This is a genomic window from Paenibacillus vulneris (assembly GCF_039543185.1).
Classification (GTDB): Bacteria; Bacillota; Bacilli; order Paenibacillales; family NBRC-103111; genus Paenibacillus_S; species Paenibacillus_S vulneris.
Map to the genome: position 1 here is coordinate 461374 of NZ_BAABJG010000006.1, position 56678 is coordinate 518051.

The 56678-nt window shown below is 49.8% G+C and carries 61 protein-coding genes and 1 riboswitch (1 of these 62 running past the window's edge); of the genes, 21 read left to right on the top strand and 40 right to left on the bottom strand.

Annotation, left to right across the window (positions count from 1 at the left end; genetic code table 11):
- Positions 1-140 precede the first annotated feature (140 nt).
- The 4 genes from ABEA66_RS07460 to ABEA66_RS07475 all read right to left on the bottom strand — a co-directional run bounded on the left by ABEA66_RS07460 (position 141) and on the right by ABEA66_RS07475 (position 6346).
- Positions 141-1022, bottom strand: a complete 882-nt coding sequence (locus ABEA66_RS07460) for a carbohydrate ABC transporter permease (RefSeq protein ID WP_079914368.1) — start codon at positions 1020-1022, stop codon at positions 141-143.
- 12 nt (positions 1023-1034) lie between these two features.
- Positions 1035-1997: an ABC transporter permease gene (locus ABEA66_RS07465; protein ID WP_192705383.1), complete on the bottom strand. Its 963-nt coding sequence runs from the start codon at positions 1995-1997 to the stop codon at positions 1035-1037.
- A 119-nt stretch (positions 1998-2116) separates the two neighbouring features.
- Positions 2117-3754, bottom strand: coding sequence for an extracellular solute-binding protein (locus ABEA66_RS07470; RefSeq protein WP_345587069.1), 1638 nt, complete (start codon positions 3752-3754; stop codon positions 2117-2119).
- A 213-nt stretch (positions 3755-3967) separates the two neighbouring features.
- On the bottom strand, positions 3968-6346 hold the full coding sequence (locus tag ABEA66_RS07475; RefSeq protein ID WP_345587384.1) for a helix-turn-helix domain-containing protein: 2379 nt from the start codon (positions 6344-6346) through the stop codon (positions 3968-3970).
- Between the two features lie 304 nt (positions 6347-6650).
- Here ABEA66_RS07475 and ABEA66_RS07480 point away from each other — a divergent pair, with 304 nt between their 5' ends.
- The 4 genes from ABEA66_RS07480 (at position 6651) to ABEA66_RS07495 (ending at position 10767) form a co-directional block, all read left to right on the top strand.
- Positions 6651-7742: a sugar ABC transporter substrate-binding protein gene (locus ABEA66_RS07480; protein ID WP_079914365.1), complete on the top strand. Its 1092-nt coding sequence runs from the start codon at positions 6651-6653 to the stop codon at positions 7740-7742.
- A gap of 74 nt (positions 7743-7816) precedes the next feature.
- A complete protein-coding gene (locus tag ABEA66_RS07485) occupies positions 7817-9334 on the top strand; it encodes a sugar ABC transporter ATP-binding protein (RefSeq protein ID WP_345587070.1) in 1518 nt (505 codons plus the stop codon).
- The gene (locus ABEA66_RS07490) at positions 9331-10320 is read left to right on the top strand and encodes an ABC transporter permease (RefSeq protein ID WP_079914363.1); all 990 of its coding nucleotides are present in this window, start codon (positions 9331-9333) and stop codon (positions 10318-10320) included. Before ABEA66_RS07485 ends, ABEA66_RS07490 begins: the two co-directional genes overlap by 4 nt.
- 282 nt (positions 10321-10602) lie before the next feature.
- Positions 10603-10767 carry an aspartyl-phosphate phosphatase Spo0E family protein gene (locus ABEA66_RS07495; RefSeq protein ID WP_079914362.1) on the top strand — a complete coding sequence of 55 codons (165 nt, stop codon included), beginning with the start codon at positions 10603-10605 and terminating at the stop codon, positions 10765-10767.
- A 188-nt stretch (positions 10768-10955) separates the two neighbouring features.
- Here the strand turns inward: ABEA66_RS07495 and ABEA66_RS07500 are convergent, their stop codons facing one another.
- The 3 genes from ABEA66_RS07500 to ABEA66_RS07510 form a co-directional block, all read right to left on the bottom strand.
- Positions 10956-12311, bottom strand: coding sequence for a TrkH family potassium uptake protein (locus ABEA66_RS07500; RefSeq protein WP_345587071.1), 1356 nt, complete (start codon positions 12309-12311; stop codon positions 10956-10958).
- A 120-nt stretch (positions 12312-12431) separates the two neighbouring features.
- Positions 12432-12836 (bottom strand): YkvA family protein, encoded by a 405-nt coding sequence (locus ABEA66_RS07505; protein WP_345587072.1) that lies wholly within the window; start codon positions 12834-12836, stop codon positions 12432-12434.
- A gap of 25 nt (positions 12837-12861) precedes the next feature.
- Complete coding sequence (locus tag ABEA66_RS07510) at positions 12862-13425, bottom strand: Chromate resistance protein ChrB (protein ID WP_345587073.1); 564 nt, start codon at positions 13423-13425, stop codon at positions 12862-12864.
- 181 nt (positions 13426-13606) lie between these two features.
- Between ABEA66_RS07510 and ABEA66_RS07515 the strand changes: the two genes are divergently transcribed.
- Both ABEA66_RS07515 and wsfD read left to right on the top strand, forming a co-directional pair.
- A complete protein-coding gene (locus ABEA66_RS07515; RefSeq protein WP_377739836.1) occupies positions 13607-13822 on the top strand; it encodes a hypothetical protein in 216 nt (71 codons plus the stop codon).
- A 29-nt stretch (positions 13823-13851) separates the two neighbouring features.
- Positions 13852-15288: a glycan biosynthesis hexose transferase WsfD gene (gene wsfD, locus ABEA66_RS07520; RefSeq protein WP_345587074.1), complete on the top strand. Its 1437-nt coding sequence runs from the start codon at positions 13852-13854 to the stop codon at positions 15286-15288.
- 52 nt (positions 15289-15340) lie between these two features.
- Here wsfD and ABEA66_RS07525 read toward each other — a convergent pair whose 3' ends face one another.
- The 6 genes from ABEA66_RS07525 to ABEA66_RS07550 form a co-directional block, all read right to left on the bottom strand.
- Positions 15341-16126: a DeoR/GlpR family DNA-binding transcription regulator gene (locus tag ABEA66_RS07525; RefSeq protein ID WP_345587075.1), complete on the bottom strand. Its 786-nt coding sequence runs from the start codon at positions 16124-16126 to the stop codon at positions 15341-15343.
- A 100-nt stretch (positions 16127-16226) separates the two neighbouring features.
- Positions 16227-16517, bottom strand: coding sequence for a hypothetical protein (locus ABEA66_RS07530; protein WP_345587076.1), 291 nt, complete (start codon positions 16515-16517; stop codon positions 16227-16229).
- Complete coding sequence (locus tag ABEA66_RS07535) at positions 16486-17070, bottom strand: hypothetical protein (protein WP_345587077.1); 585 nt, start codon at positions 17068-17070, stop codon at positions 16486-16488. Before ABEA66_RS07535 ends, ABEA66_RS07530 begins: the two co-directional genes overlap by 32 nt.
- 399 nt (positions 17071-17469) lie before the next feature.
- Positions 17470-18687, bottom strand: a complete 1218-nt coding sequence (locus ABEA66_RS07540; RefSeq protein ID WP_345587078.1) for an ABC transporter permease — start codon at positions 18685-18687, stop codon at positions 17470-17472.
- Positions 18659-19393, bottom strand: a complete 735-nt coding sequence (locus tag ABEA66_RS07545) for an ABC transporter ATP-binding protein (RefSeq protein WP_345587079.1) — start codon at positions 19391-19393, stop codon at positions 18659-18661. Before ABEA66_RS07545 ends, ABEA66_RS07540 begins: the two co-directional genes overlap by 29 nt.
- Before the next feature lie 99 nt (positions 19394-19492).
- Entirely contained in the window at positions 19493-21184 is a 1692-nt protein-coding gene (locus ABEA66_RS07550; protein WP_377739967.1) for an alkaline phosphatase, read from the bottom strand.
- A gap of 615 nt (positions 21185-21799) precedes the next feature.
- On the opposite strand from ABEA66_RS07550, the gene ABEA66_RS07555 reads away from it, so the two are divergent.
- Complete coding sequence (locus ABEA66_RS07555) at positions 21800-22681, top strand: class I SAM-dependent methyltransferase (protein WP_345587080.1); 882 nt, start codon at positions 21800-21802, stop codon at positions 22679-22681.
- 135 nt (positions 22682-22816) lie between these two features.
- Here ABEA66_RS07555 and ABEA66_RS07560 read toward each other — a convergent pair whose 3' ends face one another.
- Entirely contained in the window at positions 22817-23113 is a 297-nt protein-coding gene (locus ABEA66_RS07560) for a putative quinol monooxygenase (RefSeq protein ID WP_345587081.1), read from the bottom strand.
- A gap of 169 nt (positions 23114-23282) precedes the next feature.
- Here ABEA66_RS07560 and ABEA66_RS07565 point away from each other — a divergent pair, with 169 nt between their 5' ends.
- On the top strand, positions 23283-23438 hold the full coding sequence (locus ABEA66_RS07565; RefSeq protein ID WP_079914351.1) for a DUF1540 domain-containing protein: 156 nt from the start codon (positions 23283-23285) through the stop codon (positions 23436-23438).
- A 137-nt stretch (positions 23439-23575) separates the two neighbouring features.
- Here the strand turns inward: ABEA66_RS07565 and ABEA66_RS07570 are convergent, their stop codons facing one another.
- Both ABEA66_RS07570 and ABEA66_RS07575 read right to left on the bottom strand, forming a co-directional pair.
- The gene (locus ABEA66_RS07570; protein WP_345587082.1) at positions 23576-24028 is read right to left on the bottom strand and encodes a bactofilin family protein; all 453 of its coding nucleotides are present in this window, start codon (positions 24026-24028) and stop codon (positions 23576-23578) included.
- Between the two features lie 33 nt (positions 24029-24061).
- Positions 24062-25024: a peptidoglycan DD-metalloendopeptidase family protein gene (locus ABEA66_RS07575; RefSeq protein ID WP_345587083.1), complete on the bottom strand. Its 963-nt coding sequence runs from the start codon at positions 25022-25024 to the stop codon at positions 24062-24064.
- 197 nt (positions 25025-25221) lie between these two features.
- On the opposite strand from ABEA66_RS07575, the gene ABEA66_RS07580 reads away from it, so the two are divergent.
- Positions 25222-26313, top strand: a complete 1092-nt coding sequence (locus tag ABEA66_RS07580) for a ParM/StbA family protein (RefSeq protein ID WP_345587084.1) — start codon at positions 25222-25224, stop codon at positions 26311-26313.
- 156 nt (positions 26314-26469) lie between these two features.
- A complete protein-coding gene (locus ABEA66_RS07585; RefSeq protein WP_144028068.1) occupies positions 26470-26700 on the top strand; it encodes a hypothetical protein in 231 nt (76 codons plus the stop codon).
- Positions 26701-26815: 115 nt separating this feature from the next.
- On the opposite strand, the gene ABEA66_RS07590 is transcribed toward ABEA66_RS07585, so the two are convergent.
- Entirely contained in the window at positions 26816-27595 is a 780-nt protein-coding gene (locus tag ABEA66_RS07590; RefSeq protein WP_345587386.1) for an MFS transporter, read from the bottom strand.
- A 449-nt stretch (positions 27596-28044) separates the two neighbouring features.
- Between ABEA66_RS07590 and ABEA66_RS07595 the strand changes: the two genes are divergently transcribed.
- Entirely contained in the window at positions 28045-28224 is a 180-nt protein-coding gene (locus ABEA66_RS07595) for a small acid-soluble spore protein H (RefSeq protein WP_079914347.1), read from the top strand.
- Positions 28225-28498: 274 nt separating this feature from the next.
- Here ABEA66_RS07595 and ABEA66_RS07600 read toward each other — a convergent pair whose 3' ends face one another.
- On the bottom strand, positions 28499-29278 hold the full coding sequence (locus ABEA66_RS07600; protein ID WP_079914346.1) for a Cof-type HAD-IIB family hydrolase: 780 nt from the start codon (positions 29276-29278) through the stop codon (positions 28499-28501).
- A gap of 168 nt (positions 29279-29446) precedes the next feature.
- Positions 29447-29554: riboswitch (guanidine-I (ykkC/yxkD leader) on the top strand.
- 106 nt (positions 29555-29660) lie between these two features.
- On the opposite strand from ABEA66_RS07600, the gene ABEA66_RS07605 reads away from it, so the two are divergent.
- Positions 29661-29999 carry a DMT family transporter gene (locus ABEA66_RS07605; RefSeq protein WP_345587085.1) on the top strand — a complete coding sequence of 113 codons (339 nt, stop codon included), beginning with the start codon at positions 29661-29663 and terminating at the stop codon, positions 29997-29999.
- A 2-nt stretch (positions 30000-30001) separates the two neighbouring features.
- Entirely contained in the window at positions 30002-30316 is a 315-nt protein-coding gene (locus ABEA66_RS07610) for a DMT family transporter (RefSeq protein ID WP_079914344.1), read from the top strand.
- Between the two features lie 44 nt (positions 30317-30360).
- Here the strand turns inward: ABEA66_RS07610 and ABEA66_RS07615 are convergent, their stop codons facing one another.
- Both ABEA66_RS07615 and ABEA66_RS07620 read right to left on the bottom strand, forming a co-directional pair.
- Positions 30361-30516 (bottom strand): hypothetical protein, encoded by a 156-nt coding sequence (locus ABEA66_RS07615; RefSeq protein ID WP_345587086.1) that lies wholly within the window; start codon positions 30514-30516, stop codon positions 30361-30363.
- Positions 30517-30545: 29 nt separating this feature from the next.
- On the bottom strand, positions 30546-31400 hold the full coding sequence (locus tag ABEA66_RS07620) for a helix-turn-helix transcriptional regulator (protein ID WP_345587087.1): 855 nt from the start codon (positions 31398-31400) through the stop codon (positions 30546-30548).
- A 233-nt stretch (positions 31401-31633) separates the two neighbouring features.
- Here ABEA66_RS07620 and ABEA66_RS07625 point away from each other — a divergent pair, with 233 nt between their 5' ends.
- Entirely contained in the window at positions 31634-32215 is a 582-nt protein-coding gene (locus ABEA66_RS07625; protein WP_345587088.1) for a type 1 glutamine amidotransferase family protein, read from the top strand.
- A gap of 67 nt (positions 32216-32282) precedes the next feature.
- Here ABEA66_RS07625 and ABEA66_RS07630 read toward each other — a convergent pair whose 3' ends face one another.
- The 3 genes from ABEA66_RS07630 to ABEA66_RS07640 all read right to left on the bottom strand — a co-directional run bounded on the left by ABEA66_RS07630 (position 32283) and on the right by ABEA66_RS07640 (position 34800).
- Positions 32283-32693, bottom strand: coding sequence for a VOC family protein (locus ABEA66_RS07630; RefSeq protein WP_377739969.1), 411 nt, complete (start codon positions 32691-32693; stop codon positions 32283-32285).
- A 95-nt stretch (positions 32694-32788) separates the two neighbouring features.
- Positions 32789-33418: an effector binding domain-containing protein gene (locus tag ABEA66_RS07635; RefSeq protein ID WP_345587090.1), complete on the bottom strand. Its 630-nt coding sequence runs from the start codon at positions 33416-33418 to the stop codon at positions 32789-32791.
- On the bottom strand, positions 33415-34800 hold the full coding sequence (locus tag ABEA66_RS07640) for a helix-turn-helix domain-containing protein (RefSeq protein WP_345587091.1): 1386 nt from the start codon (positions 34798-34800) through the stop codon (positions 33415-33417). The genes ABEA66_RS07635 and ABEA66_RS07640 overlap by 4 nt, the downstream gene beginning before the upstream one ends.
- A gap of 325 nt (positions 34801-35125) precedes the next feature.
- Here ABEA66_RS07640 and ABEA66_RS07645 point away from each other — a divergent pair, with 325 nt between their 5' ends.
- The gene (locus ABEA66_RS07645; protein ID WP_345587092.1) at positions 35126-35992 is read left to right on the top strand and encodes a DMT family transporter; all 867 of its coding nucleotides are present in this window, start codon (positions 35126-35128) and stop codon (positions 35990-35992) included.
- Positions 35993-36251: 259 nt separating this feature from the next.
- Here the strand turns inward: ABEA66_RS07645 and ABEA66_RS07650 are convergent, their stop codons facing one another.
- From ABEA66_RS07650 to ABEA66_RS07660, 3 genes are all read right to left on the bottom strand, one after another.
- Positions 36252-36524, bottom strand: coding sequence for a barstar family protein (locus ABEA66_RS07650; RefSeq protein ID WP_345587093.1), 273 nt, complete (start codon positions 36522-36524; stop codon positions 36252-36254).
- A 17-nt stretch (positions 36525-36541) separates the two neighbouring features.
- On the bottom strand, positions 36542-36970 hold the full coding sequence (locus tag ABEA66_RS07655; protein WP_079914337.1) for a ribonuclease domain-containing protein: 429 nt from the start codon (positions 36968-36970) through the stop codon (positions 36542-36544).
- Between the two features lie 191 nt (positions 36971-37161).
- A complete protein-coding gene (locus ABEA66_RS07660) occupies positions 37162-37602 on the bottom strand; it encodes an SRPBCC family protein (protein ID WP_345587094.1) in 441 nt (146 codons plus the stop codon).
- Positions 37603-37796: 194 nt separating this feature from the next.
- Between ABEA66_RS07660 and ABEA66_RS07665 the strand changes: the two genes are divergently transcribed.
- Positions 37797-38561, top strand: coding sequence for an SDR family oxidoreductase (locus tag ABEA66_RS07665; protein ID WP_192705405.1), 765 nt, complete (start codon positions 37797-37799; stop codon positions 38559-38561).
- Positions 38562-38763: 202 nt separating this feature from the next.
- Here the strand turns inward: ABEA66_RS07665 and ABEA66_RS07670 are convergent, their stop codons facing one another.
- Positions 38764-39165 carry a VOC family protein gene (locus ABEA66_RS07670; RefSeq protein WP_345587095.1) on the bottom strand — a complete coding sequence of 134 codons (402 nt, stop codon included), beginning with the start codon at positions 39163-39165 and terminating at the stop codon, positions 38764-38766.
- 84 nt (positions 39166-39249) lie between these two features.
- Positions 39250-39936 (bottom strand): class I SAM-dependent methyltransferase, encoded by a 687-nt coding sequence (locus tag ABEA66_RS07675; RefSeq protein ID WP_345587096.1) that lies wholly within the window; start codon positions 39934-39936, stop codon positions 39250-39252.
- Between the two features lie 190 nt (positions 39937-40126).
- Here ABEA66_RS07675 and ABEA66_RS07680 point away from each other — a divergent pair, with 190 nt between their 5' ends.
- Entirely contained in the window at positions 40127-40510 is a 384-nt protein-coding gene (locus ABEA66_RS07680; protein ID WP_345587097.1) for a helix-turn-helix domain-containing protein, read from the top strand.
- Positions 40511-40564: 54 nt separating this feature from the next.
- Here ABEA66_RS07680 and ABEA66_RS07685 read toward each other — a convergent pair whose 3' ends face one another.
- Genes ABEA66_RS07685 through ABEA66_RS07695 form a run of 3 tightly spaced genes read right to left on the bottom strand, consistent with a single transcriptional unit; the run spans position 40565 to position 42978 of the window.
- Positions 40565-41716 carry a Re/Si-specific NAD(P)(+) transhydrogenase subunit beta gene (locus ABEA66_RS07685; RefSeq protein WP_345587098.1) on the bottom strand — a complete coding sequence of 384 codons (1152 nt, stop codon included), beginning with the start codon at positions 41714-41716 and terminating at the stop codon, positions 40565-40567.
- Positions 41706-42590 carry an ABC transporter ATP-binding protein gene (locus tag ABEA66_RS07690; protein ID WP_345587099.1) on the bottom strand — a complete coding sequence of 295 codons (885 nt, stop codon included), beginning with the start codon at positions 42588-42590 and terminating at the stop codon, positions 41706-41708. Before ABEA66_RS07690 ends, ABEA66_RS07685 begins: the two co-directional genes overlap by 11 nt.
- Positions 42565-42978: a GntR family transcriptional regulator gene (locus ABEA66_RS07695; protein WP_079915096.1), complete on the bottom strand. Its 414-nt coding sequence runs from the start codon at positions 42976-42978 to the stop codon at positions 42565-42567. Before ABEA66_RS07695 ends, ABEA66_RS07690 begins: the two co-directional genes overlap by 26 nt.
- Before the next feature lie 588 nt (positions 42979-43566).
- On the opposite strand from ABEA66_RS07695, the gene ABEA66_RS07700 reads away from it, so the two are divergent.
- Positions 43567-44514, top strand: a complete 948-nt coding sequence (locus ABEA66_RS07700) for an LLM class flavin-dependent oxidoreductase (protein ID WP_345587101.1) — start codon at positions 43567-43569, stop codon at positions 44512-44514.
- Positions 44515-44846: 332 nt separating this feature from the next.
- Here ABEA66_RS07700 and ABEA66_RS07705 read toward each other — a convergent pair whose 3' ends face one another.
- Entirely contained in the window at positions 44847-45125 is a 279-nt protein-coding gene (locus tag ABEA66_RS07705; RefSeq protein WP_345587102.1) for a ChbG/HpnK family deacetylase, read from the bottom strand.
- A 345-nt stretch (positions 45126-45470) separates the two neighbouring features.
- Positions 45471-45773 carry an ArsR/SmtB family transcription factor gene (locus ABEA66_RS07710; protein WP_345587103.1) on the bottom strand — a complete coding sequence of 101 codons (303 nt, stop codon included), beginning with the start codon at positions 45771-45773 and terminating at the stop codon, positions 45471-45473.
- 134 nt (positions 45774-45907) lie between these two features.
- Here ABEA66_RS07710 and ABEA66_RS07715 point away from each other — a divergent pair, with 134 nt between their 5' ends.
- Positions 45908-47314 (top strand): MFS transporter, encoded by a 1407-nt coding sequence (locus tag ABEA66_RS07715; RefSeq protein ID WP_345587104.1) that lies wholly within the window; start codon positions 45908-45910, stop codon positions 47312-47314.
- Between the two features lie 70 nt (positions 47315-47384).
- Positions 47385-47807, top strand: coding sequence for a GNAT family N-acetyltransferase (locus ABEA66_RS07720; RefSeq protein ID WP_345587105.1), 423 nt, complete (start codon positions 47385-47387; stop codon positions 47805-47807).
- Between the two features lie 295 nt (positions 47808-48102).
- Here the strand turns inward: ABEA66_RS07720 and ABEA66_RS07725 are convergent, their stop codons facing one another.
- The 4 genes from ABEA66_RS07725 to ABEA66_RS07740 all read right to left on the bottom strand — a co-directional run bounded on the left by ABEA66_RS07725 (position 48103) and on the right by ABEA66_RS07740 (position 53514).
- Positions 48103-49494, bottom strand: a complete 1392-nt coding sequence (locus ABEA66_RS07725; RefSeq protein ID WP_192705417.1) for an MATE family efflux transporter — start codon at positions 49492-49494, stop codon at positions 48103-48105.
- Between the two features lie 180 nt (positions 49495-49674).
- Entirely contained in the window at positions 49675-50277 is a 603-nt protein-coding gene (locus ABEA66_RS07730; protein WP_345587106.1) for a histidine phosphatase family protein, read from the bottom strand.
- Between the two features lie 340 nt (positions 50278-50617).
- Positions 50618-52183, bottom strand: coding sequence for an extracellular solute-binding protein (locus ABEA66_RS07735; RefSeq protein ID WP_192705419.1), 1566 nt, complete (start codon positions 52181-52183; stop codon positions 50618-50620).
- Positions 52184-52584: 401 nt separating this feature from the next.
- On the bottom strand, positions 52585-53514 hold the full coding sequence (locus ABEA66_RS07740; protein ID WP_345587107.1) for a metallophosphoesterase family protein: 930 nt from the start codon (positions 53512-53514) through the stop codon (positions 52585-52587).
- A gap of 256 nt (positions 53515-53770) precedes the next feature.
- Here ABEA66_RS07740 and ABEA66_RS07745 point away from each other — a divergent pair, with 256 nt between their 5' ends.
- On the top strand, positions 53771-55270 hold the full coding sequence (locus ABEA66_RS07745) for a serine hydrolase domain-containing protein (RefSeq protein ID WP_345587108.1): 1500 nt from the start codon (positions 53771-53773) through the stop codon (positions 55268-55270).
- A gap of 63 nt (positions 55271-55333) precedes the next feature.
- Here ABEA66_RS07745 and ABEA66_RS07750 read toward each other — a convergent pair whose 3' ends face one another.
- The 3 genes from ABEA66_RS07750 to ABEA66_RS07760 all read right to left on the bottom strand — a co-directional run.
- Positions 55334-55606 carry a hypothetical protein gene (locus tag ABEA66_RS07750; protein WP_345587109.1) on the bottom strand — a complete coding sequence of 91 codons (273 nt, stop codon included), beginning with the start codon at positions 55604-55606 and terminating at the stop codon, positions 55334-55336.
- A 125-nt stretch (positions 55607-55731) separates the two neighbouring features.
- A complete protein-coding gene (locus ABEA66_RS07755) occupies positions 55732-56361 on the bottom strand; it encodes an ankyrin repeat domain-containing protein (RefSeq protein WP_345587110.1) in 630 nt (209 codons plus the stop codon).
- 309 nt (positions 56362-56670) lie between these two features.
- Positions 56671-56678, bottom strand: the end of a protein-coding gene (locus tag ABEA66_RS07760) for an alpha/beta hydrolase (RefSeq protein WP_345587111.1). Its footprint extends 937 nt past the window's final position; 8 of the gene's 945 nt are visible here — the last part of the coding sequence; its start codon lies off the right edge, out of view; the stop codon is at positions 56671-56673.

Consider the following 56678-nt stretch of genomic DNA (forward strand, 5'->3'; position numbering starts at 1 on the left):
GCCATGTCTTCGAAGCGGATTCAGGCACTTTGCGGGGAGCCCCGAAATTTATAAGCCCTATAATGTAAAAATAGACCGTACCGCCCAGGAGGGAGGGATCCCGCCGTGGACTGTCGTACGATCTTTTTCCAAAACCTCTGTTAACCCTTCAAAGCACCCACCATGACGCCTTTGACAAAGTATTTTTGCACAAAGGGGTATACGCACAAGATCGGCACCGTGGCTACCATGATGGTCGCATACTTGATGGTCTCGCCAATCTGGAACCTGTCGGCTGCCGCAGCACCCGAGGCCATGCTGTCCGTCGAATTGGCGAGCAGTATTTCCCGGAGAATCAGCTGCAGCGGATACAGTTCACGATCCTTCAAAAATAACGAGGCCCAGAACCAGCCGTTCCATTTTTCCACCGCATAATACAGGATCATAACGGCGATGACCGGCATGGATAACGGAATAATAATTTTGAACAGGATGGTAAAATGATTCGCCCCGTCGATCTTGGCCGACTCCTCCAGACTGTCCGGTACGGACATGAAGGCGGTGCGCATGATGATCAGGTTGAAAGTGTTTACCGCAAACGGTATGATCGTCGCCCATAGGGAGTTCATGAGACCGACATTTTTGACAATCAGATACAACGGGATCATCCCGCCGTTAAAAAACATCGTAAGAACTATCACGAAGATGAAGACCTTGTTCCACATCACATTTTTGCGGGAGAGCACATAGGCACCGAGGGAGGTCACGAACAAATTGATGATGACTCCGACGATAACGATAAACAGCGTATTGCCGTACCCTTTTAATATATCCGGATTATCGAACACGCTCTTATAAGCTTCTACGCTAAAGCCTAGAGGCTTCCATAGCACACCCCGGTGAGCGATGATCTGGTTAGCGTCGCTAAAGGACGAGAAGGCAACATGCAGCAGAGGATAGAGCGCAACGACAACCAGCAGCAGCAGCACGATATGGATGCACCAGTCAAAAATGCGTTCCGAAAGGTCGTTATCCCGTTTCATAGCGGTTCCTCCTCACCAAAGGCTGTTTTCATTGACCTTGCGGCTGATCCAGTTCGCGGAGATCAATAACACCAAATTAAAGACCGAGTTGAACAAGCCGACCGCCGAACTGTAGCTCCAGCCGAATTCAAGCAAGCCCTTCCGGTATACGAACGTATTAATAACGTCCGCCGTATCGTAAGTAACCGGATTGTACAGCAAAATAATTTTCTCGAACCCTACGTTCAGCATATTGCCCATACGAAGAATGAACAGGATCGTAATGGTCGGTAAAATGCCCGGCAGCGTAATGTGCAGGATCTGCTTCCATCGCCCGGCGCCGTCTATCCGTGCCGCCTCATACTGCTCCTGGTCGATGCTCATTAATGCAGCAATATAGATGATGGATTCCCATCCGATTTTCTGCCAAATCTCCGATACGATATAGATGCCCCGGAACATCTCCGGCTTCTGCAGCATCGCTTGACCGTCTCCGCCGAAAAAGGTGAATATCGAGTTGATGACGCCTCCGCTGTTCGTGAAATCCTTGATCATTCCGCAGATGACAATCATGGATATGAAATAAGGCATATACGTAATGGATTGGACAACCCGCTTGAATGCCGCATTGCGGACCTCATTGATGAGAATCGCCAAAATAATAGGCGCAGGGAACTCAAAGCATAAGGAGTATAGGCTGATAATCAGAGTATTTTTCAAAATACGCCAAAAATAATAGCTGCTGAAAAAATCCTTGAAATTGTCCAGGCCGACCCACGGGCTGCCCAGAATGCCTTTCATCGGGGTATAGTCCTTAAAGGCAATGATGGCCCCGTACATCGGTGCGTAATGAAAAATAGCGTAGTAGACGATAACAGGCACCATCATCAAATACAAATATTTATTGAGCAAAAAATCCCTGACAACCCGGGAGGAAAAGCTCCGGCGGCGCATAGCGGCAGATTCGGTCGTTTGTACAGCCATCGTCTTGGCCATATCATTCCCCTCCTTCCTCAAAGTCCGTAACCTCAATAGAAACCATGACAGGAATAGCCGGAAAGCCGGTTCACAGCAGGGAAGGACTGCGTTAGCCCCGCCCCGCTGCGATTGGCCTATTAACGTTTGTTATAGCGATCCAGGGCCGCCTTCTCGATCTCGATGGCACGGTCCAGGTTCAGCGTTTTGAGCTTCGCCATATACTTATCGAAGTTTTCGAGCGGCTCGTTGCCAAGAATGATTTTGAGCGTCATTTCATCTACCAGCGTGTTCACGTCCGTCATGATTTTAGCCAGCTCCGTGCTTTCTTGAGGCGTAGCCGTAATCGGAGGCAGCGCATATTTGTCTACATCGGTTTTGGACCAGACAGGAATGGCGTCCTTTTGCTGCTGCAAAGTCAAATATTGCTCAATATAGCGCTTATCCTGAACAAACGGCCCGTTGTAGTTACCGCGGATGTACAGGGACATGGCTTGGGAAGGAGCCAGCTTATCCGGGTTTTTCATCAGCAGATCGGTATACTTCGGATAGCCGTTCTCCATCTTGTAGCTGACGCCTTCGGTTCCGAAGTTGAAGAACATATGGCCCTCGTCGCTATAGCCATAATCGAGCAGCTTGGCGGCCAGCTCCGCGTTCTTGGAATTGGCCGTAATGGCAACCATGCCGCCTGGAGCGAAGGCAGGGTCTTTTTGCCCGAAGCGAGGGACATCGCCCTTTTTCAATACCGGATAGGGGGCGGCTACCAGATTCGCTTTAGGATCTTTGGCCGTCAGGATAGGCATCCATTTGCCGATACCGCCGCCGGTGTTGCCGATGGTGGCCCCGGTCGCATTGGAAGCGAGATTGGCATCCAGCGTTTTGCTGTCCACCGTCGCGATATTTTTGTCGATCAAGCCTTCTGCGTACCACTTGCGGAAGGTAGCAAGGAATTCCTTGTATTCCGGCTGGGCGGGACCGAACTTGATTTGCCCGTTGTCCGAATAGAACAACCGGTTGATGCCGAAGGCACCGATAAAGGCTCCGTTGTAAATTTGCTCAAGCGGCCGCGGTACGCTGAAGAAGGACAGCGGGGCGGCAGCGCCTTTTTTCTCCTTGAACGCCTTCAGTACCGTATACCATTCGTCAATGGTGGTCGGAACCTCCAGGCCCAGCTCATCGAGCCAATCCTTGCGGACGATCGGTCCTTGGAATACCTTCAAGTATTCGTCGCCGCGGATGAACGGGAAGGCGAAATAGTTGCCGTTATCCGTCTTGACCATCTTGTCGACGTCCGGGTGCTCCTTCAAATATTTCTTCAGGTTCGGGGCGTTCTTATCGATCAGATCATTAAGCTTCAATATATAACCGTCTTTAATGGCCTTCTCCGGACCTCCCGGAAAATCAAGCCAGTTGTATTCAATCATATCCGGCAGCTCGCCTGAAGCGAGAAGAACGTTCAAGCCTTCCTTCGCCTGGTTCACCACGGGTGAAGAGAACTTCATAGGCACGCCGGTTCTTTTTTGCCATTCCTGAAAGAATGGGATATCGCCCAGGGCGGATTTGATGCCCACCGTGTTGCCGTTGATCTCGGCCCAGTAGGTTAAGGTTTTGTCCGTTTTTATCGGATACGTCGTTGCAGACGCTGGAGCTGAGGTTCCTCCTTGAGGCTGCTTGCTTGTGTCCGTTGGTGCGGAAGATTGATTGGAGCAAGCTGCAATCAAGCTGCCCATCATGGTGGCGATCGTTACAATAGGGATGAGTTTCCTTCTTTTCTTCATCGCTAGTGACCTCCCATTTCTCGATTAGGTATGTGCTGCAATTCCTAACCCGATCATAATGGCAACGCTTACAAATAGATATATGCAATTTCTCTATTTTCATCCTCAATAGTGACCAGCCGATCTGCAAAATAGCCAAATCAATCTTCAATTTATCCAAAAAGCGGCCGTTCACGCGCTGAATTAACGAAACGGCCGTTTTCAAAGCAAGCTTTAGGCGCTCCAGGTTTCCTTAAATTTGCCCGGAGTGATGCCTTCGTATTTTTTAAACGTGCGGATAAACGCATTCGGATCATTAAAGCCCACGAGTGCGGAGACGTCGCTTATGCTTTTCTTCTGCTCCACAATCATGGCTTTTGCCTTCTCGATACGAACCTTGTTAATGTAATCGAGCAAGCCGCCGCCTGTCTGATCCTTGAACAGCTTGGACACGTAGGCCGGCTTCATATCCAAATGATCGCCGATCATGGTGATGTTCAGGTTCACGTCGTGATAGTGCTCTTCGATGAATGCAACCACGCTGTCGACCAGCTCCCTAAGCGCCTCCTGACGAGCCTGCTGTATATTTTGCTGCCGCTTGTCGGACGTGTACTTGCATACCTTCTCCAGCATGCCGATGAGCTCGACCTGCATTTCTTTTACCGTTTCACAGCTTAGCAGCCGTTCAACGGACACAGGGTTGTTGCGTAAGAACGGCCCCTGGCCGCTGCCGATTTCCTGCGTCGTTTTGATCATCGTGCTGGCCAAATTAAACATCAGGCACTTGGCAAGCGGTATGGACAGCGCGGGCGGACGGTTGAAGTTGCGCTCGATAATCTCCTCCAGCGTCTGCTTGGCCCGGCCAAGATCACCGATTTTCATCGCATTCATCCACTGCTGCTCGACTGGGAGCGGATAGTAGTAGCCGGCATTATCGTCCTGCCCAGCCTCTTGGCGGAGCATCGGGTAAGCCAGGATATCGCTATTGCCCATCACTAGCTTATATTCCATCGCATCCAGCGCTTCCGAGTAGGCCTGCGCTATTCCATTGAGAGAACCGTGGATGCCGCTGATCGATAAAGTCATATGAATCTGATAACGCTCCAGCAGAAACGCCTGTGCTTCGCCCGCAATCTGGAACAGCTGCTCCAATCGCCCGTTATCGTCCTTCGGATTGAAATTGATCAGGCAAGCGAACGTCTCGTCGATTTCCGCGACATAGCCGCGGTGCTGCCGGTTCACCAGCTCTTCTACGACATTCGCTACAATAAACTGGAGCAGCATATGCTTATCTCCGGTTTCCATCCCCTGAATGCGTTCGAAGAACGGCCCTCTTTCCTTGACATACAAGAGCATGACCGCATAGCTGTCCGACAGAGGCTGCATATGATAGGCGGTCAATGCCTCATCGACCGGTACCTGGCTGTCCAGCTTGCCCTTGAGCAGCTTCACGATAAAATTCGACTTGAGCACTTGGCGCTGCTGCCTCATCTGAGCGGTGAATTTATCCATCTCTCTTAAAGTGTTCTGTATCGATTGCTCAATATAATGAAACTCGTTGCCCCCTTCATTCATGGACACCGCGCTTTTCCCGGCAAAGGCTTGCACCAGCTGGCGAACAGGCACATAATTTTTGCGCAGGAAGAAATAGGTGAGCGTAATCCCGCCGAGCAAGCTGATCAGAATGCTCATATAAGTCAAGTTGCGGACCTGCTCCGCCTTTTTCCAATACAGCTTGCTTGGAACAATAGATACATACTTCAATTCGGACCGTGCGGAATGGATATAGAAGCCTTCCATCTTCTCCCCGTCCTTGTTATTGAAATAAAACAGTCCCGTATTTCCCTCCAGCTGGGAGTAGGGGAACGCATCCGGCAGCGTATCGTTTGTGCTCGACACAAGCACCTGGTTATCTTTATTAAGAATCAGCACCTGGCCCTCGCGGTAAAACTGCATATTCGCAATAGCCCCAAGAATGCGCGCCTGATCCAGTAAGATGACATTAGCCCCAATCGGCTGCTCCCCGGGGTCTGTCGCATAGGAGCTGACATATGCAACCGCTTTCCTTAATTTGCCGTCCTCTCCGATCCAGGGCATCGGAATAAAGCCTTTATAGTTCTTTTGCTGCAAAGTCCGGAGCCATTGATCATAGGTCAAGGTCCCGCCTTTATGCAGAAGCTCGTAGCCCAAGCCCAAATCCCTCGTAAACGTGGGCAGCAGCAGGACGTCATCCGCCGCATAATAAATGTAGAAATAATCGATGGAAGGATACGACGATTTGTACAGCTTCAAATCCTGGGTCACTTGAAACATGTCGTACCGCTGATCGTTCGGAAACCGGTATTTGTTCGAATACAGCAAGTCCTGCACCTTGACGTTCCAGGTCATCTCAAAGCTCAGCCGCTCCATCGACTGAAACTGGTTATCCATAATCTCTCGTACCTGCTTCAACAGGGCGTCGTTAGCCTGGTGGATCTCACTTTCCAATGTTTTGCTCGAAGAGTTATACACGATAATGCTAATAAGGACAGGCAGCAGCAGCACAGCTAAATAAGAAAGCAGCCATGTCAGCACGACACTGCGACGTCTAGACCGAATCGTTCTCCAAAACATCAAACGGATCCCTCCTTGAGAGACACCTTTCTATAATTCTATTCTAGTTGTTTTGTCACATAGTTGTCACTAGATTGGAAATCTTTTTTATTAAAATGGCGCTTCGTCTGAAATGAGCCTGCTCCTAAAAAAATTGGTTATTCTCATTCTGTGGCTGCTGTGATAACATATGGACTAGCTGAGTCGCAATATGTCGAAACCTGCAAAAATCATTGCTATTTTCATAGCGTGATGATAAAATATGTTTACCAAGTATTCTTATTGGAATTATAAATAATTAATTATTCGGGGGAGGCAACTCATCGTGAAGCGTTTGAAACAAAGTATAGCTCTCGTGCTCGTCCTGATTCTTGCCATCAGCTTGGCGGCATGCGGGGCCAAACCGGAAGCGAAGCCTGCAGATAACGGATCTAATGCCAGTGCTGGCGGAAGCTCGTTAGAGAATAAAAAAATCGCATTGATTATGCAAATCAATCTGGGTACATTCTCCGCGCAGTACATAGAGGGCGTGAAGGAACAAGTAGAAAAGCTCGGCGGCAAGGTTACTGTATTTACAGCCGACGGCGACTTGGCTAAAATGTCTTCGCATCTGGACGCGGCGATCAACCAGAAGTTCGACGGTATTCTGATCGACCACGGCACAGCCGAAGCATTGGATCAAGGCGTGCAGAAGGCATTGGATAAAAAAATTCCGGTTGTCGCATTTGACGCCGACATCCAAAAGCCAGGCATAACCGTACTGGAGCAAGGCGACCAAAAAATGGCCGAAGTGACTCTGGATAAAATGAGCAAAGACATCGGCGGCAAAGGCAACATCGTCAAGATCTGGGTAGCCGGCTTCGCTCCGATGGAGCGCAGACAAGTCGCTTACAAAGAATTCATGGATAAAAACAAAGATATCAAAGAGATCGCCGCATTCGGCGCCGCTTCTCAAAACACGGCACTGGATACGCAATCCCAAATGGAAGCGATCTTGAAAAAATATCCGAACAAAGGCGATATTACTGCAGTATGGGCTGCATGGGATGAATTCGCAAAAGGCGCTTCCCGCGCAATCCAGCAAGCCGGACGTACCGAAATCAAAGTGTACGGCATCGATATGAGCGATGAAGACTTGCAAATGATTCAAGATACCAAAAGCCCTTGGGTAGCTTCCGCAGCCGTAGATCCTAAGGATATCGGCCGCATTCAAGTCCGCTACCTGTACCAGAAGCTGCACGGCGACCAAACGCCGGACAAAATCGTACTGGACCCCGTGTTCGTATCCCGCGACCAATTGCCAAGCAGCCAAATCTCCACTGCTCAGCTTAGCGAGCATGTGAAGGGCTGGGGCAACAGTCAGCAAGGTTACACCGATTGGCTGAAGCAAGCTGAGAAGCAGCCTGCCGCGAAGTAATTCGGTAATGAGCTATTGATCCCATCGGAACCTCCCGATGGGATTTTCCATTGAAATAAGGAGTGTGATGAACGATGTCCCTATCCACCGCCTTACTGCAAATGAACCGGATATCCAAATCGTTTCCCGGCGTTAAGGCGCTTCAGCAGGTGGACTTTGAGGTGCGCGGCGGTGAGATACATGCACTGCTCGGCGCCAATGGAGCCGGGAAAAGCACGCTGATTAAAGTGCTGGCCGGCGCCTACATCCCGGATGAAGGGCAAATCTCCATCGACGGGAAGCCTCTTGCCATTCATGGACCGAGCGACGCGATGAACAGCGGTATTCAATGCGTCTACCAAGAGGTGGATACCGCATTGGTGTCTAGATTGACCGTAGCCGAGAATATTATGCTCGACCGGATGACCCGGCGGACTGGCAGCGGCTGGGTACATTGGGGCAGCCTGAATAAGGAAGCCGATCGCATATTGCGCGAGATCGGTCTTGCTATCGATGTCCGCCGCCAAGTCGCTGAGCTCAGCATTGCGCAGAAGCAGCTAGTCCTTATCGCCCGCGCCTTGGCGCAAAAAGCCAAATTCATTATTTTCGACGAACCGACGGCTCCTCTCAGCAATGAAGAGGCCGATCAGCTGTTCCGCATTATGGAGCGTCTCAAATCGGAAGGCGTGGGCTGCATCTTTATTTCGCACCGCCTGAACGAGGTATTTCGCATCAGCGACCGGGTAACGGTGATGCGGGACGGTCAGCGGATCAGCACCGTGCCTGCGGCGGAGACGAATGCGCAGGCGGTCATCGAGCAAATGCTCGGGAGAACGTTCGAGGAGGAATTTCCCAAGGTACAGGTCGCCATCGGCGAGCCGCTGCTCGAGGCCAAGGACATTACGTTCTCGACCAAGGTCCGCGGCGTCAACTTGACCGTTCACCGGGGCGAAATCGTCGGCGTCGTGGGACTAGTCGGCGCAGGTAAAACCGAGCTGTCCCGCGTTCTGTTCGGCGCCGACCCGATGGAACGCGGGGAAATTCGGATTCAGGGCAAGCCGGTCAGGCTGTCCAGCCCTACCGCAGCCGTCCGGGAAGGCATCGCCCTCATCCCGGAGGAACGCCGCAAGCAGGGCATTCTGGTGGAGCAAAGCATCAAGCATAACCTGTCTTTGCCGCTGCTGAAGCTCTTCAGCTCCCTTGGCTTCGTACAGCGGGCCAAGGAGGTCGCCAATGCTGCCGAAATGATACGGCAGCTGGGCATTCAACCGCCGAATATGGAGCAGGCGGTTCAATATTTAAGCGGAGGCAACCAGCAGAAGGTTGCCGTAGGCAAATGGCTGCCGACCGATGCGCAGGTCTACCTGTTCGACGAGCCGACCAAAGGGGTCGACGTCGGCGCCAAGAGCGATATCTTCCGCCTCATCGGCCGGCTTGCCCAGGAAGGCAAGGGGATTCTGTACTTATCATGTGAAATCCCCGAAATATTAGGGATTGCCGATCGGATTCTTGTCATGAGCTACGGGCAGATTGTCAAAGAATTGCGGCGCGATGAAGCTACGCAGGAGCAAATTTTGTATTATGCCAGTGCAGGGGAGGCTGTGGTACAGTGAAAGACAAGCTGCTCGATTATTCCTATAAATATGGAGCGTTAATCATTATTGCGGCGGTTATCGTCGTGTTCTCCGTCGTCAACGAAAATTTCTTATCCTATGATAATATGGCCGACATTCTCCGGTCGATCTCTATCGTGACCTTCGTCGCGATCGGCGTGACGTTCTCGCAGATCGTGGACGGATTCGATCTCTCGGTCGGCTCCACCGTATCACTAACGACCGTCGTGGTCGCATCGATGATGGTATGGTACCAGCTTCCGCTGGTTGTCGTGCTGACGGTGCCTCTGCTGATCGGCGTCGTCATCGGGCTATTGAACGCCCTGCTGATCGTCAAGGTGCGGATCCCCGACTTGCTCGCCACGCTGGCCGTCATGTACATCATCGGCGGCGTGCATAAGACGTACACCAAAGGCTTCTCCATCTATAACAACATGCAGATGCAGGATGGCACGAAGGCTCCCGGCAAATTTACCGAATCCTTCCTCTGGATCGGTCAAGGCAAGCTGTTCGGACTTCCGGTACCGGTGGTGCTGATGATCGTCGCTGTTATCGTCGTTCATATCTTTTTAACCTACACCCGCTGGGGCCGTCAATTGTATGTAACGGGCGGCAACAAGGAAGCAGCACGCCTCTCCGGTATTTCCGTCAGCCGCGTGCGGACATTGGCCTACGTGCTCTCCGGCATCTTCGCGGCTATCGGCGGCATCCTGTTCGCTGCACGCGTCGGCTCCGGACAGATTGACGCAGGGTCCCCGCTTCTTATGGAATCCGTGGCGGCCGTGTTCGTCGGCTTCTCCGTCTTCGGGGCCGGAAAGCCCAACGTGATCGGTACGTTTTTCGGGGCCGTGCTGATCGGGGTTCTGCTGAATGGGCTGACCATGCTCAATCTGCCTTATTACGCCTTCGATATCATTAAAGGGACCGTCCTCGTTCTGGCGCTTGCCATTACATTCATTCATTTGACACGAAGACGCACTTCCTAAGCCCTTATAGACCCAACAGCTTGGTACCCTTTCCGGGGTGCCAAGCTGTTTTTATTTATGCATTATAGTCCTGCATCAACGATTGGAAACAAGGGAAACGGACTGATTATATCAAAATCTTAGCAAATGTGAGTTTTTTAATAAAATTTTTGCATCCAAATGCCGATATCCTAGTTATGGAAAAACAGTTAGATGGATGTCCTCCATTAACCGGATTTCCTATTCACAGCAGTCATGATAAAATGGATGTAAGATTTTTGAAGGTTAGGGGATTTATTGATCATGGACTTGGCAGAACAAGTGGAGATACTCAGGGCGAGGCTGGTAGAGCTCGTAAACGTAAAGAACAATTTTTGCGATCAAGAAGTGATTGCTCTTAGCCAGGAACTGGACGTTCTTCTGCTCCTGCTGCAGTTCAATTCCAAACAAGCGGAATGCAGAACATAAACCACATCGCCCCCCTTCCATTCACTTCGGTTCGACCGCATCTGTTAACCCCACAAAGTGGAGCCTTGGCTTCAAAGCTGATTCAGCTGCTTGCGGGGAGCCCCGAAAATAGAAATCAAAAAAGGAAGGACAATTTTGCCCTTCCTTTAACTGCTCTATCCGCCTTCAAATAGGCTTCCTACGAACCTCTACCCTATAATCAACTTCTCCTCCGGATAATGGACGTCCGCTTTGGCTTTGGTCGGAGTGAAGGTCGTCAGGAACAGGGTCATGCCTATTCTTCCTATATACATTAAAACAATCAGCGTCAGCTTGCTCACCCCGGATAGGTCGCTGGTGATACCCGTTGACAATCCGCAGGTCCCGAATGCAGAGCAGATCTCGAAGATAACGGATACCAGATTGATGCGGTGCGATTCCGATATAAGGATGATAAACACCCCTATGACGGACAGCAGCAGGCCTGTCATAAAATACACGAAGCTTCTGATAATGTCGTCGCGGCGTACCGAACGCCCGAACACCCGAATTTCCTCTTCTCCGCGCATAAACGTTATAATCATAAGCACGATGATAGCTACCGTCGTCGTTCGTACGCCTCCCCCCATGCTCGACGGGCTCGCCCCGATAAACATGAGCATCGAGACCAGCAATTGGCTCGCCTCCGTCATATCCGCCGGATTCATGGTCGCAAGCCCTGCGCTGCGCGAGGTCACGGAAGTAAACACAGAATGCAGCACCATCTCGTACCAAGGCATCCCCGCAAAATAATTCGAGCCCTCCGTTATGCATACGCCCGCGGCACCCAAAAGCAGCAAGATGGCGAAGGTCGTCGTTGTCACCTTCGTGTACAAGGTAAAGCGGAACTTCTTGTGCCCGCCAAACAGGTATTCCTTCACCTCGGCCAATACCGGGAAGCCGATGGCCCCGAGAACGATAAGCAGCATAGTAATCAGCTGTACGTACACGTCATTGGAGTAATCGAGCAGCGAATTGCCGAACAGATCGAAGCCCGCATTCGTATAGGACGAAACGGAATGGAACAACCCGTGATACAACGCTGTCGCCAGCGAAGCATAGTAACCTCTGAAGTAGAAGTAAAACCCGAATAAGATCGCGCCAATCCCTTCAAATAGCAGCGTCATGCCGATAATAAGCTTCATCAGCTGGACCATTCCTGACAAATGATACCGGTTCTGGTCGATCATCATCAGCTTGCGCTGGGATAGCCCTATCGGCTTGCCGAACAAGATCCAATAGAAGCTGCCCATTGCCATAACCCCGATACCGCCCAATTGGAAAGCGATCATCAGCACTACCGTCCCGAAATGACTGAACGTATCCGCTGTATTTACCGTAGTCAGCCCCGTAACACTCACAGCGCTTGCCGCGATAAACAAGGAATCCATGAAAGAGAGCGTCGCCCCGGGCTTCAGGCTGATCGGCAGTACCAGGAGGACCGTGACGATAAAAATAACGATGAAATAAGCGATGACAATGGAATGCACCGCTGATCTCGGTCTATGTGTTTTCTTTTGCAGCATGTTCCCTCGCTTCAATCCGCGGACGGATGGACAATTCATGATTTTACATTATCATAAGGAAAAGTTCGCCATGAATCAAGTTTTTTTGACGATTTTCGAGATCAAGCCTTGTCCGGGCGGCTATCGGGCAAAGAACAAGCTGTAGCCGTATTTTCCGATCCATAGGAGAACCAGAGCCCACACGCAAAGGAACAGCGCCCCCGTCCACCAATTTTTTGGCTTGCCGTGCTTTCTTATTTCCTCCGCCTTTTCCTTGCATTCCTCAAGAACAGGCGCCGGTATCATCCGGAGTGCGAGAACAATGCCCAGCGGAACGAGAATCAAGTCGTCCACATAGCCCAGGACAGGAATAAAGTCCGGAATCAAATCTATCGGACTGAAAGCGTAGGCCAACACCAATGCCGCAAACCACTTGGCATACCAAGGAACCCTCGGGTCCTTGTAGGCTAGCCACAAGACGAACAGATGAAGCTTGATCTGCCTCGCCTTCTGTTTCAACTTCCCTAACACTCTGGCTTCTCCCATATCCATTCCCCTTTGCTTCCCGCTGCTATTGCTTGCCTATTTCCCCTTCGGCATGGCCTTCCGTAGCATAAACAGTCTGCACAAATGCGGCAAAGGTTCGTTCGCATTTATCCAGCATTTTCACTGCTTCCACAGAAGCGGCACAGGAGAAGAAATCTCTTTTGGCAATTTTTTTATGCCATCTCTTCAGCTTTCCCAGCTCCGCCTCGTTCTCCTCGACTTCATGGTAGGCGAACTTTCCTTTGAGGGTTTCTGTCTCTATTTCTTGTACAAAGTGACGGCAGCCCTCCAGAAATTCCTCATATTCCGCCGTACGCTGCCGGTTAAACATTCCGATGAGCTCCTCCTCCGTTAACGCGGAAAACTGACGGACCTCCAGCAGGAGCGCCTCTCCCTCACTTGCTTCGATGAGCTTTGTCAGCGATTGAATTTTTTTCCTCACCTCAGCCGTATCCGGTGCTGCGCAAACGGACTGTTGAAGATAAACGACTCCAAGCGACTTTAAGGTACGCCACACCCGGACTCGAAGGGTCGATGGCTCGGACGGCACTTTATAAGACAAAACAATCCATGAACAAACCGGCTTCAATATCGGCTCCCCCTTCCGTTGATTTCAGATTACTATCCAAGAAAAGAAAATGCAACAATTGTTTCATATTTTGCAGTAAACCTGTCAAAGATTCGTCATCGATATAGGAGGCACGGAACCTTACTATTTACTCCTTGTTCTCCAAATGTTCTGAACTGTAGTCTCCGGCTGGACTTCGTTCATGCTCCCGTTCTGGCTGATCGGGAGAATCCTATTAATATCCCTTGGTTTGATTGGGGAATATATTGGCAAAATCTATAAGGAGGTTAAGCGTAGACCGCTTTACTTAATCGAGCAAGAGATTGATTCCGCGGCCAGCGGCATTATGAAGGCCAAAGCTGCCGCAAAGAACAATGCCCAAAATGAAGCGGAGAAAGGAATCCACTCCGCTCTCTAGGCACAATTAAAGGAAGTGTCGAATAAAGCATGAAAAGATGGGTAACCTGCGAATGGTGCGCCGTTCTGGCAGGCTTATGTATTCTCCTTTATTTGCTGTATACCGGGCCGTTTATCGGCGTTGCGGATAACGGGGATTTTCTGCGGGTGATGGGGACCATAGGACTCGATTACGGAGTCCCAGGGGAGTCTGATGACGAACGCTTTTTCTCCTTTGCCCACCGGTATTTTGCGTATGAGCAATGGTTCCGAGGCTTTTACGCATCCACCCAAATCATTCTGGTTGCTGCGGCATGTCTGATAGGATTGGTTGTCTCGCCGGCGTCGTTTGATATTCGTGTGCTTGGTACCTTGTTTGCTCTCCTGCTGCTCGCTGCGACCTATACCATTGTCAGACACAATAAGTATAAGTCCGCTGTCGTCGGCATAGTGCTTGCCGCCGCCCTGTTGTATGTATTCTACGATATCGCTTATATCGCCTATTTCCATTCGCTGTATGGCGAGCCTGTCTCGCTGGTGTTCCTGCTTCTGTCAGCTGGTCTTAGCCTGGCCCTACTGAATCAGGAGCAGCCTTCAAGGAAGCTGCTCTGGCTGAGCTTCGTCTCGTTCTTCTTCCTGACGTGCTCCAAAATCCAGAACGCCCCTGTAGGGGTTCTGTTAGGGATGCTGGGCTTTCGCTTCCTGACGCTCCGTCATGATCCGGGCTGGCGCCGTCTAACGATCTGGCTGTCGGTTTCTCTGCTCGTCGTTTCGGCAGGAATGTATATGGCTGCCCCCAAGGGGCTGAAAAACATCAATATGTACCAAACCGTGTTCTATGGAATTTTGAACGCGTCTCCCGATGTCAAAGGAGATCTTAAAGCGCTCGGTCTACCCGAGCATTTGTCTGTGCTGGCCGGTACGAACTATTTTCAGACGGATACGCCGATCAAGCAGGACGCTCCTTCCATGAAGCCGGATTTTTACGACCGGATATCGCACAAGGATGTGCTGTTGTTTTATCTTCAGCATACCTCCCGGTTCATAGATAAATTGGAATTTGCGGCGAACAACAGTATGAGCATCCGGCCGTACTATCTGGGAAATTATTTGAAGCAGGAGAACAAGCCGCCGGGCGCACTGGACTATCGGTTCAGCAGCTGGAGTCAATTCAAGAATACGCATATGCCGAATTCCCTGCTGTTTATAGCCCTGTTCTACGCCGCCTATTACGCTGTCGCGATTTATGAATACCTTCGCCGCAAGAACCGAATCGCGCGAATCCGAACGGAGCTTATGATGCTGATAGGCTTCGTAGGCATCATCGGGTTTATGGTGCCGGTTGTGGGTGACGGTATGGCGGATATAGGAAAGCATCTGTTCCTGTTCAACGTCTGCTTCGACATGATGCTGGTTGCGTCCGTAACGTGGCTGGTTTATCGGCTGATAAATCTGAGAGCCTTCCGGTCCGGGAAAGCCGGCCATTAGGCACAGCAAGGCTGCCGGTTTGTGCCGGCAGCCTTGCTGCTCTATTTCAAAGCTATTCCGCGTGAATCCACGCCACGCCTTTTTCCGATAAATAGCTCTCCCATTCCCTTGGAGCCTTCACATCGCTAATGATAATGTCGATCTCTTTCAAATCAGCCATTTTGTAGAACCGCACATTGCCGAATTTGGAATGATCCGTCAGGACGATGCTCTGCTTGGAATGCTCGATCAGCTTCTTTGCAAGCCGACCGCGTTCCTCGTCAAAGCTTGTAATGCCTTTGCCCATCATAATGCCGTCGATCGTAATGAATGCTTTATCCGCATAAAAGGATTCCACGGTGTTCTCGGCTGTCGTGCCGGTCGTTCGGAACTGCTTGGAATCGACCTTGCCGCCGATAAAATAAATGCTGCCCGAATACAAATCCTTGTTCTTATATTCAATCAGCAAAGTAAGTGCAGCAATGGAGTTGGTCAGCACCGTAATATGCTTCTTATTTTGCAAATACGGTATCATTTGCAGCGTCGTCGAGCCGTCATCGATGAAAATGACGTCGTTATCCTCTACCAGGGTCGCAGCGGCTCGTCCAATCAGCCTCTTTTCCTCGGCGCGGGTTACTTCCCGATGGATATGGGACGCTTCCTCCCGGTGCAAATTGTATTTCACCGCTCCGCCGTATACCCGCTTCAGCTTATGCTCTTCCTCAAGTTCCTCCAAGTATCTGCGAATCGTCTCGGAGGAAACCTTCAGTTTATCTACCAGATCTCCGGTTTTGACCTTTCCTTCCAGATTCAGCAAGTTAAGAATAAAGTCCTTCCGTTCCTCTCCGACTAATGACACTTGAGAATACCTCCAACGATAAAAATCAGCTTATGAGCATTATACCATTTCCCTGTTCTGTTTAAGAGCACGCCCATATTATTTTTTTGCAAATGCAGAGTCAGGACCAGAACCTAACCGTCAAACACAACAAAATCCCCACCATAGGGGAATCTGTTGGAGAAACTTCAAAGCTTGAACTGCTGCCAATATAATCCGGCGGTGTCTCCCTTTCCGTGGCATAGCCCCTCCTCCTATTTTGCATCGCTCGCACAAAACAGGTGTTTTCAACCACCTGATCCACCACACAAGATTTGGCTTCACTTTGTAAAAAACAACCTTCAAGGAAACGCTCCTCGAAGGCTGCAGCTGCGGCATAGCTATTCTTTGATTTTTTCGAATTTGGCGTCATACAGCCGGAACATCGTTTTGTAGCCGGACTCGTCGATTTTAATACCGACATCAAGTCTGCCTGTTATTTGCAGCGGCCCGGACGTATAGCGCAGCTTCGTATCCTTCGGAACGAATACAATCATAATTTTGTTCCAATACGTCTCGTCACCGTTATCGAACGGACATTCCGCTCCAGGCTGCGGGATAAGCAGGAACCAATGCTTGTCGAAGGACAATACTTCGCCCATAAAGCCCTTGATCTGCACCGTCTTGCCGTTCAAGTCCCAGAACTTGTTGGACGGTGTCGTCTGCTTGTCGTCGTCGAAGAACTCCGACCACTTGAGCTCGTTCGAGGCCGGCTTGGAGGCAGGCGCCGGCGTCGGCGTGGCGGCTGGCGGCGACTCGACCGCCGACGGTGTCGGCTCCACGGCCGGGGATGGCTCAGCCCCCGGCGTGGGCGCGGGCTCCGCCGCAGGCTGCTGCGCGGCGGCGGCGACCTTCGGCTCCTGCTGCGCGGGAGCCGGGGTTGCGCTTGCGGCAGGCGCTGCCTCTGCCGCTGCGGGAGCAGCCATCCCCTGCGGCGCCGGGGATGGGCTCGCTTCGCCCCCCGCCTGCGGCGCGGGGGGCGGTGCTGCTTCGGCCGCCGCTGGCGTGGCGGCCGGGGCAGCCGGACTCGGCGCAGCGCCCGAGTCCGCGGGTTTGCCTTCTGCGGCGGGCACCGCAGAAGGGGCGGGCGCGGCGGCGGAGAAGGACGCCGCCGACGGGTCCGCTGCCGGCTTCGAGCCGCAGCCGGCCAGCATCGCTGCCGCGACCAGCACGGCGGCCGCGGCCTTCGCCCCGGCGCGCTTGCGTCCGCGCGCGCCCCTAGCCATGGCGTGATTCTGCACTTTCACGCCACCTTCGTTCACTTCCATTATAGATCTCTCCTTTCTTGTCTCTCCCTCAATCTGAGCATGGACCGTTGTCGGCGCTCACGAACGGAACAGCTGCAGCGGATCGACACGGTACATTTTTAACGCCGGTCCTACGGAAGCTGCCGCTCCTACCGCCAGCGTCCCCAGCATCAACAGCCACTCGGAGGCGGACACGCTCCATACATCCAACGCAATTCCTGAGAAATCAAACAGCAGATCCCTGCCCGCATAACTGCCTGCGTGGCCGAGCACCAGCCCGATAACAAGTCCTATTGCCGTCAACAGAAGTCCTTCTCCCAGGAGCGACATCCATACGAACGATTTGGATTTGCCGATAAGCCGGAGCAGGCCGACATCCTTCTTGCGCTCGTTGACCGCCGCCATTAAAGAAAGCAGGATCGAAATAGCTGCCAGTACAACGCACAATAGCGTCACAATGCTGATCACCTGCGAGCCTTTATCCACCATATTTACAACGTCTGCAACTGCCTTGCTCGTATAAATCGCCTGAACGTTGTCGATCCGGTCGTATTTGTTTTTTAGGGTCTGTGCACCAAGCAGCGTCTTGGGCTTGATCAGCACGGCCGTAACATCCTTATGCGCCCCCTGCTGGCTTTCGTGCACCGCCCAAGCGTAATCCAGCGTAGTAAATACGGCCCGGTCATCCGAGGTATGAAGCGGAGGCAAGATGCCGACGATCTTGTAAGCAAAGCTGTGATGCGCTTCATGCTCCTCATGGGACTCTTCGTCCTCGTCCCCTTCATGCTCCGCTTCATGGACAAGACCGTGACCTCCATGGAATGTGTCCCCGACATGAAGACCGAGCGTTTTGGCGACATGGGAGCCTATGACTGCTTCCCCCGTTTTTCCGTATATTGTGCCTGCTTCCAGCTTCTTATCGCCGTAACGGGTCAGGAAATACCGGGCATCAATACCGACAATCGGGTAGCCGTTTAGGTTATCTCCGGTCGTCATTGCGTAAGCCGCTTCCGCCTGCTCCTCCTTTTGGAGCTGTTCAAACACCTCATAGGGAATGTTTCCCGTCGGTGCACCTACATGATAATACGTGTTCATGGCCAGCTGCGTCTGGCTGCCTTTGGCCCCGACGGTCAGCTCGAACGGTCCGTAGCCTTTTTCCGCCCCCTGCTCCACGCCCTGGCTGCAAAGAATCAGAAACACCAGAAGCGCAACCGTCATCGCGACGGAAAACATCGTCAGCAGCGACAGCGTCTTGCGATGCAGCATATTACGCCATAGCAAGTGAAGCAGACTCAATCGGCTCCCCTCCTTCCCCATTGAACGGCCGTCCCTGTCCGGGACGAAGCAGCATATTGATTTCACCCATATGGACCTGAACCGGGTACAGCTCCGCCAAGTGCAAATCATGCGTCACCGTCACGAGCGTCGACCCTTCCTCCTCGCATAAGGATAGCAGCAGCTGCATGATGGAGCCTGCCGCTTCCCAGTCCAGGCTTCCTGTCGGCTCATCCGCCAATATAAAAGGAGGACGATGAATCAGCGCACGGATGATCGCCACCCGCTGCTGCTGGCCTCTGGATAGCTGGGAGGGCAAATGCTGCTTCCTGTGAGATAAGCCCACTCTCTCAAACCAGTCGTTCACCTGGGACTCCCGCTCCTGCTTGCTCCACTCCCTCGGCAGCACCAGCTCCACATTTTGCTTCGCTGTCAGAGATGAAATGAGATGAAAGTCTTGAAAAATATATCCTACCTGCTTGGCCCGGTATTGGTCCCTTTGCGCTTCGGAATACCGGTGCAGAGGGTGGCTGGCTATAGTCATTTCCCCGCTGTCCGGAGCAAGAACGCCCCCCAGCAAATGCAGCAAGGTGCTCTTGCCGCTGCCGCTCGGGCCGATTAGCGCGATTCGCTGGCCTTTATCCACGAACCAATGAGGAATATGCAAAATAGGAGATTCCACTCCGTCCAAAAGAAAAGATTTACGCACATTCGTCAAAGTGATCATCTGGACCTTCAACCCCTTTACTGTATTGAAGCTAAGCTTCCCCTATAGGGTAAAATAGGCAGGGGAAACGGGTCCCCTGCCTATCCTCCACAACCATAATTACTTCAAGCTGATGCGCTCGGACAAAGCGTCCCAAGTCAGCTGCTTGCCCGTTAATTGCTGGAATGCATCCAGGGACAGCCACAGCAGTCCGTTATCCATATTGGCCTTGAAGCTGCTTGCCGAACCGTTGCTAGCTGTTTCCAATGTTTCTACATTGATGGAGACCTTGTTAGCGTCTTTGGTCAGCACGACCGATTTGGACGCTTCATCCCAGGATACGTTGACGCCCAATGCTTCGGACAATGCTCTAGCCGGATACAGCACCGTATTATCACGGGTAACTTTAAACTTAGGGTATACGTATTGAGCCTGCATTTCGGTCGTAGTTCCGTCAATGTCCACGTTAGCTACCTTGGCAACCGCCTTAGCGATGTCCGTATTGTCGATTTGACCTTTTACCATATCGGCAATCGGTCCGTAGGCCCATACGCCAACGTCTACTGCAGAGTGGCCGTGACCGGTAAAGCCGACCATGAATCTTTTAGCCATGACCGCGTTGTATGCTCCTTCTTGAGCGTAGGAGGTCCCGTCGCCAGCCATGATGTAAGCCGCCTCTTCGTCGGTCAAATCGTTAAAGCCCGTGTTTTCGAATACCAGTTGTTTAATTTCTTCGATGCTTTTGGCTGCTTTCAGCTTAGGTGCGAACACTTCGGACGATTGCTTTTCTTTATTCCATGCATCTACATTAATTTCATATACACCGTCACGGGATAGGGACAATCCGCCGGTTTCATGGTCAGCCGTGATCACAACGGAAGTGTTGCCGTCTTTTTTCGCGAAATCCATGGCAGCCTTGACCGCTGCGTCAAAATCCAGCGCTTCCTGCACGACGGACGGAAGATCGTTCGCATGACCGGCATGGTCGATCCGTCCCCCCTCGATCATCATCGTGAAGCCTTTAGGGTTTTGGGATAAAATCTCGATCGCTTTGGAAGCCATATCTGCCAAGCTAGGTACCGACTCATTGCGGTCGAGCACATAGTCGACATGGGAATTGCCGAACAGGCCGAGCGCTTTGCCGTCCTTGGCATTCAGACCTTCCAGGCCCTGCTTGTCATACACGACTTTATAGCCCTTCGCCTCGAAGTCCGGGATGATCGTTTTGTCTGTACGCTTGCCCTTCTCTTCCTTGCTCAGGAAAAACTGCTTACCGCCGCCGAACAGCACATCCACTTCTTGGTCTGTCAAATATTGAGAAGCAATAGCGCTCTCATTATCTCTATTTCTTACGTGGGAAGCGTACACCGCAGGAGTAGCATGGGTAATTCTTGCGGTTGTCACCAGGCCGGTCGACTTGCCGACCTTCTCCGAAGCCTCGATAACGGAAGCGAAAGGCTTGGAGACGTCTTCATTCGATACGCTGATCCCCGCGTTATAGGTTTTATGTCCCGTAGCAAAGGCGGTACCGGCCGATGCCGAATCCGTAACCTCTCCGGACACCATCACGCCGCCGTCTTCACCGCGGTCTGCATATGTGGTGGCTTGACCCACGTAGTAGGAGTCTAGCTCCAAATGATTTTTGTTCAAAAAGTGACGGGAATAATCTCTAGCCGCTGATACTTGGGCAGGACCCATTCCATCGCCGATCAATACAATAACATTTTTCGATTTGGCCGCTTGAGCAGGAGCAGCCGTGTCAGCAGCAAAAGCTGAGCCGACGGTTAAAGCCGGAAGCAGGGATAGCGCCATTCCGGATACGACTATTTGCTTGAACACCTTTTTCAAAAAAATTCCCCTCCGTTTATATAATTCAAAATGTTCGATGAATACATGGTTCATTATAGGAAGGAAAGATTTGCTGGAATGAGAAGAAATGTTTTCCGCATATCAAAATTCACGAAAAATGTTAAACGAACGTAAACAAAGCTTTAGTGAATTTAGCTCAATACGTATGGTAAAATAAACCAAATCATAGTTGAAAGGATGTGCTGATCTTGAATTTCCTCCGAAAGGGGTACAACAATGTCATGTATGTGCTTTATGCCATCTTCCTGGCGTGTGTATCTATTTATACAGGTGAAATCATTACTTTTATTATGCTGGGCTTCGTTTTCATGGCGTTATTAAACATTAATACGACTTTGCAAAAAATACTGGAGAAGATGGATAAGCAGACTAACCTGGGGAGGAATCCTAATGATTCGAAGCAGCCACAACAGCTCGAAAATGATGAAGCAGCTGATTGACATAGGGATCCTGCCGGCGTCTTCCGAATTGATGAATCAGAATAAATAACATAAAATTTATGTTGTAATAACATATATTTTATGTTATTTTATTTTGAAGATTAAGGGAGGTTGAACAATGGCAGAGGATAAAACCAAACGGCTTTCCGTATACTTGCCTGACAAGGTGAAATCGGAGCTGGAAGCTATGGCCAACGATACGGGACTATCCATGACACAGCTTATCGTTATGGCAACACACGGCCTGCTGTCCAACTATAAATCCTACGGAGGCAGCATCTTTGGCGATCTGGTAGCGTCCAAGCGCAACGAGACATGGGCCGATAAGCTCGCAGCTGCAAAAGCGGACGACACCAAGATGAGGGACTATTACGGCGCAAGGGCCGATGAGTATGAACGTATCTACCGAAGGGACGATCCGAATTATCAGCAGGAGCTTGCCATGCTTCGTTCAACCCTTGCGTCTCTGACCAAGGATCGAAGCGTTCTGGAGATCGCCTGCGGAACCGGCTATTGGTCTCAAGTGATAGCTGAATCGGCTGAAAGATTGGTAGGCGTCGACATTCGTCCGGAGGTCATTCAGATTGCCAGAGCCAAGCACCTGCCTTCCGGCAAAGTCACATTCCTGGAAGGCGACGCCTATCATCTGGAGCCTATTGAGGGGCAATTTGATTTCGGGCTGGCGAACTTCTGGTTTTCGCATGTGCCGAAGAACAAAATCGATCAGTTTTTAACAGGGTTCCATCGGAAGCTCGCTCCGGGGGCCAAAGTCTTCATGGCGGACAACGTGTATGTTCCCGGAAGAGGCGGCGAGCTGATCGTTAAGGAGCATAGCGAGGACACATATAAGCTGAGAGAGCTGGCGGATGGCTCCAAGCATGAAGTGCTTAAAAACTATTATGACTACAACGAGCTGAGCGATATATTCAAGCCTTATGCGGCCGATCTCCGGATCTTTATCGGCGGGAGCTTCTGGTATGTCTCGTACACGGCCGTTTAACGGAAGCAAAGAGCGAGGGAGAGATTCAATAACCAAGAAGGCGTTCAATCGTAGCCAGTAAATAAATATAAGCATCGGCCCCGGAATCCAGGCGGATGCTTTTCTCTTTTTTCACTTCAATCTACCTAGATATCATTATCCCTTTAAGGGCTCTCCGTTAAAAGCCTTGATGTCCAGAGGTGACGTTAAATATTGCTTGGCAGTACCGACAAATGACGTAAAATGCTCGCTGGCATTATGATGCATCACGGCTTCCTGGTCTTTCCATATTTCAATCATGATAAAGGAATGTTCTTCTTCGGTATCTTTATACAGATGATACGATAGATTCCCGCTTTCCTGTCGTGATGCAGTGATAAGCGATTGGATCTCTTTCAGAAACTCCTCCTCCTTTGCGGGGTTTACCTTCATAGCAGCGTGAACAATGATCATCTGCAGCGCCTCCATATCCTTATGTTTCGATAGGTATTGTTCCTGAAGGCAGCGACAATTATCCGTTTTTACCAGCTCAAGAACAAAAAAAGTCCGGCTGCATAAACCGGACCTGGGTATAAAAAAGCAGCCCCCTTGACCATCCTAGTGAGGAAGGGGGTGAAATGCTATGGCAAGAGACGTGAAATGCGAAGTGAGCGCCTGTAAGTACTGGGCCGCAGGCAATGAATGCAATGCTTCATCCATTTATGTTGTCAGCAACCAAGCAAGCAAAGCCCGCGATTCTCATGAAACGGATTGCAAAACGTTTGAATCCAAGCTTTAATTTGGACTATAGGCATCCTTCCAGGGTGCCTTTCTTTTTATGTTCTTTCGCGTTTCCTTTCTTAGTATAGCCAATAATAATGAGAATTATTATCAACAAAGAACTATTGCCCGATTTTTTTCATTCAACCCCGCATGTTACATCATAGCCATATTCCCGCTGCCGCCGTTGTTAAAGCCCGATTGGAACGGGTTATTCGGCTGTGTCTCCTTTTCCATTCGGTCCGGCTGAGAGTTCGTACCGTTATCCATTTTGCTGGTGCCCTGGAAAATGCCGCCTTCATCGATAATTAGCGACTGAGCCGTCGTATTGCCGAAGAGCTTGCCGGTTGCGCGGATCGTCAGCTTACCCTTGCACAGTACATTCCCGTTAACCGTACCGGCCAGAATAACATTCCTCGCAATCACATTGGACTTTACAACACCATGCTCACCGATCGTCACGTCACCGGCACAATCGACGTCGCCGGTAATTTGTCCTTCAATCCGAATGCTGGCTTCCGACTTGATACGTCCTTCAAACAAGGTCCCTTCTCCGATCAGCGTATCGGTCGTCTGCAGATCGCGTCCGGCTTTTCTTGCTTTAAACATTAATTCGCCCTCTTCCATTCAGTGGTTTTTATATTATTTTAAATAAGGCTTGGGATCGATAGGCTGTCCGTTTTTCAGCACTTCATAGTGCAGATGATAACCCGTGCTTCTTCCGGTTGACCCTACCAGTCCGATGACATCGCCCTTTTTTAAGCGATCGCCTTTTTGAACATTGATTTTATTCAAATGCATGTACCATGTCTGCAATCCTTTGGAATGCGTAACAATGATGTTGTTGCCGTGCGAGGAATCGCTTCCAGTAGAAGCGACAACCCCATCTGCGGTTACATGTACAGGGGTATTGGCCGGGGAGGCAATATCATATCCGCTATGAAAGCTCGGCTTGGTCGTGAACGGGTCCTGTCTCAAGCCGAACCCGGAGGTGATGGTTCTGCTGTCAACAGGCCAAATGCTAGGGGTTACACGAAGCTCCTCCTGCGCAATCAAAGCCTTCTCTTTTGTGTCTGCTATATTGCCCTTCAGTTCTACTACCTCTTTGCTCATTGTACTGAGCTGCGATTTCGTCTGCTCCAGAAGCTGCTTGATTTCTTCCTCTGTAACCGGGTGGTCGCTACCTCCCATAGCCCCTGATGCATAGGAGGTCCCCGACGAAGACGCGGTTGATTTAACGGAGCCAGTAAGGGAGCGCACTTCATCCTCCAGCTTGCGAATATCTTCGATCTTGCTTTTCATTTCCATCGTTTGCTGCGATAGCTGAATAATTTCGCCCTGCAGCTGCTCGATGGTCTCGTTCTTTTCCTTGACTGCACTGTTGAATTGCTGGTCCTGATGGGCTATGCGCGATTGCAGCTCCGTTGCGACTAAAGCCGTTCTGACATGAACACTGTACAGGACCAAGGTAGCCGACACTAAGGTAATAAGTCCCACACCGGCAATATAGGGGAGTGGCTTTGGTACCTCGAAACGGCGAACGGCGCTATTAGCATCGGGAATAATGACAAAAGTAAACCGTTTACTGCCCCATTTGAGCTTCATGACTTCTCCTTTTAGCTTGGCACAAATTAACATTATTCGATGGAATACGATCTTATTCGTCGCATTCTCCAAAAAAACCTTCCAGGATTTACGTTTTTCTTGGAAAATAGTTCAAAAGTACGAAGGGATTTTGTAGAATGTAATCGAATCATAGTACTAAATAAGTAGGTGAAAATGACTGGAGGGAATTTATTACAATGAAATTGGCGGGAATCGATATAGGCAACGACAGCATCAAGGTCGTGCTGGACGGCGTTCGTGATCCTTTAATGATTCCGAATATTATAGCGCCTGGGTACGAAAGACATATTTTACAGGAGGAGGATTCTCCTCTAAAAGCACTGGATGTTGTCGTACACAGCCCGCGCCTGACAAGAAACAATCAAAGGTACTTTGTCGGCATGCTCGCCATGGACAATGAAGACAGCGTCGAGCTGGAAGAGACGGATAACAAAGCGGTCTCGGATCAATCCTTGATCGTAGCGGTAACCGCGCTTGCTTATGCGGGAATCGTGAGCCAATCGGTAACCAACACCGGCTATAATAATATGGAAGAAGTCGAGTACGTCATCGGGACCGGTCTGCCGGTCCGTACCTATTCGTACTATCATTCCGCCTTCGAGGATCGTCTTGTAGGTGAGCATGAGGTTACCTTCCTATCCACACCCCATCTGAAAAACCGGAAGATCAAGGTTTCGATCCGCCGGGCTATCGTATCTATCGAAGGCGCGGCTGCGCTGTTCCAGATGGCGACGCATGACAATTTGCAGGTGAAAGACGAAGAGCTGTATCACGGCTGTATCGGTATTTGCGAGATGGGCGCGCTGACAACGGATTTTCCCGTCATTAATAAAATGAGCATCGATAATCAATTCAGCTCCGGAGAACAAATCGGTATTGCTACCTACCTGGACAGCATTATCCGGGACGTGGAGGATCAATTCGGTTACCGCTTTCCGAGCCGCGCGAAGCTTGTACAGCGAATTAAGCGCAGCGACTTTCTTATCCGCCGTATCGGGGAAGGGCAGTCCAGCATGAAGCCGATCGTCGATATGTACTTTACCCGCGCTGCAAATAAGATTGTCGATTTGATCAAGAAACGGTGGAAAAAGCACCCTGACATCCAATGCTTTTATGTGGTTGGAGGCGGAGCCGCCGCGCTGCGCCCTTATATCGTCGAAGCAGCCGGTCCTATGAAGCTTCGGTTCATGGACGAAAGCGAGCTGTTGAACGTTCAAGGCTACTTGAAGCTTGCCAAAAGCAAAGTGAACCAGAACGCCTTCGTTTAATCGGGTGTGTGGTTCTATCACCCAACTTCATACAAACATTCGTGCAGGTACCCGGTACCTGCATTTTTTTGTTTATCAGCAATTAGGCAAAGGCACAAGCCGCATCTCCGCCAATGTCGTATAATATCTCAGATCAAGAGAGGAGCTGATAAGAAAATGAGTCGTTCACATCGTAATTTTTGTTGTCCGCCTGCCGATCCGATTGTAACGGATCCTCGCAGAGTCATAAGAAATTTTTATCACCCGCAGCTGGTACAGGTGATTCACCCGATAGAGGTTATTAACCGCCATCACTGTTACCCGGTTTATCAGCATTCGTACACTTGCTGTGAAAAAGATGAATTTGTAGGAAGCGTACAGCCTTATTTCCGTAAAGACAATCTTTAATCGCCAGGCAGGCCGCGAGGCCCTACCTTCCATCTGATACCTGCAATGCGGGGCCATGATGGAAAAGGACCGCCCGTTGGGGCGGTCCTTGAAAGCCTGGATCCAAACAGTTTACTTAAGAGGCTTCGCCGGCAGAGCCGGTCTGACGCACTTCTTTCCGATACAGAGGAAGCATGACGATGACACCGATCACAAACAGCACCGCAGCCGCTTCATACATCGCTACGATATGGAACATCTCTTTGAGCCAGCCTGCAAGACTCATTGTCACTACCATTCCTCCCATAAACAGAGGATTCAGAATCCCATTCACCCGTCCTACATAGGATTCATCCGTATTGCTTAGAATCATCGTATTAATCCCGATCTGAATCGCCGGAAGTACGAGCCCGGAAATGAACTGCGCCATTAAGGTTACCCATAACGACGTTGAAAGTCCCGTTATGACCATCCCGATGGCACTGACGACCATACCGATAATCAACATCGTTTGCGGAGCAAACTTTTTGGACAACCCCATAGCTAATCCGCCGCCTATGATCATCGCCACCCCATTGGCAGTCATCAACCATTGAATATTTTCTTTAGGCAGCCCCAAACGCTCCGTAACGAGGAACACACCCAACGGCTGTATCAATCCAAGCGCAAGGCCGGCTGACAAGAAACAGCCCCCGAGCGTTGACAGTACTTTTTTGGATAATACATACCGAAAGCCCGCTGCCATCTCCTCGCCAAGCTTTGTTGCCGGTTTATCCTCTTCATTAATCACGCGATCCGGAGGCAGGAACATCAGCACAGCTGCCGACAGCAGGAATGCTACGCCCATAATGGCGATGGCGACTTGAATCCCGTAATGCTGGTAGACAAACGTTCCGAGTATCGGCCCCAGCACCATGAATACCAATCTGCAAAAACAACCCGGACAATAAAATCGCTTGTACGAAACGGTTGCGGAATAACCCGCCCATACCTTGTGGAGCCGATGACATCTATCTTCTCATCCTTCCCTAGTCTTTACTAAAAAACCATCTGCCAGGAGCCAATAAGCACAAGCTGCACTTAACGCATACTCTTATACGTCATCGGAATACAAAAGGTTGCTTCATCCAAACATTGTTTTTTAACCCTTGTTCTTCCTGTATCCTGATGCGCTCTTAATGATCTGTATGCCCTTAAGCCTGTGACACTTGCACATTGTATCATGGACCCGGGACGGTGTTACCGGAAAAAACCATTATGGTTATTCTTTCCGAAGACGGTATAACGCACCCTTCACCGACGCATACTAACTTCTGGTCCATATAAATACCAGGAATTACACACTGATACGTGGAGGATAATCCAGTGAACAAACAACGTGCACAAGAAATTGCGAGCTCGCCTGATATGGTCCATGTGACCTGCGATGGTGTTCCCATCTACATTCAGCATGTGGATGAACAGAACGAAACGGCGAGGATCTATCCGCTCGATCAGCCTGAGAATGAGCAGACCGTTGCTTTAAGCAGCTTGCAGGAGCAATAGAAGGACAGCAAAAACAGGCTGCTTCACAGCAGCCTGAGGTTGTCGAGAAACTATAGAAGCTTGAACTTTTGCTGTTATACTCCGGTGGGATATGCCCCTCCAGCCTCTGTTGAACCCCGTGAATAGGATTAGATTTAGCGGTATTTTCACGGGTTTCAAAGGAGGACGTAAACTCCTCCGAGGCATCCCCCACCTCCATATGCAGCATTGTTCACGCAAACAGGGTTTCTCGACATCCTGAAGCTGCTTCGCAGCAGCCTGTTTTATAAAAAAATTAGTTTACACCGGATAAAATCCACTTGTCCACGGCATAAGCAATGCCACCCTCGTTCAACGACTTGGTTACATAGCGCGCCTTTACCTTCAATTCTTCCGCCGCATTCCCCATGGCGATACCGCTGCCGACCGCTTCGATCATCTCAAAGTCATTGTGGCCGTCGCCGAATGCAGCGACTTCATCCGTCGTCAATCCTAGATGGTCGATCAGCTTGCGAAGACCTACGGCTTTGTTCATGCCGTTCGGGTTAATATCAACAGCCCACGGTCTCCACCGGTGGATATACAGCTGACTCCGGTCTTCACCGATATAAGCGGCTTCCTCCTGCTCATTGCAGAACACGATGCATTGATAAATATCGGGGACTTCCTCAACCGATTGGAGCTGCACCGGTTCCATGAAGCCGATCTCCTGCTGCGCCTGGCGAAAATACGCGTCATTCTCGCGGTTCATGAACATCAGCTCCGAGCCGTACAGCAGCAGCGTATGGCTTTTGCGCTCGGCCTCTTGAAGCCACGTCCGCACGGTTTCCTTAGGAAAAGGATTGCCGAATACCGTCTTTCCTTTATATCCGATATGACTGCCATTACATGTGACAGCCCATTCAATGCCCAGTTCTTCGCGAAGCGATTCCATCTCGAATTCGCTGCGGCCTGTACATAATGCGAGCGCGATCCCTTGTTCCTTCAGCTTCAATAAAGCCGCTCGGGTAGACTCTGGCAAATAATCGCGGTCCCGCAAAGTACCGTCCACATCGAATGCTACCAACTTGATCATTCTAGTCACCTCATTCTAGATTCTGCTACCATTATAGCAGAGACTTCTGGTTTTGTCCGACAGCGGCGGCCCCGCCTCCACTATAATCCAGCCTCCGGAACGTTTTGTATCTTGAAAAAAAGCAGGGAATACGTTATGATAAGCCGTAATGACTCAGACAAACGAATAACCGAGGTTTTCTAGGGTTCCGCGGCTTCTTCATAGAAGCTCGGTCTGGTCCGAGAGAAAACACACAGGACTTTTCTGTGGACACGGAGGGATAAAAGCCCGGGAGGATATCATGGACGATATCATCCCGGGCTTTTTGTCGTTTGATTCAGGGACTGGGTATCCCCTGTTGTTCCTGCCGCATTCTAAACCATTCAAAAGGAGGATGTTTATCATGAATCGAAATTGGGCTATGGTCTTTATTGCTGGATTATTCGAAATTGCTTGGGTTATCGGCTTAAAGCACTCTCACCATCTGTGGGATTGGACCGGTACAATCATCGCCATCCTGATCAGCATGGACTTGCTCATCCGAGCCTCGTCGAAACTGCCTGTCGGTACGACATACGCGGTCTTTACCGGAATAGGGACGACGGGGACCGTCATTACCGAGATGCTGGTGTTCGGGGAACCGTTCAGCGTAACCAAGCTGCTTCTTATCCTGCTGCTAATCGCCGGGGTAGTCGGACTGAAGATGGTAACAGCGGGGAAAAAGTCTGAGGAGGTGCAATAAGAATGGATTGGATCGCTCTTATTTTGGCAGGCTGCTGCGAAATCATCGGGGTGTCGGGAATTAACCGCATCCACAAAAGCAAATCTATTGCCTCTTACTCTATTCTTATCGGCGGCTTTCTGTTAAGCTTCCTGTTCCTGTCCTTTTCCATGAAGACTATCTCGATGGGGACGGCCTATGCCGTGTGGACAGGGATTGGAACCGCAGGCAGCGCCCTTTTGGGGATGTTCGTTTATGGGGAATCCAGGGAGTGGAAGCGTATGCTGTTCATAGCTATGGTGCTTACCGCAGCGGTTGGACTGAAGATCATTTCATAGCACTAGCAGTCCAGCCGCTGTTGAAACCCGCGAATCGGATTATATTAAGCGGTATTTTCGCGGGTTTCAAAGGCGGGCGTAAACTCCTCCAAAGCATCCCCCCATATGGATAATATTTCACGTAAAACAGGTTTTTTCAACAGACTGAGGTTTCCCAAGGGCGCCTCAGGCTTGTTGGTTATAATCGCATGGTTTTCCAATGTACCACCTCCTCCACGTGAATTACTATCTAGCGATAGCCTTGCCGATAATCACGGGGGGATACGGAGGCAATCTGCTTGAACACCTTGCCAAAATGGGATACGTTACCAAAGCCGGCAGCGGTAGAGATGTCGATGATCTTCATATCCGTTTCGCGCAGCAGCCGCTGCGCTTCCTTCACTCTGACGGTATTGACGTAATCCGTAAACATGAAACCGGTTACATTTTTGAACATTTTACTTAAATAGCTAGGACTTATGTAAAATTGCCCGGACACGGACGTTAAACTGATCGGCTGATCGTAATGCTTGTTCATATATTGGACAATCTCGAGGATCTTCTTCTTTATTGTGGAGTCTTGCTCGATGGGGGTTGCGTTTCTTTTTTCAATAAACCGGAACACATGCAGCAGCAGCTCGGCAGATAGCTGTTGAAGCCGCAGCTCGAAGGCGGGGGGCTTGTTTGTCATTTCCTGAGCGAACTCGCTAAATAGGCCCTCCATCAGCATTCGTTCCTGAATCGATAACCGAAGGACCGGGTAGCCTCGAAACAGTGACAGCAGCGGGGCGGCATCCCGTCCCTTAAAGCTCTCGAAGTATCGCGAGTCATAGTAGGCAACAGCCCTTTCGTAATCGGGAACGCCGATGTCAAATGATTTATGAATTTCGTTGGAGCCAATGATCACCAGATCACCTTGCCGGACCGTGTAGGAGCGATCCTTGATGAAGAATCCCCTGGCCCCTGAAAACAAGTACAGAATTTCATAGTGATGATGGATATGATAACGATTCATGGTGACATATCCCGTCCGATTCGAGAATTCGATATGAAACGGATCTGCAGGTCTTCCATACCATAATTTATTATTCGGCGACAGCATCATAGTCCCACCTTTACGGGCTATTCGTTTTTCTTCCATCATAACAAAATAGGCGGGGTTCTGCATGATTCAGGCTGACTATCCCAAGGGTGATTTCAAATAAAAACAAGATGAATCAATCAGCCCTACTGAATTTTCTCCACTAGACTATACCAACTTCACTGACCGTTTCTGTCAGCATATCTGCTTTATAATAGACTACAAGGATGTAAAAACTATCCAGGGAGGGATCTGCATTGAAGGAAGTGTGGATATTTATTACTGACGGCTTCGCCGATTGGGAGGCGAGCTACGTTTCAACGGAATTGAATAATCCGGAAAATGGGTTTCAGGTAAGAACGGTCGCTATTGACAAAGACCCCAAGGTTTCCATGGGGGGACTTCGGGTGCTGCCCGATTATGAACTGAACGTTGAACCATCTCAGGACAAATTGGCGATGCTGATTATTCCGGGAGGTACGGGATGGAGAGAGGCCAAAAATCAACAGGCCGCCCGGCTGGTACAGAGCTGTGTCGATAAAGAAATTCCGGTCGCGGCCATTTGTGATGCGACGACGTTCCTGGCCAGCCACGGATTCCTGGACAATATCAAGCATACCGGCAATACCTTGGATTTCATGAAGGAAGGAGCGCCCAACTACCGCGGCGAAGGCTCCTATCAGACAGTCCAATCCGTCAGCGACGGCAATATCATAACAGCCAACGGAACCGCTGCCTTGGAGTTCTCCAGACATATTCTGGAGAAGCTCGGCGTGTATGAGGGTGAAAAGCTGGAGGAATGGTACACAGTGTTTAAAAAGGGATATCTATCTGAATAAACAGCATTAAATCTCAGAGCAGACTGCGCAACCCGCGGTCTGCTCTTTAGATTGCCGGTGTATTGCCCTATTCCCGGCAGATCATCAGCTTATTGCCGTCCGGGTCCTTAACGACGAACCAATGATTATGCTCGATTGCCGTTACAAGCTCGACGCCGAGCTTTTTCATATAATCGTAAGAGCCCTGCAAATCATCCGTCAACAGCATAAAAGCGGGAGTCTCGATAGATGGCGCTCCACCAGGCTGATCCCCGCCCCACATGGGCATCGTATCCAGAATAATGCCCGTTCCTTGCATGGGTAAGGTGCATAAATGACCAGCCATACTCGTACAATTCGCCTCATTCAGCCCAAGAACTTGACAATACCAGCTGCGGGCTCTTTCCATATCGCGGACCGGGATAAAGACGCTTCCGATCTTGTTCTTAACCGGACTATTACGTACGGAACCTGCTTCCGATGCGTGCTGTTGATTCATCGTTTTCCCTCCAATAATCGTAGTTAACGCTTGCGGAACCCGCACCGGCTGATAACCTTCCGGCGGCTCCTTGTGCATTCGCTTTGTATTCATGATCAATCCTCCAGGCCTGAATGAATAGGAAGCGAGTACCGGGAGAACCCCTCTTTTTCATAGCTGTATCGTTCACAAATAATGTACTTCCGGTCATCTGCGCCTGTTTCCAGGCGGGCTTCACTAAGATAGTGTTCCACAGCCTGGCTCGCCGCGTCAAAATCACCGTCCCGGTTGGGTACGACTACGCAGGTTTGAGGAGGCAATGTGGTCCGGAAATACCACTCCGGAACATCCTCGAAGGAATCCACCTCAACACAGAGAATATAGGCATGCATATCCGACTGCTGCTGTGTAGAAGCCTTAGGCCAAATGCCATAATGGACGGAAGGATTTTTGACGGATGGCAGATGCTTTGCAGAAGATAACAGCGCTTCTTTGGCATGGCGGTATTTGCCGCTCATATCCTGCAGGCTTATGCAAGGGATGCCGATTAATTTCAATTCATCGTGCTTAACGATATAAGGCTTCATATCCTCCATCGCTTCGGTTGACACCTCTCTTTGGGTTGATCGATACAAAATGCTTAGCGCCGCCGGAACCCGTTCCGGCTTATAGCTGTCCGGGCGCCTGCCCTCCAGAATCCTATGCATGGGCTGCAGCCGCCCGGGATTCCTGGCTGAATGCTTCATAGCGAGCCCCCTCCTTTCGAGATGGGAATGTACACTTTAACCACGGTATCCCGCTCCAGATCGCTTCCCTCGATGAGAAGATATTCAGCGAACCATTGCCGCTCTTCATCCAATCTGTAGCTGTCATTGGCGATGATCCAGCGATGCATCTTTTCCAAGACCCCGGTCAACAAGCCGTACGTCTTGGACACGCAGCACGCATATGTGCCGGAGCCCAGCCGTTTTTCCTTCAGTCCCTCCAGCGCCGGAGCTTCGGGTCCAGCAGTCAAAATCCCGTTCTCCCACCAATAATCCTCCATATCCTTGGCTCCATAATGATAGGACATATAATATTTACCATGGCCCTTCCGGCAGCGCGCATGGGACACGTTAGTATGCCAATCTATCAACTGCATTTCCGCAGCCTTTTGAGCTTCTGCCCCATCTCCCCTGCAAAAGAATGCTTTGATTTCTCCCAGCTCAACGATCTCTATCGGTTCAGGGTGAAGCTTCCGCTGCACGGGAAGGTACAGGTTCATTCTCGTCACTTTATCGTTGTAGGCAATGAACTCCTCGATATATTGATGCGTTCCGATGTCAAACGTGCTCTTCGGCAGCCATTCGGACAATAATCTGTCCCACGCATCCTGAACGGTCTTCGGGCATGCAGCAGGAATCCTTCTGACGGCGTACAAGCCTCCGGCGAAGGGCTCCTCGGTAAACGCATCCTCCATAGTCTGGTCCGCTGTATCCGCTATCAACACCTTGTAGCCGTATTTTCGCGGCTGTCCTTTTCCAGGAAGCTCTACATTGTGACCGAAAATGCGAAGCTTCGACTTGACGTCTCTCGTTACCTCATGGGTGCTCAGCAGCCGTCCGACGATCCGGAACGCCTCGTTCTCCATTCCCTCCTCATGATCGGCTATATACAGATAGCTGTACATTTTACCTGGCAGCAATCGAATCACTTTGACATCGGGGAACCGCTCCGTTTGCTCCCTATCCTCCGTGTACGAGATTTGTTCATGCAGCCTGATCGGTTCGAAGCTGAAGAACAGCTCGGCCTTTCGATAGCTGGCGGGAGTCAGCCCAACGATCTTCTTGAATACCTTGGCAAATGAATGGTAGGATTCGAATCCGCTCTCCCATGCGAGCTCCTCGACCGTCCGGTTCGTATTTCTCAACTGATGGGCGGCAACGCTTATTCTTCGTTTGCGAATATAGTCCTTGACGGGATGTCCGGTAAGCGCATAAAACACCCGGTACAGCTGAGCGACCGACAGATAAGCTTCCTCGGCAATGCAGGTAAGATCCAGCTCCTGGTCCAGACGATCCTCGATATAGTCGATCGCCCTTTGCACAGAATCGGCATAGCTCATGGTTTTCACCTTTTCATCTCTCACGTCTTCTTCCTTATTATACCAAAAGGGATGACATCCAGTATGTTCAAAATTCTCAGATATTCAGTAAACTTTTCAGTCACTCACTCTAGCTATATAATGAATTTATGACATGCAGTTTTCTTATAAAGATTCACGTGATTAACGAAATGGAGGAGATATCGCATGGTTAACTTTGTCGCCCCTCCCGTAATGCCTTAACAGTAGAATCTACTGTCGGGGTACTTACAAGAGGCTTGTCAGACCTTTTCCATAGATTCTACTGTATGCATTCGGCAGCCGGCCTGCATAGGTCCGCCATCATATTAGTAGAAAGCGGGAAAAAGAAGTGAAAGAAACGATTTATTTTATTTTGTCGATGATCATATTCGGAGCAGTTGGCGTTTTTGCTAAATATATAGATTTGAGAGCAAGTGTAATTGCTCTTTTCATGAGCCTTATTGGCAGTATGTTTTTATTCATCATCTGCATGAGTACGAAGCATAAAATATCACGGCAAATTATAAGAAGAAATGTGGTCCCGCTGTTTATAGCGAGCCTCGCTTTGTGCGGCAATTGGATTTTTCTTTTTCAGTCCTATAAGGAAACTACGATTGCGAATGCAGCCATAAGCTATTATTTTGCTCCTGTGCTGGTTATCGTGATGTCGCCTGTTGTACTGAAAGAAAAGCTTTCGCTAAAAAAAGCAATATGTGTCGTCATTGCCCTTATCGGATTGGTTTTGATTGTACAGAGCAATAAAACAGCCACAGCCGAACATAATCTGCTCGGTATTATCTATGGGCTTATAGCGGCGGGTTTTTATGCGGTCTTGACCCTGGTTAACAAGTTCATCCGAAACATGAACGGGCTGGAGAATACGTTTATTCAGATTGTCTTATCCTCTGTCATACTACTGCCTTATGTTTTCATTACAGAAGGCTTTCCTATTTCCCGGATATCGGGCAATTCTATTATTTTACTGCTGCTCCTGGGCATATTTCATGCGGGAGTAGGATTCTACCTGTTCTTTACTGGAATGAGCGGGCTTAAGGCTCAGAGCGTCGCTGTATTAAGCTATATAGATCCTTTAACTTCCTTGTTTATTTCAGTTCTTGTCATAGGCGAAAAGATGACATTACTTCAATTGGCTGGCGCTGCCTTATTGTTGGGATCGACGCTGCTAAGCGAAACAAGCAGGGGTAAGAAGACCTAGTAAGTTAAAAGTTTAGTCAACATTGACCGGTGCAGTCTATTGCAGCTTCCACACAAGCTCTAAATTAATAAAAGGACAAGTGCAGCTTCTGCTCTTGTCCTTTTTTACTACAGTATTTATAAGACTCCGAGGTCATCGGATGTGAAAATTTTATTTGGCGATAAAACCTACCTCTAGACGCGGCCGCACGTCTTAGAAAGGCTTCGATAGAGGCTCTCTCATGTCTATGATATACCCCTCCGTCTTATTCATTAAGCTTTTACTCGATCCGCAAATGAAAACCTTCAAGCTCCTTCTCCGCGTCTTGAAAAAGCTGCAACAAAAGCCCAGTATACTCCCCGAGCTTTTTCTCGCTTTCCTGAAAATGCTGCCAGCGAAGCGTTAGCGGCAGTTCAACCCATCCGGTCAGACAATCCCATAAGGCGTCCAAATTATTGCCGTAATAGTGCGGCAGCGACAGGGCTTCTTTTAAGACAGCATGCAGCTGGTCTTTAGAATCAAATTTCCGGCCATCCAGTATGATTTCGCGCAAGGCTATCCCCCCTGTGTTTACTTGATTTGCTGAAACGTTTCGTAATGATCCTCGGTCTTATAGATTAAGCCGTCGTTGGAAAATAGGATGCGGTCTTTTCCCCTGTGGCCTGATTTGTAATTGATATCGGCTTCGTACCATATTCTCCCCTTTTTCGAGGGCAATTTATTTTCACGGTTTTGGAAGACATCGCCGCCTATGCTTTTACCAGGTGCAACTTGATTCAAGTTCCCTTTCTGAGGATCCCAGCCCCGCTTGGTCGCTTCGTTCTTGGTAATAAAATTATCCGGCAATTTGTTATGAGCTTGAATGTACTTGGCGACACTTTCAAACGTCGTATAATCCTCTGATTGCGGTTTTTCCTTGCTCACTCCGCATCCGGCCAGAAGCAGCAAACAGCTTAGGAATACAAACAAAATAGACTTCATGAATTTCAAAGCTTTCATCCTCACTTCTTTATGTATAAGTCATCTGATATTTACGGAAATGATAACATGAAGTTTCATTTATGCAAACCCATTCGCCTAATAAACGCCCTATCCCGCGGCTTGTTGCACATACTGCTTCCCTCCGCATCAAAAAAAATATCGCCGTCATCCCCCACAAGGAGCATGAACGACGACATTTCTTAGTAAAGCTAAAAAGCTATTTCCGTCAGTACCCTGCCCAACCGGTCCAGGTTCTGTTCATTCCCTTCAACACAGTAAGCCTTAACCTGTTCGAACACCTCCGCCTTCTTGAAAGTCTGGCGAAAAGTCACCTTGGTTCTGCCTCCCAGATCCTCAAAGGAAGCCGTTACCCGAAATTCAGGACCGGATACATGATCCAGCACGACCTGCTCAAACGGCACAATCTCAACAAAGACGCAATGATTGGGATAATCTGCTCCATTCGGGCCGTGCATCGTGAACCTCCATGTTCCCCCGGGTCTAATATCACACTCGTGAAACGTATTCGTAAATCCTTCCGGCCCCCACCATCGAGCTAACAAATCCGGGGTTGTCCAAGCTCGAAACACCAGCTCCCTTGGTACATCATATTCGCGTGAAGCCACTGCTTCATTCTCACCTATGTTCATATTTATGCCTCCCTTTCTAATTATGGCCTTCCAGCGGGTAATTTCACTATAAATCATTACGTTACGTAAGGTGCAAGTGTTATCGCGATAGTTTCTAATTTGCTTGTATGTAACTGCACCCCGAATGAGAGCGCAACATTTCGAACATCCCCTTGTGATATAACTAACATGAATTCAAACAAGGAGATGAGAGCATGAGTAAGTTACAAGGTAAAATCGCACTAGTCACAGGTGCAAGCCGGGGAATCGGACGCGGCATTGCGTTACGTCTCGCAGAGGAAGGCGCATTAGTCGCAGTTCATTATGGAAAAAGACAAAGTCAAGCAGAGGAAGTCGTCCGCCAGATTCAAAATCATGGAGGCTCCGCATTCACAGTCCACGCGGATTTTCATTCTCTTAAAGGCGTAACGGATTTATATGACGCAATGGATGAAGCCCTTTACAAGCGAACAGGGGAGAATCGATTCGATATTCTTGTCAATAATGCCGGAATCGGACAAATGGTAACCATTGAAGATACGACGGAGCAATCCTTCGATGAAGTGATGAACATTAATGTAAAGGCACCGCTTTTTGTTATTCAGCAGGCCCTGCCGCGTCTTAGGGATGAGGGTCGAATCATTAATATTTCATCGTTTGTTACTAAGATGGCTCTCCCTAATGTATTCGCCTACAGCATCTCCAAGGGGGCGGTCAATACTCTGACAAGCGTCCTCGCTCAGCAGCTTGGAAAACGCCTCATTACAGTGAACGCCATCCTCCCTGGCTTTATCAATACAGAGATGAATGCCGATACTTTGCAGAGTCTCGAAGGACAGAAGTTTGCCGCCGGCCTCTCCACCTTCAACCGTTGGGGTGAGCCAGAGGATGTCGCGAATATTGCGGCCTTTCTGGCCTCATCGGACAGCCGCTGGGTGACCGGTCAATTGATTGACGCAAGCGGGGGCTCTCATCTTTAAAATGCCCCGCAAAGCGGGATGGCTATGACGTTCCGATAGTCCCGAAATTAATAATGTCATAGAAACGGGGTTCAAATAAGCGCTGGACTTTGAACCCTTCATTTTTCAAATATGAACCGTTCATCTTGTCGATAGAACCAAAAGCCCGCCGTTTTTGGCGGCAGCCGTATGGGTTATTGCAAAGTGTTAGATAAATATGATGTTACTCGTTAGGCTCGGATGTAACCATCCACGCGACACCGTATCGATCTGTAAGCTCTCCGTAATACAGGCCGAAAGGCTGCAGCGCAAAAGGCTGCTTCACTTGACCGCCCGCTGCAAGCTTGGCAAATGCCTCGCCAGCTTCCGATTCCGTTTTGTACGATACATTGAGTAATACGCCCGTTCCCCTAGTAAAAGGCTCCAAGGAATCGGCCATAAAAATAGAGCTTCCGCCGGCAACAACCAGACATAAATGGATGACCTTGTCCTTATGCTCGTGCTGTGCCCCCGTTGCTTGTTCGTGCGTCATGACCGATACGATTTCCCCGCCAAGGGATTGGGTGTAAAACTCCGCTTGCGCTCTTGCATCCTCAGATAAAAGAAAAGGTCTCACTTGTCCCACAATATGTTCCACCTTTCAAAGTTCAGCTTTATCGGTACAAGCTTATTATAGGATACATGCCTCTTCCAGGCTTCTTATGGATTGCTATGTTTTTAGCCACCACATTCCCGCACATTCCGGCAGCTGAATCCAGTTCCGTTCAACCACCCGCTTCGCCATGGCATCCCCGAAGAAAAATCCCGCAAGCTGCTCTGCCTGCTGAAGATTCTCAAAGGTATAATCCGTTCGAATCCATTTGTGGTTAAATCCGTAATCCTGAACGAGCGCGTCATAGTATGCTTTCAAAAACTCCGGCGGGTTAGGCTGTTCTTCCCCTGTACCCATCGTTTCCAAGATAAGAATGGTGCCGTTAGGCCGCAGCACCCGCCTCATCTCAGCTAGGATCTTCCTCAAATTGCCCATGGCATCGGGAACATCGGCATTCGTAAGGTAGCAGACCGTCCAGCCTGCAATGATGAAATCGACGCTGTCGTCCGCTAGCGGAAGCGACCTGTGATCTGCTGCGATCGTTCTCCAATGAGTGAAGCCCGCGTCCTTCAGACGTTCGGCTGCAACCTTTAACATGGCTTCCGAAGCATCGGCAGCAACGATGGATTTGGCTTTGGCAGCCAATTCAACCGTAAATCTGCCGGAGCCTGCCCCCATATCCAGGATGTCCAGGCCCTCCAGGCTGATCAGCTCTTCGATGGTGGGAAGGAGCGGCTTTTGCTTGGAAATCATCAAGTGGTACTGGTCTGCTTGCTGCTCATAAATAACAGAATGATTTGGCATATCGAATCCTCCTTATCGTAGTGGAACCGGTTCTCCATCATCATAAAGCTTAACGTAACGTGAAGGTCAACAGCATAGTACCGCCAATCGGAATGCTGCTGTTACTCCGCGCCTCTACGCATCCCAACGGTTATGCATCGGCTATCCGGTCCATACTGGACATATACCCTTACGAAGGAGCGGTGATGGGATGAATGAGATTGGCCTGTACATCAAAACTATCCGGCAGCAGCGCGGTGTGGACATTATGGATTTTGCAAGGGAGCTCGGTGTATCTCCCGATTATTTAAGCAATCTTGAATCCGGCAAAACAAGGACGCTTCAGCTGGAAATCATCAACAAGCTGCAAAACGAATTTCAGCTGATCGAAACCAACGAGATCGAGCCGTATATCGAGAATGACGCAGGCGCCCGGATCGAGCAGCTCGCCCTATCCTTGCGTGCGCTGCATGAACATGACCCCAAAGCCGCTGAATATTTGATAGGCATTGTGGAGCAGGGCTTCGAGTGGATGATCAGCACCGGCAAGCTTCAGACGGGTAAGAACCTGCGTTTTTTCGATAATAACCAATAAGGAACCTGCCGCAGCAGGTCCCTTATGCTCCCTTTTCATATCTCATTTATCTGTTTAACTTGCGCTGGTCCGTCTTCTGCCCGGCAGTCCTTTACCCCCGAGCCATTTGCGGATGATAAAGGCTGCCACGGCCGCCGAGACGGCGCCGGAAGTGTAGAAAATGATTAAATTTTGCACATACTTCTGTGCATGCTGGCCTTCCCTTCCATAATAGTGATTACCCAGCATTCCCTCCAGAAGCGTCCCTCCGAACAGGAAGACGCATACCATACCACCGGCTACCAAATAGGGACGCAAGCGTTCGTTTAACAGCAGCTTTCCGTTGTTTTCGTTTCTCGATGTCCTCGCCATCCGGTGCATTCCCCATACACTTCCCGCTGTAACCAGTACAGGGACGATAAAGGAATGGATTCCGAAGTACAGCTGGCGTACTTTCCACAAATAGGATTCATCGTTCCCGGCCGTAAAGTTTGCTAAGGCGAATAACGAATTCACATGCAGCAGCTTGATCGGAAAGGAAATATGCTCGAACAGAATGCTCATTTCCCGAAGGAACAGCCAGTCTTCCCTTGTATTCATAATGCCCATCGCAAAATAATGCATCGAAACGAGTCCCTTCATACAACCATATAAGTCGTATGGAACCAGCGGAAGGATGATGCAGAAAGCGATTTGAGAGATAACGTTCCCTCCAACAAATCCGATCCATAGGGACAGGCTGAACACCGCGCAAAGAGTGAAAAGCTGGTGCAAATAATAGATTCCCATCAAACGATCCGGCAAAAATGTGCTCAAAACGGTCGTATGGATTATGGCCAGTTGGATCAAGAATCCAGCCGTAGTCGCTCCGATGATGTGAACCACTCCAAGCAGCCATTTGGTTAAGAATATATGCTCTCTTTTCACAGGCATCGCATAGGCGAGCTCCAGCGTCTGATTCGTTCGCCCGAGGCCGACCAAAACAGCCGCCAGCCCGATGCACAGCAGCAGCTGTATAGCGGAGATCATTTCCACGTTAGCATAGAAATTGTATTGGTACTCGTCCTGATAGTTCCTCCCAATCTCCATGTAAAATTGAAGGTGCGATGCCACATTACCGGCATGATTGTAAAATTGAACGCCGCTCAACACGACAGTGAGCCAAATCGCCCAAAGGATGTATTTGGATTGCTTGTAATTTTGAAACCATAATCCCTTATGAAGCATGCCGATCCCCTCCCAGCTTCGTAATGAATAAGTCTTCTATAGTTACCGGCAGCTCATCCAGCAGCAGCGGCTCGCTGTTCTTCAATGCCTTCATTGTTCCTGCCGTATCGTTCTTCAGCAGCAGCGTAGCCACCCGCCCGACCTGTGACAATACTTCCACATCGGGTAATGATGAGAGAGGATTACGCATAGTGTCGGCAAAGGCGACCTGGACTTTTTTGTACGTCTCCTGCAGCTCTCCGATTCGGATGACGGATTCGATCTCCGTCTCCTTCATCATCATAATGACGTCGGCTACCTTCTCCAGCTCCTGCAAGTGATGGGAGGAGATGAATAGAGCCGTCTCCCGCTCGGATACTTCCTCTATGAGCAGCTGCATAATCTGCTTCTTCACGATAACATCCAGGCCGTTGGTCGGCTCGTCCAGCAAGATCAGCCTTGCTCTCGTAGACAAGGCAATGATCATGAACAACAGAGCTTTCATCCCTTTGGAAAAGCTGCGTATCGACCGGTTCGCCGGCAGCTGAAACCGATCCATCCAACCGTACAACGCTTGCTCATCGAACGACTCATACATATGGCGGTGTAAACGGACCAGCTCCTTAACATTGTAGCTGTTGTACATGCTCATGGAATCGGGCACATAGTACAGGGATTGCTTGACCTCCGGATGGGCCGTCAGGTTAACTCCCTCCAGCATTACTTCCCCTTCGTCCGGGTCTAAAATACCGGCCAAAAGTCTTAGCAAAGTCGTCTTCCCTACGCCGTTACGGCCAATCAGCCCTGTGATCGTCCCTTGCTTGATTTCAAAATGAACCCCGCTAATAATGGGTTTGCCATCGATATGTTTACTTAGATTGCGGACGGTTAACATCGTCTTCGCCTCCCCATTCCTTCAAATAGCCGTCAATCCATTGAACGAGCGTGTCACGGCTGACGCCGATATAGGATGACTCCATGACAAGCAGCTTCAGAGACTCCCGGATTTCCTTGATCTTCTGCTCATTTCCTTGAGCTGAGGACAAAGCCTCCGTGACGAAAGTTCCTTTTCCCCTTCGGGTTTCAATAATGCTCTGCCGTTCCAGCTCCTGATACGCCTTGCTTACCGTATTCGGGTTAATCAGCAGAGCGGAAGCAAGCTCGCGAACAGACATCAGCTTGTCGTTCGGACGGAGCACCTTTTTCAATATAAGCTCCTTAACTTGCTGAACGATCTGTTCCCAAATGGGGGTCGTACTGCGCTCATCGATATGTATTGGCAAGGTTTCTCACCCCTTTTTCATATCAACCTAAGTTTATGTGTATTAGTACGTGTAGTACACTTAATACAATAGAATACATTTTCCTGTTTGTCAACCCCTCTTCTCTCCAAGCGCATCTCTGATGAGTATGACGGATGGTTATGATACAATGGGATAACCCGATGCACAGGGGTGGTCTATTGAGAAACTTGAAAATCTGTAAGTTTGCCCCGGTACCCGGTGGGGGAGCCTTCCGGCCACTGCTATTATCGCCCCTGTAAGGGATACCCTGTTTACGGCCTTTCGCTTTTTTTATGTCGAAAAAAAGCATCCCGGCTGCCGACGACTTCTGGAGTGCCTGCATCCTTCACGCTGGGGCAAGGTTTCGTTATACTCCTACCGGGGGTTTATTATCCTTGATGGATACCCTGTTCGGTCCGCCTGAAGGGGTTGGGGGTGGGCAGCGTTCGAATTTACAAAGTTGGCTGATAAATTAATGAGAGCGAACCGATCAAAGCGGCTTAAATTGATTGAAGCAGGTATCAAGCTACGGTGAAGGATGAATATATTCGATTGAAGATGCAGGAAGGGATACGGAAAGGAGAAGGTATGAAGTCTTTGAAGCTCAGTGTATTGGATTTGGTTCCTGTTCTGGATGGAGCAGACGCAACCTATGCGTTATCCCAAGCTGTAGAACTGGCTCAAACGGCCGAGCAGCTGGGCTATACCCGCTATTGGGTTGCGGAGCATCACGATATGCCGCATCTGGCCTGCACCTCGCCGGAGGTGCTGTTAGCCCACGTCGGGGCGCGGACGGAGCGCATCCGTATCGGTTCGGGCGCCCTGCTGCTGCCTCACTATAAGCCGCTCAAGGTAGCGGAATCATTCCACCTGCTCGCAAGCCTCTACCCGGGGCGTGTGGATCTAGGCATCGGCCGCGCACCCGGCGGTTCGGCGCATGTCAGCATTGCGCTGAGCGGCAACTTCCTCGAGCATGTCCGGCAGCTGCCCGATACATTGCAGGAGCTCATCAGGCTGCTCGAAGGCAGCTTCGAGCTGGATGGGCAGAAGGTTACCGCACGTCCTGCTCCCCCAGTGCCGCCGGAGCTGTGGATGCTCGGTACGAACCGTAAGAGCGCCGCTTATGCGGCTGAGATAGGAGCCGGGTATGTATTCGGGCAGTTCATGAGCGATGTGAACGGCAAGGAGGTGCTTGACGCGTACCGCGAGGCTTTCGTTCCGTCGCGTCTTAGCCCGCTGCCTCGAGCGATCGCGGCCATCGGGGTCGTCTGCGCCGAAACCGAAGAAGGGGCCGAGCAGCTAGCAGCTGCGGGTATGGCTCCCTTTGGGCAGCAAAGCACTGGAGAAGAAGGCCCCTCGTCATCCTCGGTCCGAAAATGGCTGGTCGGTACTCCGCAGAAAGTCAAAATGCAGCTGGAGGAGCTGTCACACCTCTACGGCGTTGATGAATTTATCGTGGTCACTATGATCAAGGACTACAAGAAGCGGCTTCATTCGTACACCTTGCTTGCGGAAGCCGTAGCGTCCGGCGGCTGATTCCTTTTAAAATATTGATTCCAAATGTCCCCCTCTCCACGGACAAACTTCTCAAGCCGTGCATATGCTGTAACAGCTGAAGATGAACGGAGGGGGAGAACTTTGCGCATCATGGACCCATTGCTTAGTCTTACCCGCACAACATGTATATGTGTGTTGCTTACCGGCTTGGGATGGTTCATCGTCAATCCTGCAAGCGTTTTTATGTGCGTACATGAGGTTAGAACGATGCTCCGCTTTTTATAAAAATGGCCAATGGTATTTGTGCATCGACAGGCAGCCGCTGCAGGCAAGCTGAAAGCGGACTGTCTTTTTTGTTTTCCACAGTTGCCTTACCATTCCCCGAATCGCTGCCCATCCCGAATGTCCCTCCACGAAATCAAGCGCAAATGCTGCTGCTCGATGGTTTGTCTAATAATCCCGACCCGAACTGACGGATACCTTCTGCAAAATGCCGCCGCAGCCCGAGCCCTCTCCCCCTGCATCATAATCGATGCGGACGTAATGGCCCCTGCGTGAAACATCTCCATAATAGCCTGATTGGCGCTATCGGATATTCCGAAATCATCCGCGTTAATAAGGACATAACGATCTCCAGGGGTAAACAGCATAGGTATCGTCCCTTCTTGTTTAATTTGAACGGCAAAAAGGGACGCAAAAACCACCTAAGTGATTTTACGTCCCCTGCTCTCTTACGGGAAAATGTGTATGTTTCTAGTATTATACACCGGCTTTTCAAAAAGTAAAGCCCTTCACGCCTTTTGCCATTCCCTTTTTCCCAGGCCTTACAGAAACTGCGGAGCTGCAAAGCCGGACCTTGCTAGTTTTTCGCCCAAGGCTGCTCCTATCGGGCCAAGCTGCAGAGCTGGCTGCAGCAGGAAGGCCAGCCGAGCTCTAGCCGCGCCAAACAACCCTCCCCTTTATCAGGAGAGGGTTGTTCCTCTACGACGAATCTATTATTGTGCCGCATTCAAGATCGCATCCAGCAGCCCGGGGAACCGCGCATCCAAATCTTCCCTCCGAAGATCTACAATATGCTGAGTACCCTGAACCTGCACTCGAACTACCCCCGCTTCACGCAGAGTTCGAATATGGTGAGAAGCCGTAGACTTGGCTACAGGAAGCTCGTATGAACTGCACGGCTGAGCGCCCTGCCGGGCGACCATGCTGACCAGACTCAAACGGACCGGATCGCTTAATGCATATAAGACGGAGCTCAAATGAATATCGTCAACGGCGGGATGAAATAAAATCTTCATAGACAATCCCCCTTATATTTTTCAAAAAATTTACACTGACCTTATTGAATTATAGCACATCTCATGATATATTTCTATTGTTCGATAACAATCGAAATATTGAACAAACATTCCGTTACCCTAAGGAGGGCTTTATGAATAGTCAATCTGCAACTCCCCATGCAAGCTCCGATGCCGGAGTGGGAAACAGCTTCAAGGAAAGCTGGGTCATCCCTCTTCTCGGTTTTACCGTCATTCTCGTTGTCATGAACACGATGATGTTCAATCTGGCTCTGCCCAAGATCACCATCGATTTCAGCCTGTCTCCTGTTGCGGCTTCCTGGATTGTCACGGGATACTCCATTGTGTTTGCCATTTCGTCCATCACTTATTCGCGGTTATCCGATTTCGTGCCCATCCGCAAGCTGTTCACGATAGGGCTGCTGTCCCTTGGAGGCGCTTCTGTGTTAGGCTTCTTTAGCCATCATTTTGTTCTGCTGCTTATGGCGCGCCTGATTCAAGCCTCCGGGGCTGCTTCTGTACCGGCGTTAGGAATTGTTCTGCTGACCCGCTATATTCCTTTATCGAGACGCGGCAAATCGATGTCGATCGTCATGTCGGCAAGCTCGCTCGGTCTAGGTCTAGGCCCTGTGATCGGCGGCTCCATTACCCAATATTTGGGGTGGAACGATTTGTTTCTCGTTACAGCAGTCACCCTGCTGTTGACCCCTGTATTTTACAAGCTGCTGCCCGATGAGCAGCCGCAAAGAGGCTCCTTCGACATTGCGGGAGCCGTGCTGATCGCTATCGGTACCACAGGCTCTCTGCTGTTCTTAACCAACCGTTCCTGGTGGATGCTGGCTGCGGGAGTGCTCGCCCTGGTACTGTTCTGGATGCGGATCCGCCGTACGAATAATCCATTCGTTCAGCCCTCCCTGTTCGGCAACAAATCTTTTATGAATCTTAATGCCATCGGAATTATGGCCTATATGAGCAGCTTCGTCACTTTATTTTTAGTGCCGCAAATTCTGGCTCATCTGTATGCCTTGACGCCAGGGCAATCCGGTCTCGTATTATTTCCGGGAGCGGTGCTGTCGATGCTGGCCTCTACCTGGATTGGCAAAATGATCGACCGCTTCGGCAACTCCATGCTGTTCCGTTATGCTCCTTGGCTGCTCATCGCAGCGGCCGCATTGTTCGCCCTGCTGGCCGTTCATTCCGTCTATGCCATCGTAGTGACTTACATGCTGCTCAGCGTCAGCTTCTCGGCCCTGACCACCAGCGTATCCAATGAAATATCGCGTATCGTGCCCAAAGAGCATATCGGCGCGGGAATGGGACTGTTCCAGCTGCTGCAATTTTTTAGCGGAGCCTTCAGCGTTGCTGTCACAGGAACCTCGCTCACCATGCAAAAAAGCCTGCCTCTCCCCCTTGCTTACACCAATATTTTCTGGGGAATGACGGTTGTTGCGGCTATCGCCATCATTTGTTCCTTACTTTATCGCGCCGAGAAGCAGGGAGCTTCACTGCAGACGAACGTAGCGAAGGGCTCCGAGGACTAATCCCATTCGCAAAAATCAAACGGAGTATCGTATACTGTAGATGAAAGTAAAGGAAAGAGAGCGTGAGCGATTGAATATTCGTACAGCGAATGAATCCGATTATCCTGAATTAAGAACACTGTATCTGGAAGCGCGGCGAAACAGCTTTTGGTGGGACCATACCGAAGCTATGCGCTTGGAGGACTTCGATACAAGCACGCAGGATGAGCTCATCCTGGTAGCTGAAGGTCATGATCGAATCATGGGATTTATATCGTTGTACTTACCGGATCATTTTATTCATAATCTCTTTGTGCATCCCGATTGTTCCGGTCATGGCGCAGGAGGTCAGTTGCTGATGGCCGCTGCCGAAATCCTGGGAAGGCCCATGAAGCTAAAATGCGTATCCAAAAACGAGAAAGCATTGAAGTTCTACGAGCGCAACGGCTGGAAGAAGCTTGTGGAAGAAGGAGCTCCGGGAGAAGAGAAGTATTGGGTTATGGTTTATGAGTAACAAGGAGCCTGAATGGCTCTTGAGTTTGATGAAAAACCTGAAAATCAGAAAAATTGCATTGGTACCCCGGTGGGGTATTCCCTTCCGGTCGCTGTTGTTCTCGGGAAACTTTGATTATAAACTTTAGTGCAGGAATTTCCCGAGAACAAAGGCTAACGCTTTAGAGTTTTCCAAAAGAAAACTTACTTCGTAAGTAAGGGAATACCCCACCTATCACCTTTTGCACTTTTCCGTATGATCGGATTTTTCAACAAAAAAGGAGCCTAAGCGGCTCCTTTTTACATGCAGCGGGTGGTTAGACACCGGCTGATTGCTCTTTATATTCATGCCGTACGAGCCCATGCTTCTCCCAAGCGCGGCTCTTCCAGCGAAAATACATAATGATCGCGCGGGACCATTCGTCAGAGGCGATAGCCAGCCAAATACCCGCCAGGCCCATATTCAGCTTGAAAACGAACAGATAGCCTAGCGACAGGCTCATCCCCACCATTGTAAAGATCCCGACCCACAGAGGGTACTTGGCATCTCCCGCAGCGCGAAGCGAGTTGATCAGCACAATATTGATCGTACGCCCCGTTTCCAATACAATGCTCAGCAGCAGTACGTTCGCACCCAGACGAATGATCTCCGGGTCTACCGTGAACAATCCCATCAGAGGTTTCCGGAACACCATCACTAGCGCTACCATGAGCAGGGTGGCCGCACTTGCCCAACGCGCGCTGGACAGCACCCTTTTGTAGGCTTCATCCTGCCGGTTCGCCCCTACCAGTCTGCCGACGATAATCGATGTACCCATGCCGATAGCAATGGCGAACAAGTAAATAAACATGGAGATATTGGAGGCGTATTGTCTAGCCGCTAACGCTTCGGCCCCCAGGAAGGTCGCATAAAACAAAAAGATCGTCTGGCAGCCGTGATACATTACTTGCTCCATCGCGGAGGGAATCCCGATTTTCAGTATATTCCGAATATATTGAAGCGATAGGGTAAAATAATATTTCAATTCTACCCGTACCTCCGTCACCCGGTAGAGCAGCCACAGGAAGACGAGGACCGCCACCGCACGGCTTCCTATGGACGATATAGCCGCGCCTTGTACGCCCAGCTGCGGAAACCCGAAATGACCGAAAATCAGCGTGTAGTTCCCGGCTATATGCACCAGGTTCATACCGAGTGATACGAGCATCGCTTGCTTGGTAAATCCGTGAACCCGAATGATCGCGGCCAATGAATTAATGATAGCCTGCAGGAAAATGCCGCCGCCCACGATATGCAGATAGCTCTGCGCGTGAACCAAGATATCCCCGCTTAAATTCAAGGTCTTAAGCATGGCGCCGTTGAACAGAATAAACCCGAGGCTGATCACCAAGCCTACAAGCAGGTTGAGCGTTACGGCATGAGCCGATATTTTGGCGGCTTCGATTAGCTTCCGGGAGCCAATATATTGCGCCACTACAATAGAGGCGCCGTTCCCGATAACCTCCAGTATGAGGATGGCAATGCCCAAGTATTGATTCGCGGCCCCGACTCCCGAAACGGCATTATCCGAAATGGCGCTAAGCATAAACGTATCGGCGATCCCCATGAGCATAAACAGAAAAACTTCCAAAAATATCGGCCATGTGAGAAAAAATAAATTGAATTGCTCGGTACTTCCCCCGTGCTGTTTCCCTTGAATGGAATCCATGATGTCACCTTCTCTTTTTCGTTCCGTTCCATTAAACTCAAGGTATCGTAGCACAGTTCCGAGCCTATTGCACGCACAAAATAACCATTTTACAAAACTTTCATAATGGGTACGCTTACTTTTCGAGTCATAGGATACAAGCCTGCTTTAGCGTGCCCGACGCACCACTCCGTTACCGGGTCAGATGCTTTTCATCAGCCCATCAAGATGTGAAGTATCATTCAAGAAATGGACTTTTCTGCTGCCGGCAGTCATTTCCACAAGATGAATGGCCGTGTCTCCATTGCTGAATCCGAACTCTTTGGTAACCGGCATTTTTAAGAACGAGCGCAGCAGATTGTTGATAACCCCGCCATGGGCTACGATGGCGATTCTCTCGTACGGGGAGGAATTCAAAATTTTGGAAAAAATGACCTCGATCCGCATTCGAAACTCGATATCCGATTCTCCGTTTTCAATCCGCTCATGTGCTGCCTTTGGCCGTGCATATTTTTTCCCCTCTTCATAAGACAACCCGGCTAAAACGCCGTTATTATACTCCATGAGCTCATCCTCATATTGAACCGGACATCCAACGGTGTTCGCTAACACCCCCGCCGTTTCGCTCGCTCTTCTTAATGTGCTCGCCCAGATAAACTCAGGAGGATACAGCTTACTAACTTTCTCCGCCATCAGCTTAACCTGCATACGCCCCAGCTCGGTTAGCGGAAAATCCGCCCGCCCTTCGTGCACCTTCAATATATCCGCTTCCGATTCTCCATGACGTATCATCAAAATTTGCATACTACAACCCTCCTATAAGAATGTAATGTTGTTGCTGCCGTTCTAATTTTGGAAAGCGCCATCCTTCTACTTCTCACCATTTCATATTTGTGCCGGCCGGCTTCTATAACAATAAAAGGTTTTGGAGGAAAAATATAGACTTATCTTTTCGAATCAGTTATACTATTATTATAGGAACTCGAGATAGCACCCCTTGCTTAAAATCTGTCAAAAACAGGCTTTTATTTGCTTATATCACATAAGATCAACCACCGCTACCGGTGGTTTTTGTTGTTTTACGACTATCTTCACAAGACGCAAAAAGCCTGATTCACATAACTGAACCAAGCTTTTTCCCGTCTTATTGCTGTTGATTGCTGAAAATAGTGATGCCGTCTTTGTTGTTGTATCTTTCGGTAGCTTCCTTGATGATTTCGTTGCCGCCCTTAGCCTTGTACTCTTCGATAACCTTCGGCCAATCGGAGATCGGCTCCTTGCCGTAAATCATTTTCACCATGTGATCGATAATCAGCTTTGGACCCGTATCGCCAAGCGGCGTCAAATCCGGATATTTGGAGAATGCTTTGAGGTCCGGATTGAATCCGATACCAGGCAAGCCTTCTTTGGACAAGACTGTATCAAAGGCTTTCAATATATCCTGCCCGTCCTGGCTGACACTTAGTTGCAGCTTGTTATAAGTAGAATCGGACGCCAGTCTCAAGGTCGTGCGGAATGCTTCTTCTTGAGTCTCCTCTTTATTCGTCGGAGCTTTGTAGTTGATTTTGCCGTTCTCGACCGTGTAGTTCTCGCCTTCTACACCAAGGCTAAAGAACTTGTCCGCTTCATCGCTCGCCATCCATTCCACAAACTTCATGATGCCGATGGCTTTCTCTTTATCTACGTTTTTGTTGATGTAGTAAGCGCTGACCATTGGGGAGTACAGGAAGTACCCGCCTTTTCCTTCCGGTCCTTTAGGAGAAGGAATGACATCCACCTTCGCATTAGGATCTACCGCTTTCAGATTCGTTCTGAAATCCTTCAAGCCGGTACCTACATTCGCCGACCAGATGCCCGATTTACCGGCGTTGATGTTTTTGCTGTAATCCGTGGAAGAAATCGTAGCAAAATCTTTAGGCATCAAGCCTTCGTCATACATCGTTTTATATACCTGCAGAGCCTTCTGCATATTCTCTACATCAAAGAACTTCGGCACGATTTGGTCGCCTTGTTTTTCGAACTGGTCCTTATAAGGAAGCACATCATATGCGCCCAGAATCACGTCGGCATACTTGAAGTTTTCGCGCATTTGGTAAGGATTTTCTACGCCCAGCTTTTTGAAGGCGCGCAGGACGTTCAAGAACTCGTCAACTGTAGTCGGCACCGGCAGTCCCGTCTTCTCCAGCAAATCGGTGCGGATATATGTACCGCGGCGGGACGGATTCGTCAAATAGCTCGGAATCGCGTAGATTTTGCCTTTATACGATACGGAATCCCATGCCGCTTTTGGGACCTTTTTATACACCGTAGGCGCATATTCCTTCAGCAGATCGTCCAGCGGCATAAATACGCCGGCTTCTACAGAGCCTGACATATCCTTGCCTGTCGGCATATCCAGACTTCCAAGCACATCCGGAAGATCGTTGCCGGCGAACATCATGCTCATTTTTTCACGCTGAATCAGGCGGACGTCCAATTCCGTGTTCGTCAGCTTGTTCAATCTTTGAACCCACTTGTCCTTGTTTAGATCAGGGGAACGCTGCGCATAGCCGTCGCCCGAAGTGATCGGATACGCGATAGAAAATTTTAATGGACCCTTATCCCCGGATTTTCCTGCCGAATCTTTCGCTTCTTCCCCTTTGGTAGAGCATCCTGCTATGGAACCTGCCGCAAGCGCCGTAACCATGACCATACTTACTGCTTTTTTCATAGTATTCCTTCTCTCCTGATGTTTATCTCTATTTTAACTTCCCCCTTATCTTAACTTATTTTCGACTTTGGCCCCAACGGTCTTAATTACGGAAGGTTGTGTTTTTTTACGATTAGAGTGAAATTGTCTTGTTCATTGTCAGTTCAAAACCGCGCCAGTACAATAAAAAATGCCCGGCCAGGAAGCCGGACAGCTGTAAAAATTTATGTTTTTCGCAAATGCAAGCAAAGGGGAATGTAAGCGTTGTCTATCCTTGATTTATCGTATTTTCCATTGCTTATAAAAATGAAGGACTCACATCGACTCGCTTAAACATGCTCTAAACCTCTTCCTCTGTTTGAATGAAAAAAGGACAAGTCCCGTCTGCACCCGCCCGCCGGTTTCTCCTTCTGGTCGTCAAGCTAATATTTCAATACACGGTCGGCAATCCGTGCCGTCACGATATGCCCGCCGTACGAATTGGAATGTCCGCACTCCAAGGGAGATGCGCTAACGAAGCCGGTTTCTCTGCCTTCCATCTTGAGCCTTCCATCCTCCAAAGTAACAATCGCATACAAAGGCTCTTCATAAGGAGCACACATCGTCAGTATCGGATGCTGCCCAGAGATTTCCTCCGAATACACCGTATGCTGATAGGGCTTGCCCATCCAAAAATAAGACATGCTGTTAATATGGATAAAATACAGGTCGTCAATCACCTTCACGCCATCCAAATGGTTATGACCATTCATACAAGCAATCACTTTGTTGAATCCGGCGGCCTTATTCGCTTCCTTCACGATAGACCGGAAATCCTCACTGTTATGTACGCCGTAGTTCACATCCGTGTAGCTGGACTCCAGGTTTTGATGACTGAAAATAACGGTTGTTTTATCCGTTGCAGCCAGGTCGCCGCGAAGCCATTCCAGCTGTTCAGGGGTCAAATAATTGTTAGCCTCCGGGTGCTTATGGTAGTTGCAGAATTCATAGTCGATGTACCGGCCTTCGAGAAACAGGTTATTCCCATCCAGCACAACGAAATGATAATCGCCGCTGTCAAACGAATAGTAGCTCTGTTCCATCCCGATGAAATCCATGATCGTTCTTTTGCTGCACTTGTCCATGTCATGATTGCCGAGCACATGGTATCTTGGCCCTTCGAATTGCTCCCACGTATTCACAAAGGATCTATTCTCCGGAAGCGGATAGCAAAAATCACCCAGCTGAATGATAAAATCGACTCGTTCCCGGTTCATATGCTCGATAAAGGTTCTCAAACGATCCTCGGCCTTGTACATAAAGTCCTGATGGACGTCGGCCATAATTCCGAATCTCACTGGCTTTTTCCCCATAGATGATCTACCTCTTTCTCTTAATGGAATGAGCAATTTGGCACTTTTTTTCGAACGGGACATCGTGGCTTGAAGAAGGATGATGCAATAAAAAAAAAAAAAATGAAACCCTTTTCATCATGAAGGATATTGGTAAAATTTTCAACCCTTCTCCTTGTATTTTTATTGTTAAAGCAGCTCTTCATGCTAAGACGGGTGCGTCTCTTGGCCCAACTATGTTATCATATAGGAAATTACTGGAAGGGCGTGTTATCGGATGTCCATATGGGAACGAGCCCGTAGTACACAGATGGGAGGACCATGGCTCACTTATGCCGATCCGGCTGAAGCCGGTTGGTCGGCGGAGAAGCTTCAAGAGGCCAAACAGGTTTTCGACGAAATAGGATCCGCTGCGCTTCTGATCGTCGATCGAGGCGCTATTGCTGCTGCCTGGGGGAATGTGACGGTTCCCTATCGCTGTCACTCGCTTCGCAAAAGCCTTTTAAGCGCCTTGTACGGAATTCATAGGAAGCTGGGTAATATAGACATCAACCGAACATTGTCTGAGCTCGGAATTGACGACGCACCGCCTTTAACCGAACAAGAAAGGCAAGCCAAGGTTGTCCATTTATTGAAGGCACGCTCCGGTATTTATCATGAGGCGGCTTCCGAAACGGCAGCAATGAAGAATAACCGCCCAGCAAGAGGCAGCCATGCTCCGGATACATTCTGGTACTATAACAACTGGGATTTTAATGCTCTGGAATCGATATTCGAGCGGGCTGTGGATTCCACGGTGTTTGAAGAATTTGAACAACGTCTTGCGATACCGCTTCACATGGAGGATTTCTCTCCCGCGCTGCATACGCAAATGGTTAAGCAGGGGCAGTTCTCCATCCATGGGGCGAGGCATTATCGCCTCTCGGCCAGAGATTTAGCCCGTTTCGGGCTTCTTTACCTGCAGCATGGGCGCTTCGGTGATCAGCAGCTGATTCCTGATGACTGGATTCGGGAAAGCACCGCGCCCCATTCGATAATGGAACCGTTAGGCGCCGGTTACGGCTATCTATGGTGGGTACCACTCGATGCCAAGTGGCGAGAGCATGGCATGTACGAGGCTAGAGGAGTAGGCGGGCAATGCGTTACAATCCTTCCCAAAGAGGATCTAGTCATCGTGCATCGGGCGGATACGGACAGCGGCCGCCATGTGAATGGCCGTCAGGTGCTTCGGTTGTATCAACTTATACTGGAAGCCAAAGCTGGAGTAACAGCTATACAAGCCCCTCCCGAACTCATCCCTTTGGAGATGGACACGGGAGAGCTGCAATTTATGCTGCATCATTATCGCTCCTTCCACCTTAAAGCCCGGGCATTGGAAATGATTGGGGAAAAGCATTGGCTCGAGCCGCTGTCCGCTTCCAATTCAAGCTCGCCCAAGGACCTCCTTGCACGCATCGTACATCGCGATGCCATAGCTCTGGATATTCTCCAGTCTCATATCTCCCCGGCTGAAACAGTGGCAGAATGGGAACAAGCCGGCCGTTTGTCATCAGCCGATGTTTCAAGACTCTGGCTCCGGCGTTATAAGGAGCAAAGAGAGCGGTTTTACTCGATTTTACAGCGGCTATCCACTCAGGACTGGGAACGAACCTACCTGTGGAACGGGCGGGAGATTTCCGTGAAAACGTACTTTTTAACGAATGTTTTACTGGACTACCAGCTCTCCGAGCCTCTGCTTCGATTCTTTCAAGCACATAAAGATGCCGAAGCTCACTAATACACGGACCGGCCGAAATAAAAATAAGCCTCCGACTTTATCAGAGGCATGTTGATGTCCAGCTTATTGGCTTTCAGCGCCACTGTTGTTTTTCGATTCGCGGCCCTTGATTACAGCCCAGCCGACCAGCCCCAAGGTGAAAAACAAGCCGCCGGCAATCATCATATAAAGAAAACCGGACCATATCTCCGTATCATTAGGTCCCGCTCCTACCGGCCCCACCTTAGGCCTGTAGGCAGCCCAATAGTAAATGACCGCTATGATCATGAACAATAATCCGAAGCTTGTAGTAACCACCGGTCTCCACGGTTTGTAGTGAGCCGGATGCGCGATCATGGTATACAGGTCTTGGAGGAAAAGAAAGCCTAATACTATCGTACTTATGATGATTTGCAGCAGGAATTCCCCCTCGTATGCAAATTTTCATTGGAGGAAAAAGGATGATCCCCTACCATCCCTATTTACTTCGACGATTTGGCGCCAATGCTTTTTAGCCAAGTAATCAGGGTGTCTCTTCGAGTGTCAAGACTACCAGCTATACCGAGGGGTGTCTCTACCGCATAACCGGGAACCCCATTGATATCCGCTCCTTGAGCGAGCAGGTACTCGGCCGCACGCCGCTGGCCTCCGTGACAGGCTTGCCAGAATGCTTCGTTAATGTCATTCGTCGTAGGTGAAGGGATGGAGGCCATCAGTTCTTCCATACGGGATATCATCCCCAGAGCTGCTGCGTGCCAAAGCTTGTCAACGCGAGCGCCCCGCTCGACTAAAAGCCTTGCGACATTCCAGCATCCATAACCCACTGCATTATCCAAAGGGGTGCCGCCAGCGATGGAACCCCCCATCGCTTCTATGTCGGCTCCCCCATCGATCAACGCAGCGGCAACCTCCACATCGTCACTGCTTGCCGCCCAGTGCAGCGGCGTCTCCGAGGGCTGTCCTTCCACGGCGGTAGCATTGGGGTCAGCTCCTGCAGCGATAAGTATCTTCACGATTTCGGGTGCATTGGGAAAATATCCGGGCCAGTCGGCAACGACGTGCAGTGCAGTACGCGAACCGCCTTTTTTGTCTAAGGCTCTCTTTGATGCCAAGCCCGGAAACTCCTCTAGGAGACGACGTATTGCGCCTGCATCGCCCGTTTTTACCGCATGAACGAACGACACTGCCATCGGATCATCAGGTTGGATGAAATCCATGAATCCCTCTCCTTGACCATTATTTGCGATGTGTTTTTCCAAAATAAACCTGCCCTCTCTATGATAGGCCAACATCGTCCACTAGATCAATTGCCCGACGAAATTATCCCGGCTATCCTTGCAACGGATCGGGCTTAAAAACTTGCATGGCTCGGATTTCAAAAAAAGCTTCGCGCTTCCCTCACGATGTGGGATCAACTGTAGTTAGCCTT

Bases quoted from the DNA above. Each gene is read 5' to 3' on its own strand.
- ABEA66_RS07460 (WP_079914368.1), bottom strand. From the start codon at position 1,022: ATGAAACGGGATAACGACCTTTCGGAACGCATTTTTGACTGGTGCATC.
- ABEA66_RS07465 (WP_192705383.1), bottom strand. From the start codon at position 1,997: ATGGCCAAGACGATGGCTGTACAAACGACCGAATCTGCCGCTATGCGC.
- ABEA66_RS07470 (WP_345587069.1), bottom strand. From the start codon at position 3,754: ATGAAGAAAAGAAGGAAACTCATCCCTATTGTAACGATCGCCACCATG.
- ABEA66_RS07475 (WP_345587384.1), bottom strand. From the start codon at position 6,346: ATGTTTTGGAGAACGATTCGGTCTAGACGTCGCAGTGTCGTGCTGACA.
- ABEA66_RS07485 (WP_345587070.1), top strand. From the start codon at position 7,817: ATGTCCCTATCCACCGCCTTACTGCAAATGAACCGGATATCCAAATCG.
- ABEA66_RS07495 (WP_079914362.1), top strand. From the start codon at position 10,603: ATGGACTTGGCAGAACAAGTGGAGATACTCAGGGCGAGGCTGGTAGAG.
- ABEA66_RS07500 (WP_345587071.1), bottom strand. From the start codon at position 12,311: ATGCTGCAAAAGAAAACACATAGACCGAGATCAGCGGTGCATTCCATT.
- ABEA66_RS07505 (WP_345587072.1), bottom strand. From the start codon at position 12,836: ATGGGAGAAGCCAGAGTGTTAGGGAAGTTGAAACAGAAGGCGAGGCAG.
- ABEA66_RS07515 (WP_377739836.1), top strand. From the start codon at position 13,607: ATGCTCCCGTTCTGGCTGATCGGGAGAATCCTATTAATATCCCTTGGT.
- wsfD (WP_345587074.1), top strand. From the start codon at position 13,852: ATGAAAAGATGGGTAACCTGCGAATGGTGCGCCGTTCTGGCAGGCTTA.
- ABEA66_RS07530 (WP_345587076.1), bottom strand. From the start codon at position 16,517: ATGACGCCAAATTCGAAAAAATCAAAGAATAGCTATGCCGCAGCTGCA.
- ABEA66_RS07535 (WP_345587077.1), bottom strand. From the start codon at position 17,070: ATGGCTGCTCCCGCAGCGGCAGAGGCAGCGCCTGCCGCAAGCGCAACC.
- ABEA66_RS07545 (WP_345587079.1), bottom strand. From the start codon at position 19,393: ATGATCACTTTGACGAATGTGCGTAAATCTTTTCTTTTGGACGGAGTG.
- ABEA66_RS07550 (WP_377739967.1), bottom strand. From the start codon at position 21,184: ATGGCGCTATCCCTGCTTCCGGCTTTAACCGTCGGCTCAGCTTTTGCT.
- ABEA66_RS07555 (WP_345587080.1), top strand. From the start codon at position 21,800: ATGGCAGAGGATAAAACCAAACGGCTTTCCGTATACTTGCCTGACAAG.
- ABEA66_RS07560 (WP_345587081.1), bottom strand. From the start codon at position 23,113: ATGATCATTGTTCACGCTGCTATGAAGGTAAACCCCGCAAAGGAGGAG.
- ABEA66_RS07565 (WP_079914351.1), top strand. From the start codon at position 23,283: ATGGCAAGAGACGTGAAATGCGAAGTGAGCGCCTGTAAGTACTGGGCC.
- ABEA66_RS07570 (WP_345587082.1), bottom strand. From the start codon at position 24,028: ATGTTTAAAGCAAGAAAAGCCGGACGCGATCTGCAGACGACCGATACG.
- ABEA66_RS07575 (WP_345587083.1), bottom strand. From the start codon at position 25,024: ATGAAGCTCAAATGGGGCAGTAAACGGTTTACTTTTGTCATTATTCCC.
- ABEA66_RS07580 (WP_345587084.1), top strand. From the start codon at position 25,222: ATGAAATTGGCGGGAATCGATATAGGCAACGACAGCATCAAGGTCGTG.
- ABEA66_RS07585 (WP_144028068.1), top strand. From the start codon at position 26,470: ATGAGTCGTTCACATCGTAATTTTTGTTGTCCGCCTGCCGATCCGATT.
- ABEA66_RS07590 (WP_345587386.1), bottom strand. From the start codon at position 27,595: ATGGTGCTGGGGCCGATACTCGGAACGTTTGTCTACCAGCATTACGGG.
- ABEA66_RS07600 (WP_079914346.1), bottom strand. From the start codon at position 29,278: ATGATCAAGTTGGTAGCATTCGATGTGGACGGTACTTTGCGGGACCGC.
- ABEA66_RS07605 (WP_345587085.1), top strand. From the start codon at position 29,661: ATGAATCGAAATTGGGCTATGGTCTTTATTGCTGGATTATTCGAAATT.
- ABEA66_RS07610 (WP_079914344.1), top strand. From the start codon at position 30,002: ATGGATTGGATCGCTCTTATTTTGGCAGGCTGCTGCGAAATCATCGGG.
- ABEA66_RS07620 (WP_345587087.1), bottom strand. From the start codon at position 31,400: ATGATGCTGTCGCCGAATAATAAATTATGGTATGGAAGACCTGCAGAT.
- ABEA66_RS07630 (WP_377739969.1), bottom strand. From the start codon at position 32,693: ATGAATCAACAGCACGCATCGGAAGCAGGTTCCGTACGTAATAGTCCG.
- ABEA66_RS07635 (WP_345587090.1), bottom strand. From the start codon at position 33,418: ATGAAGCATTCAGCCAGGAATCCCGGGCGGCTGCAGCCCATGCATAGG.
- ABEA66_RS07655 (WP_079914337.1), bottom strand. From the start codon at position 36,970: ATGAAAGCTTTGAAATTCATGAAGTCTATTTTGTTTGTATTCCTAAGC.
- ABEA66_RS07660 (WP_345587094.1), bottom strand. From the start codon at position 37,602: ATGAACATAGGTGAGAATGAAGCAGTGGCTTCACGCGAATATGATGTA.
- ABEA66_RS07665 (WP_192705405.1), top strand. From the start codon at position 37,797: ATGAGTAAGTTACAAGGTAAAATCGCACTAGTCACAGGTGCAAGCCGG.
- ABEA66_RS07675 (WP_345587096.1), bottom strand. From the start codon at position 39,936: ATGCCAAATCATTCTGTTATTTATGAGCAGCAAGCAGACCAGTACCAC.
- ABEA66_RS07680 (WP_345587097.1), top strand. From the start codon at position 40,127: ATGAATGAGATTGGCCTGTACATCAAAACTATCCGGCAGCAGCGCGGT.
- ABEA66_RS07685 (WP_345587098.1), bottom strand. From the start codon at position 41,716: ATGCTTCATAAGGGATTATGGTTTCAAAATTACAAGCAATCCAAATAC.
- ABEA66_RS07690 (WP_345587099.1), bottom strand. From the start codon at position 42,590: ATGTTAACCGTCCGCAATCTAAGTAAACATATCGATGGCAAACCCATT.
- ABEA66_RS07700 (WP_345587101.1), top strand. From the start codon at position 43,567: ATGAAGTCTTTGAAGCTCAGTGTATTGGATTTGGTTCCTGTTCTGGAT.
- ABEA66_RS07705 (WP_345587102.1), bottom strand. From the start codon at position 45,125: ATGCTGTTTACCCCTGGAGATCGTTATGTCCTTATTAACGCGGATGAT.
- ABEA66_RS07710 (WP_345587103.1), bottom strand. From the start codon at position 45,773: ATGAAGATTTTATTTCATCCCGCCGTTGACGATATTCATTTGAGCTCC.
- ABEA66_RS07715 (WP_345587104.1), top strand. From the start codon at position 45,908: ATGAATAGTCAATCTGCAACTCCCCATGCAAGCTCCGATGCCGGAGTG.
- ABEA66_RS07725 (WP_192705417.1), bottom strand. From the start codon at position 49,494: ATGGATTCCATTCAAGGGAAACAGCACGGGGGAAGTACCGAGCAATTC.
- ABEA66_RS07730 (WP_345587106.1), bottom strand. From the start codon at position 50,277: ATGCAAATTTTGATGATACGTCATGGAGAATCGGAAGCGGATATATTG.
- ABEA66_RS07735 (WP_192705419.1), bottom strand. From the start codon at position 52,183: ATGAAAAAAGCAGTAAGTATGGTCATGGTTACGGCGCTTGCGGCAGGT.
- ABEA66_RS07740 (WP_345587107.1), bottom strand. From the start codon at position 53,514: ATGGGGAAAAAGCCAGTGAGATTCGGAATTATGGCCGACGTCCATCAG.
- ABEA66_RS07745 (WP_345587108.1), top strand. From the start codon at position 53,771: ATGTCCATATGGGAACGAGCCCGTAGTACACAGATGGGAGGACCATGG.
- ABEA66_RS07750 (WP_345587109.1), bottom strand. From the start codon at position 55,606: ATGATCGCGCATCCGGCTCACTACAAACCGTGGAGACCGGTGGTTACT.